Raw genomic sequence first — 47,088 nt, 5'->3', positions numbered from 1 at the left:
AACGGGGCTTGAGGGCCGCCACTTTGAATTTCCACGATTTCCGGGACAACGCCGGCGCATGTCATACGGCGTCGTTTATGGTCGACCTGCATCAGGGGAGCGCGTGCAGTACCGTGAATCACTCGGTAGGAGACTTGAACGGCTCCGTCATTGGGCCCGACCGCCACCCGGAAGAATGGCTGGAGACGATGGGAAACGAGGTCCGCTACTTCGGTTGCAAGCCCGTACAAGTCAAAGCAGACGCCAAACCGCTCAAAGCTGGTGATGTAGCGTTCCATCTCCAGGTTCACGTCCGCAGGCAGTCGCGCACTGCGGCCCACGTGCGCCGGTTGGATTCCCAGTACAGCCCCGCCTCCACCGCGGAGATGGGCACCCACTTCCAGTCGTCGTGCTCCTCCGGGGCGATCCGAATGGCGGCTTCAGGAGTCTCCACCCAGTACAGATCCTTGCGAATGACCTGGTGCGGAAGCTCAAACTCCCAGTGGCCGGGAATCTGGTGGACATCCTCAGCCCGTACCCTCAGTGACGTCTCTTCATAGATCTCCCGGACGCAAGCCTCCCGCGAGGTCTCGCCTTCCTTGATTCCGCCCGTAATGGGCTGCCAGAAACCGGTTGGAATGTCAGGGCTCGCCGCCACGTGCAAGAGGAGCACGGCATCCTCCGCATCCACCATGCGGCGGATGATCCAGCATTCTACGCTGTTCTTGACGGGTTTACCCACCAACTGACGCACACCTCCGACGATAGATAGTTCTCTCCGCAGAGGTCTTTTCCCCCATGGTGGAGGAGACGCCGAACTCCCGCTCCTCCTCCAGCAACCTGGTGATCTCCTCCAGCGAGTACCGCAGAAACTCCCTCGGACGTATAGCTCGATCATCCACATAAAACCCATTACGCTCACACCAGGGTTTCCGATGTGAAGGTCGTAAGGTACGCCGTGGCAGTTGAGGTCTCCCCTCCGTAGTCACAAGCGGCCAGAAGCAAGGATGCGAAAACCAGAAACGTAGCTGCCGCCCGAAACTGTTCCCACCTCCTTTCGTTGTTGTGTACTACGGACCGGGTCACCGTCGTTAAGTCTTGGCCGCACCCCCGCAGCAGTAGTGTGCGTAGCCCACAGTATACGTGGAGGAAACATGTACCGCAACGTATTAACAAAAGATTCAGTATGCAAGTTTGTACATCGAGTACAGCGTCCACTTGGGACAGCTCATCAAGAACAGCAAGTGCCATCAGTCGTTGAAGTGCTCAGCGCTGCTATCGTCTCCCTGCACCGCAGTCCGCCCTTGCGGTTCGGTGGGGCAGTGGGCCGATTTCGAGGGGAGATGGATCAGCACATCATTGCAGCTTAGCTAGCTTCCTTGATGCGGAGCACGGGGGGCTGTTGCTCAGCTACAGTTTCGCGTCGGGACGTGAGCCGGTCGGCGTGGTGCGCACGAGCGACGGCGGGATACCGGTGCTTCGGATCCAACCTTTGTGGCCCACTAGCATGGGTGGATGGTGAAGTCGAACTGTCTCTACTACGCGGAAGACGGCGGCTACCACTGGCAGGCGCTTCCCGTCGTGGCCGACTCAGTGAAGCAGACACAGTTTGTGACTCGCACTCAAGGGTGGCTTCTTGCCGAGGATGGTGCCCTGCTCACGACGGCTGACGGCGGTCATACATGGACGGCAGTTAACGTATACCTTGTAGATTAAGCGTAGTCTCAAGGCTGCCCCGTGCGGCAGCCTTTTTGCACTGCGGTACCGGGAGCACATGCCACAGGAGAGTGCACCGACTGCGACCGGCGCCTCCGGGGGTAGCCTGCTACCCACGGCCACCTCCGTCCCGGTGGCTGCGGGTGCGGCCTGCTCGCCGACCAGCACACGGCCCACGTTTTCTGTCCGCCCCGGCGACTGCGGGCACCGCCCTCGGACTGCAGCGGCACGTTCTTGGGCTTCTGCCTGGTGCTGGGGACCGAACGTCACGCACTTTTCCGCACCACAATCCGGCACGCCTGGCAGGAACCTTGCGCCGCAAAACCGAAGATAGACACTTAGCACAATACCAAAAATATATCCCGCAACATTCCTCACATGGGAGGGTGACTGCGTGCTCGATCGAGGTCTAGCTCTCACCCAGACCCGGGTGGAGCGCGAGCTTAGTGCATCGCAGTTGATGGGGCGGGTTGGTGAGTGGCTGGGCAACAACGACTTCCTCCACAGGCTGGCCGAGCTGGGAGGGGCTCCGGAGGGGCTCAATAACCGCGTACAGCTGGAGGCCTACGCCTACAAGGGCGTGAAGGAGATTCTGTCCGACGAGCTGGCGCTGGACCGGAACTCCGACGCCCTTCGGGAGCGCTGGGGCGAGGATGCGCTCTCGGCCCTGGAGGTGCGCGGCCTCCACGGTGCCGCCGGCAGAACCTTCGTCCGGCTTGAGGCCATCCTGTCGGGGCGCGACGCGACCGGGCTGGCCCTGGAGAAGGCTGCCGACCCGAATCAGCTGGTGCTGACCCGCAAGGAGGAACAGTACCTGCGGCTCGCACAGGAAGGCCGTTTTGACGTGCTTGACCCCCAGTTCGGGGATGACCCTTACTTCCTTCCCTACCGGGACCTGTGGTATGAACTCAGCAGCGAAACTCGGCAGGCCATCATCAACGGGCAGAAACTCTGGACCAAGGTGGCCACCTACTGGGGTCAAGTCCTAAACGGGCAGAGGCCGGACGGGCCGCAGCCGGTGGACTGGTGGGGCGTGCGCGGCGCTGCGCTGGAGCACGTGGAGCAGCGGGCCCACCAGGAGCTGGCGGCGCTCGAACAGGGGCTTCAGAGCGGGCAGGCGTCGCCCGACCCGATCGGGGAGCTTCTGCAGCGCCTCGACGTGTACCGGAAGGCCCTGGGGGCCGATCGGTTCGACCGGCTGCTCGAAAGGGTCGTATCCCAGGAGACCCGCGACTTGCTGCAGTTCCGGGACGAGTTTGTGAAGGGGAAGAAGACCTACTGGCATATGGTGATCGCGGACGGCAAGGAGGCCGCCGACCGCTGGGATGCCGAGCATTACCAGCCGCTCCGCGAGTACCGTGACACCATGCTGAAGCACCCCACCTTCGCCCCGCTCGCCCAGGCCATCCAGAACGAGGCGGTTGCGATCCACAACGCTTATGCGGACCTGTGGCGGGCCAAGGAGGGCTGGTGGCAGGCGTACCTGAACGGGGAGTCCACCGACAAGTGGGCGGCCCAGGGGCAGGACGCGCGCGAGCGGCTGGCCCGCCTGGATCCAGAGGCCGCCGCACTGTGGGGGCCCGAACGGACCTGGCACCTCGATGGGGAGTATCGGGCCGAGGCGGAGCGGCGTGCCCGGGAACGGCAGCAGGGGTGGCAGCCAGCCTTGCTTCCCCCGCCGCCGCGAGTCACCGACCGCTCCTGGGTGAAGACCGACGCAGCCTACCCCATCCAGAGCCTCATTCAGGCAGAGGCGGGGCGGTGGAACCGGGAGTGGTACGAGGCCATTCTCGACCAGTTTGATGTGGTCAACCAGGAACGGTACAGGCCCGGTCGGAACCAGACCACCTACTGCAACATCTACGTGTGGGATGTTACCCGTGCCATGGGTGTGGAGATCGCACACTGGATCAACACCGAGACGGGCCAGATCGCCCGGGCCGACGAGATCCGCGAGGCGTACAAGCGGGGCTATCCGGGCAGCACCGGGAAGTATCGCGAACTGGACGCCAACGGCATGACCCGCTGGCTCCGCGAGCAGGGCCAGGAGTACGGCTGGGTGCGGGTCACCGCCGAGCAGGCGCAGGCGGCCGCCAACCTGGGCATCCCTGCCATCGCGGCCCTCGAGAAACCGGGCGGCATCGGCCACATGGCCATGGTGCGGCCGGGCGAGTATCATCCGACGCTGGGGCCCACCATCGCACAGGCGGGCAGCCGGAACTTCACGACCGGGACCGCTGCCGAGGGCTTCGGACAGAACAACCTGCACAGGGTGGAGTATTACATCTACCAGGGCCCGGAGATGCAGCCGCGGGGGTACTCGGACCAGGAGATCCACCAGCGGTATCTGGCCGCCACAAGCGACAGGGAGCGGTTTGAGATCCTGAAGCCGCTGTTCCTGGAGGCCGAGCGGGAGAGCGGCATCCCGTGGGAGATTCACGCCGCCCAGTGGGCCCTCGAGTCCAACTGGGGGAAGGCGACCCCGAAGGACGTGGAGACCGGGAAGGAAAGCTACAACATGTTCGGCATCAAGGGCACGAGCAAGCCCGGAACCAACGGTGTCGTCATGTCGTGGACCTGGGAGGAGATTGACGGCAGGTCCGTACGGGTGCTGGCGCCTTTCCGTGCCTATAACACCGTCGTCGATTCGATCAGAGACCATACTGCGGTGCTGAATCTGCCCCGGTACGATGCAGCACGGCAGTGCAACGGCGACCTGGCCTGCGTGGCGCACGCGCTCCGCGCGGGCGGCTACGCCACGGACAGCAGGTACCCGCAGAAACTGCTGGACGTCATCGAGACCTTTAAGAGGTGGTAGGTTTCATGGCAAGGTTGAGGCTCCGCTGGCTGACGCTTCTCTTACTGCTGGCGATCACCGCCTCCGCCTGTGGAGGTCCTGTCCGTCCGGGCCCGACGTCGGAAGCCTCTGCGAATCGGCCGGCCAGCGAAGCGTCCCCCGGGGCCGACGATTCGTCTCTTTCGGAGCGGGCCCCGGGGGCCGGCGCGGAGGAGAGGGAGGTCGCCGCCTCGGTGGAGCTGCAGTTCGCCGGCAAGAGCACCACGGCCACCCTGTACCGCACCCCCGGGCGGCTCTACGTCTCCATCTCGTGCGGGCCCGAAATCGAACTCGAGAACCCCGCCCCTGACGCCGACTACAACCTGACCACCGTGGCGCAGGGGGAGAATGACCATTTGCTCGTGACGGTGGAGGATGGCCACCACGCCTGGGGCTGGGTGCTGGTGCCGACCGCGGATTCCCTCACGGTCGCGCTGGAGGTGCAGACCGACTGGGGCGTGACCGCCGAAGGCAACCGGGTAAAGGTTTCCGGTCGACGGTACAAGGACGAGGGCGGTTTCACCATCTCATCGCAGTACTACCAGTTCAACCCGCAGACGAACACCTACGAACCGGTGGCCGTCGCGGAGCCCGACCTTTCCGCCCCCTACGATCCGTCGGTCCTGAGGGCGGTCGCCCAGACTGTAGGCAACCACCTGCCCCCGCAGAGCTACGTGCTGGGCTTCAATCACTGGGGCCAGCCGAGCCTCCTGGGCAGAGTCGAGCGGGATTTCGCAGACCCCACGCTGCGTAACGTGCCGTGGGGCCTCGAGAACCTCGCCTCGTCGCTGATGGCCCAGTCCCAGGAGCTGGAAACGGTCTGGCTGGAAAGCGATCCTTATATGGGTGAGTTCGCCTTCCTCCGGCGGCCGGTGCGCCCGGACACCCTGGAGCCGTTCGTGGGCCCTCACCACCTCCCGCGGTGGACAAACTTCGACGTCTACAAGCCGGCCGTGCGCTGGCACCTGGAGGAGCTCTTCGGGGACCGGCTCATGGAGCTGACGGTGGATGACTGGAGCGTCGACTGGGTGAGGGTCTCGGCCGTCGTCCGGCGGTCCGAAACGGTGCCGCCCGCGCAGGAGGCTCCTGCGGCCTTTGCGGCCATCATGGGCCGGTTTGGCAGCGACCTGGTGCGCGTGGGAACGATGGAGCTGCGCTTCCGGGGGCCGGACGGCCGGGAAGAGCGGTTCAGCGAGGAGTGGGTCCAGTTCGAGCTGTGGCGCAACGCCGGCATGAAGCCGGAGGAATGGCAGCAGTACGCCAACATGCGCGTCGACGGCTGGGACGGAGCGCTGTGGCCGGAATGGAAGGCCGTGGGCGACCAGCCCGCGGAGCCCCGATGGGAGCAGTGGGCCGAGGAGATCAAGGCGCAGGTGCCCGACGCAACGCTGCTCTTCCTGGGCTGGAATGACGGTGGGCTGATGGTGGCCCTCTGGTTGCCCGCGGGGGAAGAGCAGACGGACGCCTGGCAGGCGCAGTTCGGGGCGGCAGGCCGGCTCTTCGCCAACCCGCTGGTGAAGGATGTGCGGCTGGCCTCGCCCGGGCAGACGTCGCCCCGGGTCGCCCGCATCACCCGGCGGCGGTACGAGATGCTGACCCGCGACTACGCTACCGGGACCTCGCTGCCCTGGAGCCGACTGCCGGTCAGCCAGTGGCCGATCATCGCCGAATGGTACTGGGATGAGGATCAGTAGGACGGCCAGGGGCCTGCGGCGCTGCATCGCCCTGGACAACCGGACGGAGATCCGGCTCATCGCCGTCTCCCACCGGCCGGCGAGAGGCCCGGGCAGGCCCTTCTGTTGGAGGGACAGGCGGTGTTCAAGGCGCTACACCTGCCGACAGGTCAATGCGTTGTCTCGGTCGATGCCGGTTGGACCCCCGAGCAGTTGCAGGAGTGGTGCCGCCGAGACGAGATCGTGTGCCCGGGTTACGACGGGCCCGTCAACTACCGGCCGCGCGTCACCGTCAGGTCCCATTTCGCCCACCGCAGCCTCACCGATTGACGCTACGCAGACGCCGAGGCGTTCGTCCTCGAGGGCCGTCTCCTGCTCTACTCCTTTTTCCGTCGCAAGACCGAAGGCAAATCGGGATGGAATGTCGACCTGGAAAGACAACTACCCGGCGGAGAACTGGCGGATGTCTGGGTGAAGCCCCCGCAGGGCCCACCCGTCGCTTACAAGCTGTTCCCCCGTGGCAGGAGAAGCGGAATCGAGGAGTTGACGCGGCAGGCCGAGCGGGCCGGAGCGCGCCTGTTTCCCATCCTGTCGATGGAAAGGCGCACCTGGGCGTGTGACAAGCTTCCCGGCGGTCGCCCCGACCTTCTGGTGATCCCCCCGGTTGACCGACGCCTGACGGTGTGGCGCCAGTGGGACCAGTACCATGTGTACTCCCTTCGGGAGCCGTCGCGGTACGAGTCCGTGTGCTACCTCGACGTGCAGCAAAGCCGTCTCGTCCTACACCGTAAGCTCTGCCCAGGCGGGTGCCACCCCAACACGTATGCTTTCGCCGAGGTCCTGGACGCCTCGCTGGAGGAGCTCCTGGTGTGGCACGGCGAGCTCGTGTTTCCGGCCGAGTTCCGGGCGAAAGAGAAGTGGACGCGCTGGGAGAGGAAGGCCAGGGCCCTGCAGGAACTCGAGGTCCGGAGGCAGGCAGAGACCAGAGCTACGATGCGCATTCAGACGAGTCCGCACCCTCAGCCTGTTTCCGGCGTGGCGGCCGGTGTGGCGCGTTCGGTTGGGCGAAAATCCAGAACCGCGCGGATCCCGCCGATACGGGCGGACCTTGCTGACCCGCCGGCAACCTGTGAGGTCTGCGGCCGTGTGACCACCGACTACTGGGATCGCACCGGCGACCGGTGCAAGTGCCGCGCGTGCCTGATCCGCAGCAGGGGAGTGGAGCCGGTGATATGCCGGCGGTGCGAGCGAGCACAAGAGCCGGACCGCATTCGAGACGGGTTGTGCATCAGCTGCCTGCAGGACATGCGGGAACGGTGACCGGCGGGGCCAGCGCAGCGTACCGACGGCACAGGGAGTGAGACAGTCGTCGTGGCCGCCCTGCCCATGATGGACCAGGATGAGAGGGGGGCAGGGAGGAAAGCGGTTTCATGCGCACGAAAGTCCTCTACCTGATACGCCACTGGCAGGCGGGCGGGCAGGATCCCGCCGCTCCGCTCACCGCCGAAGGCCGGGCCCAGGCCGAGGTTCTGGCGGACTTCCTCGGGGGCTTCCCCATCGACCGGATCGTGTCCAGCCCCTATTCCAGGGCGGTCGAGACGGCCGCTCCCCTGGCCGGACGGCTGGGCCTGGACATCCTCACGGACGACCGCCTGCGCGAGCGGGTGCTGAGCGGTGCGAACTCGCCGAACTGGGAGGAACGGCTCCGGCAGACCTTCCTGGATCTGGACCTCTCTTTCCCTGGCGGCGAGTCCAGCCGGGCCGCCATGCGACGCGCCGTGGCGGTGGTGGAGGAGGCGCTGCCGCTCACCGCGCAGGGGGTTGTCCTGGTGTCGCACGGGTGCCTGCTCACCTTGCTGCTCAACCACTTCGACGACCGCTTCGGCTTTGCCGAGTGGGCGGCCATGACGAACCCGGATGTGTTCCGGGTGATCCTCGCACCGGAGGGTGCCCGCGTGGAGAGGATTTGGAATATGCCTCCACCCTGAGTTGGTGCTCGCCCGGCGTGCGCTGGCGCTTCGGGACGGAGTTTGTGCGGATCTCCGACACGCCGGGGCTGACACGTGAACGGCGAGCTTATCCCTAGCGTCGTGCCTCTGGTTGAGGCGCTGCAGCGCCCGGATGTGTATGACGAGATCCTGCGGGAGCACCAGGCCCGGGCTCATGCGCCCCGGCTCTCCTTGGCTGACCTGGCCAGGGCCTCCCTGTGGCGTATTGCAGGGCTCCTTTCGTTCGTCTCAATAAGAATTTATGTACTACGCATCCGTGCTACTGATCATCCCCACCAAGCCGAGGAGGACGACAGGTGCTCTCGCTCTTCCGCAACCGCAACTATTCCCTGCTCTACTTCGGCCAGTTCTGTTCCGCAGTGGGCGACCAACTCTACGGGATGGCCCTGTTCTGGCTCACGTACCGGGTGACGGGGTCGTCGACCGCGATGGCGCTGGTGGGTACCGCCGAGTACGTGCCCTACCTCATCTTCGGCCTGCTGGGCGGCGTCCTGGCCGACCGGTTCGACCGGCGGCGGCTGATGATCGGCACGGGGCTCGTGCGGATGGGCGCGGTGGGGCTGGTGCCGCTGCTCTACGTGACCGGCACCCTCGAGGCGTGGCACCTGGCGGCGGTGGCGCTGGTGCAGGCGTCTGCCTCGGCTTTGTCATGCCGGCACGCTCCGCCATGCTGGTGAGCGTGCTGCCGGAGAGCGATTACCAGCGCGGGGCCGCAGTCTACTCAGCCACTATGCGGACGGCCCGCATCGTGGGTCCGCTCCTGGCTTCATTCCTGTTCGCGCGCATCCCCACCGCCCGGTCTGGCGGCGACTGCCGTTGCGGCGGTCGGCGGGCCCATCATGGACCTGGCCATGTCGCTCAAGATCCGGAGCGAGGTCGCACCGGGCGACCTGGGCAAGGCGCACGCCCTGTGGTACACCGGCTCCTACGGCGGCTCGGCCCTCGGCTCCCTCCTGTTCGGGCCGCTGTTCGATCACATGTCCGTGCCCGCCGGCTTTGCCATCGGCGCTGCCTGCCTGGCCGTGCTGGGACTCGCCGGGGTGCTGGCGGTGGCCCCCGCAGAGAGGGCGGCTGCCCGCTCCGCATGAGGGGAGCCGGGGCCCTTTCGCCCCGGCTCCATCTCTTTATGGGGTGGTGCAGCACAGGCGGAGGAGATCGGAAGGGTGCTGGACCCTGTAATCGCAGGGGACGGCGGGGTTCAGGGTGCCCCACAGGGCGAGGGCGAACTTGACCCCGGCCGCACGGGCGCACCGGCTGTCGTAGACCGTGTCCCCGACGTAGACCACGTCGGTCGGGTGGAGCCCCGTGTCGGCCAGCAGCTTCAGGATGGGGTCGGGGTCCGGCTTGTGCCGGGGGGTGTCGTCGGCGCAGACGATGGCGTTGAAGTAGTCGGTCAGGCCGAGACGTCGAAAATCGTGGTCGAACTCCACACGCGTCTTCGAGGTCACGAGGCCGAGGGTGACGCCGGCTTCCCTGAGGGCCGTGAGGGTTTCTTCAATGCCCGGGAAGACCGTGATGAGATGGTCGTACTGCCTCACGTAGGCGTCCCACTTCGCCAGGGCGGCCGGAACGTCGGGAACGCCCAGCCGCGCCAGCCCCCTCGCACCCGGAATGCCCAGTACGGGTACCAGCTCCTCCTCCGGGAACTCGCGCCCCAGTTCTTCCCGGAGCACCTCCCGTAGTGAGGCGAGGATGGCTTCCTTGCTGTCGATGAGCGTTCCGTCCACATCAAAAGCCACGCACTTGAACACCGTCTCCTCCTCCAGACCACTCAGCTTGATGCGTCAGAGTTACACATTCGAGATCAACACAGTTCTCTCCCCCACGGATGTGTACCACACCTGGGCCACCCAGGCAACCTTGCGGGCACACTCGGTCCCGAGTATCCAGCCGCATCACGCAGAGAACCATGTGTGCCCGCATGGTTCCCGGTGGCGGGAGTCAGCCTGCCGAGGGTCAGCCTACAATGAAGGTTCGGGGGCTGTTTGGCGGAGTCTGGCACCTGATGCATGACGAGTGCATCCGATGTCGGTCAGGCCGGCGCGATCTGCATCGCAGTTGACACGGCGAAAGGGCGGGGGTGATCTTATTGTCGCACAACCCGTTGTGGCTTCAGTGGGCGCAGCAGATTCAGTCCATCGCCCAGGCCGGAATCACGTACAGCAAGGACCCCTACGACCAGGAGCGGTACCGGCGGCTGCGTGAGATCGCTGGCGAGATCATGGCCAGCTACACGTCTGTGCCGAAGGACGTGCTGTCTCAGGCGCTTGCGGCCGAGGAGGGCTACCTGACCCCCAAGGTCGACGTCCGCGCCGTCGTCTTTGACGTCCGGGGCCGGCTGCTCCTGGTGCGGGAGCGGGGGGAGGGGCTCTGGTCCCTGCCGGGCGGATGGGCCGACGTGGGGGAGAGCCCCGGCGAGGCGGCCGCCCGGGAAGTGCTGGAGGAGTCGGGCTACCGGGTGCGGCCGGTGAAGGTGCTCGCCGTCTACGACCGGGCCAGGCACGCGCACCCTCCGCTGCTGTGGTACGTGTACAAGCTGTTCATCCGCTGCGAGCTGGTGGACGGCACGGCTCGGACCAGCCTGGAGACGGATCGGGTCGGCTTTTTTGACCGCGACAGCATCCCGGCCCTGTCCACCAGCCGCGTCACCGCCGCCCAAATCCGGCGGATGTTTGAGCACTACGACAATCCCGATCTGCCCACCGACTTCGACTGATATGCCCGGCCCCTGCCAGGGGCCCGCAGCCGTGTGCACCCTGCTTCTGGGACACGCCCGGAGCTCTGCTTCATGCAGGGCTCTGGGTTTTCGTGTTTCCGGCATGGCGGGAGCGCCGGCGGAGTATCTTGTCGTCGGCCCGATGCCCCCGCCGGTGCGCCCGGCAGGGGGCGGACCCGGGCGCCTTCCGTCCATCGGTTCACCGGGCCGCGTTAGACGAGGAAGGGTTGAAAGGAAGCGATACCAAATTATTAACCACAGGTTGCGTTTCGGGGGGCCCTGACAGTGCTGTGGAAACGAGTGATGGCCCTTGCAGTTGCGGCCGTGCTGCTCGCCGGATGCGGCGGCATTTCCCCTCCGGCTTCCCAGGCGGCCACATGGTCCGGGGCGCCGGTAGACGCGGTCGGCCCCGAGGCTGCCGCGGCGGAGTCCGGCGAGGCCGCAGTGGTCCCGTCCGTGGGGAGCCAGCCCTCCGGCCCTGACGTCGATCCGTCAGCAGCGGAACCGCCGTCCGGGCCCGATGGCGACGGGGCTGCGGCGGACCGGCAGTCCGCGGCGGAGGCGGCCGGTCCCGCCCTGGAAGGGTGCCTGGCGGAGGCGCCTTCGCCTCCCGCAGATGCCCAGAGGATCCTGGTGACCCGGGCGGTGGACGGGGACACGCTGGCGTTCGCTGACGGGACGAGGGTCCGGCTGATCGGGATCAACACGCCGGAGTCGGTGGACCCCCGTCGCCCGGTTCAGGCGTACGGGAAGGAAGCCTCAGCCTATACCCAACAGCTCACCGCCAACCAGGAGGTGCTGTACGTTCCGGGGCAGACGCCCCGTGACCGGTACGGGCGGCTCCTGGCCTGGGTCTGGCTCGCGGACGGCACGTTCCTGAACGCCCTCCTCGTGCGGGACGGCTACGCCCAGGTGTACACCTTCGCCGACAACCCGGATCATGCCGACCTCCTCCTGGCGTGCCAGCGGGAGGCCCGGGAGGCCAACCGCGGGCTGTGGGCCCTGCCGGAGTACCAGGACGGGCAGATGGCCGCGGAGATGGACCGGGAGCCCGGCTCTGGGGAGCCGTCCGGCGCGGGCGAGGCCGCTGAGGCGCTGGCGGCAGGAGAGGCTGCTGCGCTGGCAGGGGAGGCGGCGGAGGCTGCGGCGGCAGGAGAGGCCGCCGCACTGGCGATCACGCAAGAGCCGGGTGTGGTGTCCCGGGGAGCGAAGGCCACCGTGTCGGTCAGGACCAGGGCCGGAGTGACGTGCAGCATCTCCGAGATCTACAAGAGCGGCCCGAGCACGGCAAAGGGACTGGAGCCGAAGCAGGCCGACGCGGCCGGCGTGGTCTCGTGGTCCTGGACCGTCGGTACGCGTACCACGCCCGGAACGTGGCCGGTGATCATCACCTGTGGCGGCGAGACCGTCCGCACGGCAGTCACCGTCCCCTGAAGCCCCGGTGCGAAGAGAACGAGAACCCATCGACCCGCACAGCTCCGCAGCTGTGCGGGTCGGCTGTCCTTACGGGATATCCCGCAATCCCGGCCCCGTGAGCCCCCAGATGGCCAGGGCCACGACGACGAATCCCGCGCCGGCGGCGACCGCGTACGGTGAGAACCAGTCCGAAAGAACCCCCGCCGCCGCCATGCCGACCGGTGAGAGCGCCTGATTCAGCGAGCCCTGCAGGCCGAAGAAGCGCCCCTGCTGCTCCGGGGACACGAGCGGCCGCCGCAGGTCGGCCAGCAGCACGTTCTGCAGCCCGAACAGAAGCCCGCCGGCGAAGTCCCGCCAGAAAGGACGGCGCTCCCGTGGAGGGGCCGGTGCCCAGCGCAGCTGTCGGCGGCCAACCTGGCCTGCCGGAAGGCGGCTGAGGCCAACGTGACGCTGGCGGGGCTCGTGCACGGCAACGCCCTGGACCTGACGGCTCGCACTCGGCGCTCACTGTCCGATCTTGGATGCCTGCAGTACCCGACTGCAGGACATTCAACCACTCGAAGCGAATAGTGATAAAATAGACATACGAGTCGCTTGAGTGCGAATGGAGGGAGTAGGCGATGTGCGGCAAACTGACCGCCAGCGATTGCGATCGGATCCTGGCGGCGGCGGAGGCCAGGGCCAGGGAGATCAACGTGCCGATGGTGATTGCCATCGTCGATGAAAGCGGGGTCCTGAAGGCGTTCAAGCGGATGGACGGCTCGCTGCTGATCAGCGTGAAGGTTGCCCAGGGCAAGGCCTACACGGCGGCGGCGCTGCGGATGAGCACCCGCGAGGTCGGCGAGCGGACCCAGCCGGGCGCCGACATCTACGGCATGCAGTTTGCCGACGTGGGGAACATCATCAGCTTCGGTGGCGGCTTCCCGCTGATTCGGAACGGCGAGCTCATCGGCGGCATTGGGGTGAGCGGCGGCAGCTGTGAGGAGGACGAGGACGTCGCCCGCGCCGGCATGGCGGCCCTCGAGCCGTAGCGGGCGCGGAAGGCGGCCGACAGCCCCGGGGTCACGGGCTGCCGGCCGCCTTCGTTGTGGGGCGGGTGTGCGGAGGCCGCATGCGGCCACGCCCCGGCAGGATTTGACGCCCCGACGGGGAAGAGTATTGGGCCGGGCCGGAAGCCAGGGACCTGCCTGCACGACTGCGTCTGGCCTCACACCGATTCGGCGATGCTGAGGAGGGTGCCCGATGCCCAGGGGTCCCAACGACCGCAAAGCACGAGTGATCTCCCTGCAGGGGGTGCGTGAGGGCCGCGACCACGCGGCCCTCCTGGGCCGCCTGCTGGAACTGGCTGCCCAATTGCCGCCTGAGGAGGGCGTGGCCGGCGGCCTGGCGCGGTACTACGCGGGCGACCCGCCCGAGGAGGCGCTCCAGGACCTCACCGACCCGCTGGACTGGATCTTCTTTGCCTATCGACCGCCAGGTTCTGACCTGACGCTGGCCGAGCGCATCGCCCGGGAGGACCGGCGCCTGTCGGAGCGGGAGCGGGAGCAGCTGCGCGCCTGGTCCGGCGGGGCGGTGGCCGGCCTCTTCCACGTGCTCCACCCGGGCCCTGGCGAGGTGCGCCTCCGGCGGCTGGGCGACCAGTCCCCGATCGTCGCCTCCGATTCCCGGGAAGGGCTGCAGGCCGGCGACCTGGTGGCCGGGTGGCTCCTGCCGACCGGCTCTCACTTCCGGTTTGGGTACAGTTCCTACCTCGTGCCCGCCGCAGCCGTCCGTCCGCTGGAGCACCTGATCCGGCAGGACATGGCGCTCCTGCGCCGCCAGATGCCCGGCGCCACCTGGAACCACTACTACCGCGCCCTCTGGCCCCGCGTGGACACGGTGATGGACCTCGCCCTTTTCTTCGGCGAGGAATGCCTCGCGGTGCAGGTGGCGTCGGAGCCCGCTGTCGTGGGTCGGCCGCAGGAGGATCCCGCCTGGCAGGCGGTGGCGGAACGGCTGGCCGGGTTCCTGTTGGAGGAGGGCGCACACCCGGAGGAGATCGAAGGGGCACACCGGCTCTGGTGGGATGCCGTGCACGTGCTGAGGCCGCGCGTAAACCGTCCGGAGCCCTGGGTTGGCGGGTTGCTATACCTGTTGGCGAACCGGATCTACGGGCTCGGCGCCACACAGCAGGAGATTGCCGAGATGGTGGGCACGTCCGCCGCATCGGTGGGCAGCCGCTCCCGCCAGATCGACGAGGCGCTGGCGATCGAGGACGGCGACCCGCGTTACGCGGACCTGATGGACGCCGCCATCCGCCAGTTCCACCGCGGCGAACTGCTGTTGCTTCTCAGCGGGGCCACGGCCGCGGCGACGGTTGAAGGGCCGTGGCTGTACCTTCCACACGGCGATACCCCGTAGGGCCTGGCCGTTGCTCTGATCGACGAGGCCTGGCTGAGGATAGCCCCCTGGCTCGCTGCACACAGCGTGGGCCAGGGGGCTGCTGTCCGTCGTGGGGGGTAGGCCGCCTGTGGCGGACGACCTGGCTCCGCTCAGTCGCAGGCACCCGCGTCGCCCGTGAGCAAACGGGCGAAACCGCATTCGCCGATGCCGGGGAAGACGATCTGCCGGTTCAGCCGGTACGGATCGTGGCCAGGGACGATGTACCCCCGCTCCACCGTGAAGCCCAGCTGCACCCCGGCGCTTTGCAGGGCCGCCAGCGTCTCCTGGCCGTGGGCGCCGAAGGGGTAGGCGTAGGCGATGGGCTGGGGCAGTCCCTCTGCCAGCATGAGGTCACGCAGCTGCTGCCAGTCGGCGGTGATCTCCTCGGCCGACCAGGCGACCAGGGCCGGCTGGCCGCCCACGTAGCGGTGGCCGTCGTGGGAGTGGGCCTGAATCTCGACGAGGCCGGATGCCACCATCTCCCGCATCTCGTCCCAGGAGAGGTACTCCAGACTGCCGACCTTCTGTCCGGCCAGGCTGGTCACCACGAAGATCACCGCGTTCATGCGGTGGCGCGCCAGCGTGGGGTAGGCGTGGATGTAGTTGGAGCGGTAACCGTCGTCGAAGGTGATGAGGACGGGTTTCTCGGGTAGCGGCGTGCCGTGGTGCAGCCAGTTCAGGAGGTCTGTCGTCGTGACGCTGGTGTAGCCGTTGGCGGCGAGCCAGGCGATCTGCGCCTCAAACTCCTCGGTGCTCACGATCGCCCCGTTGCCGCCGTCGGCGCCGGGCTCGAGGTGGTGGTAGAGGAGCACCGGCACCCGCAGCGGCGTCTGACGGGCTTCGGGCAGTTCCGGTGGCTGGTCTGGCGGCTGTACGCCACGGTCGGTGTCCGGCTGCTCTTCCGGCGCCTGCGCGCCGGGCCCGGGGGCCGGCTCGCCTTCCCCGGGCACGCTGCCGCCACCTTCGGCACGGCCCTGCCGGGACGCAGGCCTGTCCTCGCCTTCCGCCGGCGATCTCTCCCCGGTTTCGGGAGTGGGTGTGCCGTTCCCGGCGCGGTCCTGCCAGTCGACCAGCACCTGACCGCCGCCGGGCTCGGCGTACGCGGACGAGCCGGCCCCTGCCGGGGTGGGCGGATCCATCGTCGCGGCCGGCCGCGCCAGCCGGGGGACGATGAGCAGCACCGCGGTCAACAGGGAGCCGAGCAGGACCGCACCGGTTATCGCGCGCGGTTTGGACATAGGGGGCGTCCTCCACTTGCGTAAATGAGACCACAACTTGGACGTTGCACAACTATGCAAGGTTCCAAGGTGGCGTCGCCACGCGCGTCCACCAGGCTGGGTTGAAACGGTACCGTCACGAGTCCGGAGTGCGTCCGCTTGCAAGCACGAGCGCAGCCGAAGACCCTGGAGTTCAGGCGTCTTCGGCTGCGGCGCGCACGGGTGCCAGTCCCAGTTCTCGCATCAGCCGGTGGAAGTCTTCGAGCGAAAGGGCCTGGTTGGCGTCACTCAGTGCCCGGGCCGGATCGGGGTGGACCTCCAGCATCACGCCGTCCAGCCCGGCCGCCAGCGCGGCCCGGGTCAGCGCGGGCACCAGCTCCCGCCGGCCGCTGGCGTGGCTCGGGTCGGCGATGACCGGCAGGTGCGTCAGGTGCTTGGCGGCCACCGCCGTGGCGAGGTCCAGGGTGTAGCGGGTGTACGTCTCGAAGGTGCGGATGCCCCGCTCGCACAGGATGATGCGGCCGTTGCCGCCCTTGGCGACGTACTCCGCCGCGTTGAGCCACTCCTCCAGGGTGGCCCCGGGGCCGCGCTTCAGCAGCACGGGCTTGTCGATCTGCCCGAGGGCGCTCAGCAGACGGAAGTTCTGCATGTTGCGGGCCCCGACCTGGAGGATGTCGGCGTAGTGCGCCACCAGGTCGATCTCGCCCGGGTCCATCACCTCGGTCACGACGGGCAGGCCGGTCAGCTCCCGGGCCTCGGCCAGCATGCGCAATCCGGCCTCGCCCAGCCCCTGAAAGGAGTAGGGGGAGGTGCGCGGCTTGAAGGCGCCGCCCCGCAGGATGACCGCCCCCGCCCGGCGCACGGCCCGCGCGGTCGCCTGGATCTGTTCGGGCGATTCCACGGAACAGGGGCCGGCGATCACCACCGGCCGCCCCGCCCCCACCGCCAGCCCCGGCCGGATCTCCACGGGTCGGGTCTTCCCCGCCCCTTCCGTCACCAGGAGTGGTCTGGCCACAGGTAAGTCCTCCTCCGCGCTGTGACTCCTGTATCATATGAAGGGCACCGTCCAGGGGTTCTGGGCGCGGGTGCGGCGGTGAAGGCAGTCCCGGCTGTTCCGCGGAGCAGTCGGGGCTGCTACTTTGTGTGCACCCCGAAGGGATAATCGGCGGGGAGTCGTGCGATCCTTTCGCGTACTTGTACGGATCGCAGTGCTGGTATACCCTAAAGGTAGACGAATGACCAAATGAACACATTTGGTCATATCCACGGCTGGGAGGCAGTGACTGCATGGCTGCAGACAGGCGGGGTCGGCGCAAGGCGCGGGCCCACCACATCCTCGACACGGCGGCGGAACTCTTGCAGCGGTACGGCTACAACAAGACCACGATGGATGATCTGGCGCGCCAGGCGGGCGTGGCCAAGGGGACGCTTTACCTGCACTGGAAGACGCGGGACGACATCTTCGAAGCCCTGCTGCGCCGGGAACAGGTCGCCCTGGCCCGCACCTTCCTGGAGAACGTCCGGGCCTCCTCCAAGCGGCCCACCCTCCGCAGTCTGTTCCGCCATGCCGCACTCGGCCTCCTTCGCCACCCGTTGGGGCGGGCCGTCTTCACCCGTGACGTGGAAGTGGTCGGCAAGCTGCTCCGGGAGGCCGACGAACATCCCGAGCGGAAGGAACTCTTCGAGGTGCTGATCGACTTTCTCAGCCGGCGGAACCTGGTCCGTCCCGATCTTGCGCCCCGTGCCCAGGCCTTCCTGGTTCGCGCCGTCTTCCTCGGGTTCTTCATGCTCTGTTCCTGGACGCCGGACCAGCTGGGGCTCCCGGACGACCAGGTGGCGGATCTGGTGGCCGACACCGTGGTGGCGGCGCTGGACCTTGGCGGTCAGGCGACCCCTGAGGAGGTGACCGCAGCGGCAGAGGACTTCCTCGCGTATCTGGAGGAGCTCGTCGCCAAGGAGGAAGCCGAGTTTGAGGCGGAGCTGCTGTAGCGATCCCTCTCCATGCGCGTCGTTTCACCGTTGTCGGAAGGAGGAATGACCATGAACCTGGCCGAGACGTATCTGGGACAGCAGGTGCTGCAGCGTGTCGCCGGGATGGTGCTGCGGAATCCGGAGGAGAACCTGCCCCGGCTGGTCGACCTGGCGATCAGGATCGCCCCTCTGGAGAGCCACCGCGAGATCGCCCGCAAGGTGAAGCCCTTCCTGGACGACAAGGACGGGAACTGGTACAAGCTGGGGATGCGGATGCTGACCGAAACGCACCCGAAGGTGCGGGAGCGCACGGCCGTGAACTTCTTCATCAACGCCAGCTTCCTGGGGATCCCCAAGCAGCGGGAGGCCGAGAAGCGGCTGGGTGTGAAGGTGCCGTGGGCCATCCTGATGGACCCCACTGAGAAGTGCAATCTGCGCTGCATCGGCTGCTGGGCCGGCGACTACCAGCTGCGCCACGAGCTCAGCCTCGAGACCATGGACCGCGTCTGCCGCGAAGGCGGCGAGCTGGGCATCCATTTCTACGTCATCTCCGGTGGCGAGCCCATGGTCCGGAAGAACGACCTGCTCGAACTGGCCCGCCGCCATCCGGAGCAGATGTTCCACATCTACACCAACGGCACCCTGATCACCGAGGAGTTCGCCCGTGAGGCCGCCGAGCGGGGCAACATGGTCTTCGCCCTCAGCATCGAGGGGCTGGAGGAGACCACCGACGCGCGGCGCGGCAAGGGCGTCTTCCAGAAGGTCATGCGGGCGATGGACATCCTGCACGACGCGGGCCTCATCTACGGCTTCTCTGCCACCTACACCCGGAAGAACACGGAAGAGGTGGCCAGCGATGAGTTCATCGACCTGATGGTCGACAAGGGCTGTGCCTTCGGCTGGTACTTCACCTACATCCCCATCGGGCGGGACGTGGACCTGGAGCTCATGGCCACCCCCGAGCAGCGGGCCTACATGTTCGACCGCATCCGGGAGTTCCGGCGCACCAAGCCCATCTTCCTGGTGGACTTCTGGAACGACGGCGAGGCGGCGGTGGGCTGTATCGCCGGCGGGCGGAAATACTTCCACATCAACGCGGCGGGCGAGGTGGAGCCCTGTGCCTTCGCCCACTACGCCACCTGCAACATCAACGACGTCTCGGTGGAGGAGGCCCTGCAGAACCCGCTGTTCAAGGCCTACCAGAAGCGGCAGCCGTTCGACCCGAACCTGCGCCGGCCCTGCCCGATCATCGACCATCCCGAGATGCTGCGTAACATGGTCCACGAGTCGGGCGCCTATCCCACCCAGCTCACCGCCAACGAGACGGTAGACGAGTTCGCAGCGAAGCTGGCGAGCTACGCCACCGCCTGGGGCGAGCTGGCCGACAAGATCTGGAAGGACGAGCACGGCGAGGGGCCCGTCGCCGTCGGCCTCGACGGCCTGGGCAGCACTTCCCGGTAGCCGGTTCCCGTAAGAGGTCCGGGCGGACGTGCCCGGTGGAATATGCGGATGCCCCCGTTCTCGCACGAGGACGGGGGTCTTTCCCGTTGCCGAACACCCCGGGAAGCGCTGCACGGCGGGCAGCGGCCGCCGCGGCGAGTATCCTGGGGTGCAGGAGTGTTACGACACGTTGTAGTAATTAAGCGGGGAAGCACGCAGTGGCCGCCGGCGGGAGGAGGGGTCCTATGACGTGGGTGCGCACCGTGGGGACGTGCTGCCTCGTCGCCGTGCTGGCCGCCGCTCTGCACCTGGCCGCGCCGGCCGCGGCGCAGGACCAGGCCGAGGACCCGAGTCAGGACCGGGAGGCGGTCCTGCAGGAGCTGTTCCTGCTCAATCGCCGGCTGGAGGAAAGCCGGGCGACGCTGGCCGGGCTGGAGGAGCAGCTCGGGGAGGTCGGCGCCCGGGAGCAGGAGGCGCTGGCCCGCCTGGCGGCGCTGCAGGCTGACCTGCAGCGCCGTCGGGAGCAATACGGCCGCCGGCTCCGGTATTACCGGGAGCACGGGATGCGGGCACCGTGGATTCTCCTCTTCAGCTCCAAGTCGCTGCCTGACCTGCTCTGGCGGTTAGACGCCCTGCAGGAGATCATGGAGTACGATGCACGCCTCGCCCGTGAACTGGTCGCGGCGCAGGAGGCGACCGCCGCCGAGGTGCGGCGGCTGGCCGACGTCCGGGCCGAGGCCGAGGAGTTGCGCGCGGCCCAGGAGGCCGAGGTGGCCGCCCTGGAGGCCGCCATTGCCGAGAAGGAGGCGATCCTCGCCGGGCTGGGCGACCGGCGGGCCGAGGTGGAGGAGGCGCTGGCCGCCGTCGAGACCGACTGGCAGACGAGCGCCATGCCGGTGCTGGAAGCCCTGGGCGAGGCGCTGCAGGGGATCGGCACCCAGGGCATAAGGCCTGACGACGTGCGCGTCTCCCTGTTCCCGCCTGGGGCGGTGGTGACCATCACGGCCGACCGGCTGAACGAGGTCCTCCTGTCGTACGAGGAACTGTCCGGGCTCAGGGTGGAACTGGACGACGACGAAGACGATCTGCTCCTCTCGGGCTACTTCGACGAGGTGCCGCTGGAGATCGCCGGCGGATTCTCCGTGCTGCCCGGGGGGAAGCTCCGCTTCGAGCCTTCGCTGCTGCGGGTGCGGGACTTTGCGGTGCCCCGCACCGCGGTGGACGCGATCGTCGCGGACGGCTATCTGGACATCGACGTCAGCCCGATGGTCCAGCCGCCGCTGGCGCTGACCGCGGTGGACGTGGTCGGTGGCGCACTGATCATCCGGGCCGGTCTGCGGTAGGCCCTGTCGGCGGGCCTGCGGGCCGGCCCTTTTGCGGCACGGGTTTATCTACGCGTTAGAATAAGTCTCGCCCACACGACCGTGAAGACGAGATGGGAGTGGACAGGCATGGACGGACTCACGATTGCCGTGATCGGGGCTGGCAGCCCCTACACCCCGGAGTTGATCGAGGGCCTCGCCGCCCGGCAGGAGTGCCTGCCGGTGCGGGAGGTCCGCCTCGGGCGCCGGTGTGGAAGTAGTACTGCAGGCAGGGGCTGGGCAGGAGGCGCAGCTGGCGGATGAGGTCGGCGTCCACCGTGCGCACCCGCTCGGCCACCCGGTCGAACTCCTCGTCGCTGAGCGGACGACCGTCTACCGTGAGGTTGTAGGCGAAGTTCATGTGGTTGAGCCCGAAGTAGTCGTACCGCACCCGGGACGGGTCGACCCCCAGGGCCCGGGCGGTCCAGTGGGCCGGAAAGATCCCGCCGGAGCAGAGGCCCGCTGGTGCGGGACTACGACCTGGCCCGCCCGCTGCTGGATGACCTCCTGGAGGCCAACCGGCCGTTCCTGCCGCAGTTCTTTGGCCAGGGGGTGGCGCCGTGGGGCTGATTCTGGCCCTGGACCAGGGCTCCACCAAGACGGCGGCTCTCGTGGCTACGGAGCGGGGCGAGATCCTGGGCGCCGGCTCTGCCCGGGGCGCCTGCCACGCCAGCGACGGGATGGAGGCGGCCATGAGGGCGGTGCAGGAAGCTGCACTGGCAGCGCTGAAGTCAGCCGGCATCACCGCTGGGCATCTGCATGGACCCCTGCGCCCGCCCGCTGCTGGGCACCCGTCCGCACCGTGGTCCCCGTCTGTCCCCGGACATCCGCCTGTACCCTCGCCCACCCCCGCTCCGGGGTCGACGTCCGCTTCTCAGCCGTTGCCCTTGCCAGCGGTGATCGACCAGGTCTGCGCCGGCATGACCGGGGCCGACTGGCCCCACGAGTACCCGCTGCTGCAGGAGAACCTCCGCCGGGCCACCGGCGTGGCGTGGGTGACCGTGGTCAATGACTGCATCGCCGCCCGGCGGGCGGGCAGCGACCGCCCCTGGGGCAGCGTGGTCTGCGCCGGGACGGGGCTCAACGTGGCCGTCACCAGCCCCGGGGGCGAGACCTACATTTACGGCTACTACATCCAGGGCGACGACCAGGGGGGAACCGCGCTGGGCACCCTGGCCCTGCGGGCGGTCTTTGCCGCCGAGGCCGGCATCGGCCCGCCCACCCGGCTCACCGGGGCCCTGCTCCGCCATTACGGTGCGGCGGCGGTGGACGAGCTGCTCCAGCGGCGTGTGGCCGGCCGGCTGGGACCCAGCAGCGAACTGGTGCCCCTGCTGGCGGCGGCCGCACGGGCCGGCGACGAGGTGGCCCTGGCGATCGTGCACGGGTTTGCCGGGCGTGCGGCCCGGTACGTGACCGCCCGGCTGGAGCGCTTCGGCATGACGGACCTGGAGCAGGACGTGGTGCTGACGGGCGGGGTCTTCAAGGCGGGGCTGCCGGGCCTGCGGGAAGGAGTCGCCGCCGCGATCGCCCGCGTGGTGCCCCGCGCCCGCCTGGTGGACGCGCCCTACGAGCCCGTGGTGGGCGCACTGGTGCTGGCCCTGGAGGAGCGGCACGGCGTCCCGTTTGCCTTGTCCGACCCTGTGCTGGCCGGGAGCGCCCGCCGGCACGGACTCATCCGGAGGTGGAGCGAATGACGACGCGCATGTGGCAGGAGATTCACGAGCAGCCGGCGGTCGCCCGCAGGATCATCGAGACCTGGCGAACTGAGCGGGCCGCGCTGCTGGCTGACTGCCGGGCGGAGTTGCGCGGGGCGGAGCGGGTGATCCTGGCCGGCACCGGCGCCTCGCTGGCTGCCTGCCGGGCGGGGCAGTACATCTTCGTCCGCTGCGGCCGCCTGCTGCCCCACGTGGTCCCGGCCGACGACCTCACCGGACCGGCCGCGCGCCTTCTGGGGCCCGAGAGCCTGGTGATCCTGGTCTCCCAGTCGGGCGAGAGCCTCGAGACCCGCGAGGCGGTGCGGGCGCTGCGCGCCGGGGGCGTGCGGCTGTGGGGCATCACGAACGATCCGTCCTCGCTCCTTGCCCGGGAGGCCGACCAGGTGCTGCCCCTGGACGCCGGTGCGGAGGTGAGCTCGGCGACCAAGACCTACCTGGCCACGCTGCTGCTCCTGCTGCTCCTGGCCGGTGCCGGCGGGTGCCTGCAGCATCTGCCCGACGACCTGGAGGAGACGCTCCGCCGGTCCGCTGAGCCCGTCGCCCGGTGGGCCGCCGCACTGGCGCCGGCGCAGGCGGGCTACATCCTCGGCCTGCAGCAGTTCGGCCCCATCGCCGCCCAGGGGGCGCTGCTGCTGAAGGAGAAGGCGTCCCTGCACTTCGAGGGCCTCACGGTCTCCGAGTTTCGCCACGGCTGCATCGAGGCGGTGCAGCCGGGGCTGCCGATTCTGCTGCTGGCGTCCACCCCGGCGGGGGCGGCCGAGGGCCTGCGGCATGCCGCCTACCTGGCGTCACTGGGGGCGGACGTGCGGCTGATCACGGATGCGGTGCCGGCGGAAGACATGCGGTTGGGCTGCGACGGCACGCGGGCCGAGCTCGGACGGGCCGCCGGTGCTGCGGGGCCGCAGCCGGCCGCCGGCCCGACGCGGTCGACGCCGGCCGCCACCGCCCGCACCCCCCAGACGCCGCCGGGCGCCCGGACACCGGGGGCAGAAGGCGAGCGGCAGCCCCCCGGTGCGTCGCCGACGGCCATCCTGCCATCGGACCGTGTGCTGGTGGTTCAGAACCGGGGCGACCGGGTGCTGGGGATGCTGCAGGCGGTGGTGCCGCTGCAGCTGCTCGCCGAGCGGATTGCCCGGGAGCTGGGCCACGACGTGGACGGCTTCCGCTATATCAGCAAGGTGGTGGACTCGTACCAGTACTGAGGGTTTGACCCGGTTGAGTGTGCGGGGGCCGCTGCCCCGGCCCCAGGACAGAGTCAGGGCACGGCGTGAACCGGTTCCGCACGAACTGTTGTCCCAAGTGACTACGGCCACGCTGGGTCTTTGGTGTCAGAACCAAGTTGTACCAATTGATCATGTGAAACTTAGAACAATCCCAAGCGGAATCTGCTATACTCGAAATCAGCATCCGTTGGCGTTTCGGCCAGGAAAGGAGTCTTGCGCATGAACTTGAAAGGCACCAAGACGCTGGAGAACCTGATGAAGGCCTTCGCCGGTGAGTGCCAGGCCCGGGCGCGGTACATGATGTACGCCAAGGTCGCCGACAAGGAAGGGCTGAAGCAGATCGCCGCGATCTTCCAGGAGACCGCCGACAACGAGATGGCGCACGCCAACCGGTTCTTCAAGCTGGCCGCCGCAGGGCTCGAGGGCGAGATGCCCGCGATGGTGGAAATCAACGCCTCCTACCCGGTGGCCATCGGCAACACCCTCGAGAACCTGAAGGCCGCCGCGGCGGGCGAGAATGAGGAATGGGCCCACATGTACCCCGAGTTCGCCCGCATCGCGGAGGAGGAGGGCTTCAAGGAGATCGCCACCGCCTTCCGCATGATCGCCAAAGCCGAGACTGCCCACGAGACCCGCTATCGCAAGCTGGTCGAGAACCTGGAGAAGGGCGTCGTCTTCAAGCGCGACGGCAAGTACTTCTGGAAGTGCCGCAACTGCGGGTACATCCACGAGGGCACCGCTGCCCCGCAGGTCTGTCCGGCCTGCCAGCACCCGCAGGCGTACTTCGAGCTGTTCGTGGAGAACTACTAGGTGGTTCGCAGCGGGGACCGGAGCCAGGGGCATCTGGCGACAGTGCCCGACAGGATGGCAGCAGGGGCTGCTCCAGGGGGCATCTCACCCGGGGGCAGCCCTTTCGAGTGCCTGTTGCGAATGGCGGGGAGGTGCCTGTTCGGCGGTGCGCACACCCCTGGGGGTGGTCTGCAGCGGCAAAGCAGGTTCGCGGGTACCGTGCGGTTGCGTACGGGTGTCCCACCGGCGAAAGGTAACGAAATGAGCCACGCGGTCCGATCCGCGTGGCTCATTTTGTTGCCGTTCAGGTTTCAAACACTGCGAGAAGCGAGGCGTGAGCGTGCACGAGGGCCTCTCGTGAGACGTCGGGGGTACCCCTCCGGACGGTCCAAATACCCCGGGGGGTAGGTCTTGCCTCCCGATCGGGAGAAACCGTCCAGGGAACGGTAACGAAATGAGCACGTGGCCTGAGCCGCCTGGCTCATTTTGTTACCGTTCGGTCTCGCCCGCTGGTTCGTACCGGGCACCGCAGAGCCGCCGACGACCGGCCAGGCTTTGGCGCCGAGACCGACAGGAGGGTGAGCGACATACCCGGTCCCATGCACCAAAGTGCCATAACCCGCCGTGACGTGGCCTACTTTCCCGACACCAGCCGTGCTACTGTTATAGCCTGAATTACGGACCCCCGAATACGCCTCCGGCAGGGATATGGCCTCGTGTGAAGAAGATGCATGTAGAAAATACTTCGATAACAGAAACACAGCCGATGCTTCGCAGGGGGGGGAGTGGGCGATGGTCGCCAGCGGGCGTCTGCTGCGAATCAGCCCGCCGGCGCTGGGAGCGCTGCGCCGGGATCTCATCCGTACCCTGGGCCGCGACCGGGCCAGGGGTCTGCTCCTGCGCTTCGGCTGGGCGTGGGGGCAGGCCGACGCCTCGGCCCGGGGCGGCGCCGCGGCCGACGACCGGTCCCACCTGGAGTGGCTCCGGGACGGCCCGCGGCTGCACCGGCTCACCCGCATGGCGGGCGTGGAGACCCGGGTGCTGGAGATGGACCGGGAGCGGGGCCTGTTCCACATGGAGGGCTGCTGGACCCACTCCGTGGAGGCCCTGGAGCACCTGCGCCACTTCGGCCCCGCGGACGAGCCAAGCTGCTGGATCCTGACCGGCTACGCCACGGGGTACGCCTCCACCGTAATGGGGCGGCCGATTCACTTCCGGGAGCTGACGTGCGTGGCCCAGGGCGACGAGGCGTGCCACTTCGTGGGGCGCCCGGCGGAGGCGTGGGGGCGGCACGCGGCGGCGGACGCACGCTTCCTGGACCTCACGCCCATCTCGGACGAGGTGGACCAGACGCTGGAGCGCATCCGCCGGGAGAACGACCAGCTCCAGCACGTGATCGCGGTGCACGAACAGCTCACCCACGTCGTGGCCCGCGGCGCCGGTCCCACCGCCATCGCCGAGGCCCTGGAGCGCCTGATGGGCTGCGCCGTTTCGATCGAGGACGCCCACCTCCGGTCCCTGGCCCGTGCGGGCGACATCCCCACGCTGGGCGCCCTCACCCGGCGCCGGCCCGACCTGTGTCGGCAGCTGGCCCGCCTGCAGCGAGAGCGCCGGCCGCTGCTCCTTCCCGCCGCGGCCGGAGAGGGCAGCCCGGACCTGGTGGTGGCGCCGATCTTGCTGGAGGAGGACCTGCTCGGGTTCCTGACCCTGGAAGTGGTGAAGGGGCTGCGGCCGGCCCTGGTCACCCTCGTGGCCGAGCGGGCGGCCCTCACCTGTGCCCTGGAGCTCATGCGCCTGCGGTGCACCGTCGAGGCCGCGGCGCAGGCCAGGGGCGACTTTGTGGACCACCTTTTCGCTGCCGGCGCAGACGCCGCTTTCCTGAACCGATGGGCGCACCACCTGGGGCTCGATCTGGCCGGGACGCCGCACCGCATCATCCTCGCGGAGCCGGCAGGCCCGCCGACCCGCTCGCTTTCCGGTTCCCTCGCCGTGCTCCACTGGCGCTTCCGGGACCTGCTGGAGTCGGCACAGGCGCGGGGCCTGGTAGTGAGCCGATCGGACCACGTGGTGGGGATCGTGGAGTGCACGTCTCCAGCCGTCTGCCACCTGCCGGAGGAACTGCGGCGCTGGGCGGCCGCCGAGCGGCGGCCGGTGCGGGTCGGCGTCAGCCGCACGTTCCGGGGCGCGGCGGAGGCCGCGGAGGCGCACGCCGAGTGCCGGGCGGTGCTGGACGCCCTGCGGGACGAGCGCCCCGAGGGCCAAGTGGTCCGGGTGGACGATCTGGGCGCCCTTCAGCTGCTGTTCCGGGCGGGGCGGCCGGAGGAGCTGCGGCGTCACGTCGAGGCCCGGCTGGGACCGCTGCTGGCGTATGACAGGGCGCACAAGACGGAACTCTTGGAGACGCTCCGCCTCTACCTGGAGAGCGCCTGCAGCCTGCAGGCGACGGCGGAGCGGCTGAACATCTCGGTGAGCGGGCTGAAGTACCGCCTGCAGCGGATCAGCGAGGTGAGCGGCCTGGACCTGGACAACCCTGACGTGCGGTTCGACGTGCAGATGAGCCTGAGGCTGCTCGGACTCCTGGGGGGAAAACGGGAGCCCGCGAAATCAGACAGTCCCTGAGGCCCGTATCAGACCGAATCGACAGTCTACAAAAGTGCCAGTGTTATTTAACATTTTGACTAGGGCATACAAGTGGGGGTGTGAGCCGTGAACCGCCGTCCGCCGTCGCACGTGCTGGCCAGCGGGTACGCGCAGGCACCTCGGGGGACGTGCCTCGCAGAGCGATGGGGCAGCGTCGGGGTGGTCCTGGAGATCGATCCGGCCACGCACACCATCGTTGATGCCGAGTTCATGCTGAACACCGAGCTGGCCCGGCGCTTCTGCCGGGAACGGGTTGTGGGGTACTGTCTGGCGGAGGGCGTCGAGCCGCTTCTGCGGGAGATGGCGCGGTCGCTGGCCATCCCGTCCCAGCAGGCGTTCATCATGGCCGTACGGTCGGCCGTGCAGCGGTACTGGGAGCGGGTGAGCCCGCGGAACCGGGTTCCCAGCATTACCGCGGGGTAGAGCGATCCTCGCCCCGACCGCCGGGTGACCCGGCGGACGGGATGGTCCGCCACTCGCCCGGAGCATCTGCAACCACATACCGTCGGAGGAGCAGTCCACCTGGACCCCGGGGCCCCATGCAGGCCCGGGGAGAAAAGGGTGGAATCCAGCCCACCAGGACGCCATGCGAGGCGTAGCCATCGTGGCCGCCCCGCCCGCGTCCGGGGTGGGCTTTGTTGTTTTTCCGAGCCACCCCACGGCGGGCAGGCCGCCGTGCCCGTGGCGAGTGAGAGGAGGATTGGCACATGGCACTGGCGGCCGAACGCATCGCGGCCTACGCCGCCGAACTGGACCAGGCGGAGCGCACCCGGAAACCCATCGGACCGCTCACGGCCCGGGAGCCGGAGCTGACCCCAGACGACGCCTACCGGATCCAGCTGGCCTGGATGGACCTGCGCATCCAGCGCGGGGCCCGGGTGGTGGGCAAGAAGATCGGCCTCACCTCCCACGCCATGCAGTCGATGCTGGGCGTCTTCGAACCCGACTACGGCCACGTGCTCGACACCATGGTGATCGCCCCCGGCGACCCCGTAGCCCTGGACGAGCTGGTCCAGCCCAAGGTCGAGGGCGAGATCGCCTTCATCCTGGGCTGCGACGTGCCCACCCCGGCCACGGCCCTGGACGTGCTCCTGGCCACCCGGCTGGTGGTGCCGGCCCTCGAGATCGTGGACAGCCGCATTGAGGGCTGGCAGATCAGGCTGCCCGACACGGTGGCCGACAACGCCTCGTCCGGGCGGGTGGTGCTGGCGGAGCGGGGCCTGCGGCCCGATGAGCTCGACCTCACCCTGGTGGGCATGGTCTTCGAGAAGAACGGCGAGATGCTCTCCAGCGGCGCCGGGGCGGCGGTGCTGGGCAACCCCGCCGCAGCCGTGGCCTGGCTCGCCAACAAGCTGGCCCAGTTCGACATCCCGCTCCGGGCCGGCGAGATCATCCTCTCCGGCGCGATCACCGCCGCCGTGGAGGCGAGGCCCGGCGACCTGTTCACCGCCCGGTTCGGCTGCGGCCTGGGGAGCGTCAGCGCCCGGTTCGTGTAGGAAGGAGGATGTCTGTGCCCGAGAAGGTCCGCGTCGGCATCATCGGGTCGGGGAACATCGGCACCGACCTGATGTACAAGATCCAGCGGAGCGAGGTGCTCGAGCTGGCCATGATGGTGGGCATCGACCCGGAGTCGGAGGGGCTGAAGCGCGCCGCCCGCCTGGGCTGCGAGACCAGCGCCGACAGCTACCAGTACATTCTGAACCACCCCAACCCGCCGGCGATCGTCTTCGACGCCACCTCCGCCAAGGCCCACCTGGCCCACTACAAGGCGCTGCAGGAGAAGGGAATCCGCGCCATCGACCTCACCCCGGCAGCCGTCGGCCCCTACGTCTGCCCGGCCGTCAACCTGGGCGAGCACTGGGACGCCATGAACATTAACATGATCACCTGCGGCGGGCAGGCCACCATCCCCATGGTGAAGGCCGTCAGCCGGGTGGTGCCGGTGGAGTACGGCGAGATCGTGGCCACCATCGCCAGCCTCTCGGCCGGCCCCGGCACCCGGGCGAACATCGACGAGTTCACCCAGACCACCGCCCGGGGCATCGAGCTGGTCGGCGGTGCGAAGCGGGGCAAGGCGATCATCATCCTCAACCCGGCCTCGCCGCCCATCATGATGCGGAACACCGTCTTCTGCCACACCGCCGGGGACTACGACCCGGCGGAGCTGAGGCGGTCGATCGACGACATGGTGAAGACCGTGCAGGAGTACGTGCCGGGCTACCGCCTGCGGGCCGAGCCCATCTTCGACCAGCGGAGGGTCTCGATCTTCATCGAGGTGGAAGGACGGGGCGACTTCCTGCCCAAGTACGCCGGCAACCTCGACATCATGACCTCCGCCGCGGTCCAGGCGGCCGAGGTGACGGCCCGCCGGCTGCTCGAGGCGGGGACGAGGGGGTAAGGAGCCATGCAGAAGCGGTACGTGCGCATCACCGACACGACCCTGCGGGACGGCAGCCACGCGGTCGCCCACCAGTTCACGGAGGAGCAGGTGCGCGCCGTCGTGCGCGGGCTGGACCGGGCCGGTGTCCCCGTGATCGAGGTCTCCCACGGCGACGGCCTCGGGGGCAGCTCCCAGAACTACGGCTTCAGCCGCGTGCCTGAGGAGCGGCTGCTGAGGGCCGCAAAGGAGGAGATGACCCAGGCGAAGCTGGCGGTGCTGATCCTGCCCGGCATCGGCACGGTGGAGGACCTGAAGATGGCCCGCGACTGCGGGGCCGAGATCGTGCGGGTGGCCACCCACTGTACGGAGGCCGACATCTCGGAAGAGCACATCACCTGGGCCAAGAAGAACGGCATGGAAGTCGTGACCTTCCTGATGATGTCGCACATGATCGACCCCAAGTACCTGCTGGAAGAGGCCCGGAAGATGGAGTCGTACGGCGCCGACTGCATCTACGTGGTCGACTCGGCCGGCGCCCAGCTGCCCGACGACGTGCGGGCCCGGGTCTCGACCCTGGTGGAGGGCCTCTCGTGCCAGGTGGGCTTCCACGCCCACAACAACCTGGGCCTGGCCATCGGCAACACCCTGGCCGCCATCGAGGAAGGGGCCAGCCAGGTGGACGGTTCCACGTGCGGGCTCGGGGCCGGCGCCGGCAACGCCCAGACCGAGGTGCTGGCGGCGGTGCTGGCCAAGGCGGGGTACGAGACCGGCATCGACCTGTGGAAGCTGCAGGACGCGGCCGAGGAGGCCGTGCGGCCCATCCTGCCGCGGCCGATCATCATCGACAAGGACTCGCTCACCGTGGGCTACGCCGGCGTCTACTCCAGCTTCCTGCTTCACGCCCGGCGGGCGGCGGAGAAGTTCGGCGTGGACGCCCGCGACATCCTCATGGAGATGGGGCGGCGCAAGTCGGTGGGCGGGCAGGAGGACCTGATCCTCATCGTTGCCCAGGAGCTAGCTGCAGAAAGGAGCGCGAAGTAGGCCATGGGAGAGACACCGATTTCGGCAGCCGTACGCGAGCGGATGGACGCCTGGCTGGCCAAGGGGCTCAAGCACTTCATCGACGGCAAGTTTGTGGACAGCGCGAGCGGCGAGACCTTCTCCGTGCCCAACCCGGCCACGGGGCAGGAGCTCACCCGGTGTGCGCTGGGCGGCAAGGAGGAGATCGACCTAGCCGTCAAGGCCGCCCGGCGGGCGTTCAAGACGTGGGGCCGCATGGCGCCGGCCGAGCGCGGCAAGCTGCTCCGCCGGTGGGCCCAGCTCATGATCGAGCACAAGGATGAGCTGAACTACCTCGAGTGCATGGACGTCGGCCGCCCGATCCGGGAGGGCATTCACGGCTACATCGAGCGGGTGGCCCACAACATCCAGTTCTTCGCCGACCTGTCCGAAAAGTACTACGACGAGGCCTTCGTGCTACCTGGCTACACCTTCTACACCAACCGGCAGCCCGTGGGCGTGGCCGGGCTCATCACCCCGTGGAACATGCCGCAGATGCTCTCCACCTGGAAGATCGGCCCGGCCCTGGCCGCCGGGAACACGGTGGTCCTGAAGCCGGCCGAGCTCACCCCGGTGGGCTGCACCCGCCTGGCGGAGCTGGCGGCCGAGGCGGGGATCCCCGACGGCGTCTTCAACGTGGTCCACGGCTTCGGCCCCGACAGCGCGGGCGCCTTCCTCACCCAGCACCCCGACGTGCAGCTGATCTCCTTCACCGGTGAGACCACCACCGGCAAGGTGATCATGGCGGCGGGCGCGCCCACCCTGAAGCGGGTTTCCTTCGAGCTGGGCGGCAAGGGCAACAACATCGTGTTTGCCGACGCCGACCTGGAGAAGGCCATGGACGTGACCATGCGGGCCGCCTTCTACAACCAGGGCGAGGTCTGCCTGGCCGGCTCCCGGGTGTTCGTGGAGAAGCCCATTTACGACCAGTTCGTGGACATGCTGGTGGCCCGGGTGAAGGCGCTGCGGATGGGCGACCCGCTGGACATGGAGACCACGCTGGGCCCGGTGATCTCCGCCGAGCACCGCGAGCGCGTGATGGGCTTCGTCGAGCGGGCCAAGGCCCAGGGCGTGGAGTGCCTCACGGGCGGCCACCTGGCCCAGGGGCTGCCGGCCCCGTACGACGGTGGATACTTCATCGCCCCCACCGTCTTTGCCGCCCCCGACCCGAGCGTGGAGCTCGTGCAGGAGGAGGTCTTCGGCCCCGTGGTGAGCGTGACCCCGTTCACCGACGACGAATGGGTGCTCGAGGTCATCAACTCCGGCCGCTACGGCCTGAGCTCGGTGGTGCAGGGGAAGGACATCTCCCGCCTGCACCGGATGGCGCAGCGGCTGCAGAGCGGCAACGTGTGGATCAACTCCTGGTTCGTGCGCGACCTCAGGGTGCCGTTCGGCGGCATGAAGGATTCAGGCATCGGCCGCGAGGGCGGCATGCACAGCCTGGACTTCTACACCGAGCTGCAGACCATCGGGCTGCCCACGGCGTAAGGAGGGGTTGCGTTCATGGCCCTGTGCCCTGACGAACTGGATGCCATCGCGGAACACCTGCTCTCGGCGGAGGCGGAGCGGCGGGAGGTGCCGTCCCTGGCCCAGACCCACGGTGAGCTCTCGCTGGACGAGGGCTACCAGGTACAGGATGAGATCATCGCCCGCAAGCTGAAGGCCGGCGACCGGCTGATCGGCTGGAAGCTGGGCCTCACCAGCAAGGAGAAGCAGAAGGCGATGGGCGTGTTCGAGCCGGTCTACGGCGCGCTCTTCGCCTCCACCCTGCTGCCGGAGTGCGAGGTGAACGTGAGCGAGCTGATCCACCCCCGCGTCGAGCCTGAGATCGCGGTGGTGATGGGGGAGGACCTGGAGGGACCGGACGTGACGCCGGCGCAGGCGCTGGCCGCCGTGCGCTGGGTGCTCCCCGCCCTCGAGGTCATCGACAGCCGCTACAAGGACTTCAAGTTTACCCTGCCCGACGTGGTGGCGGATAACGCCTCCACCGCTCGGGCGGTGCCGGGCACGCGCCCGGTCCCCGCCGAGGGGCTGGACTTGGCGACCATCGGGGTGGTGTTCCTCAAGAACGGGGAGCTCATCACCACGGCGGCGGGTGCGGCGGTGCTGGGCGATCCCGCCATCGCCCTGGCCCGCCTGGCGAACCACCTGGCCCGCCGTGGCCAGAAGCTGAAGGCCGGGCAGCTGGTCTTCACCGGGGCGCTCACCGCCGCCACCTTCGTGGCGCCAGGGGATGTGGTGGAAGCTCGCTTTGCCGCCCTGGGTTCGGTGAGTCTCAGGGTGGTTGCCCGATAGTCGCCGGGCGGAGCCTGCGCAGGAAAGGGGGGAGACCTGTGCCGCTGATCCGGGTGGAGATGCTGGAGGGCCGCACGCCCGAGCAGAAGCGGGCCCTGATCCGGGAACTCACGGAGACGACGGCCCGCGTGCTGGACACCCCGAAGGAGCGGATTCGCGTGGTGCTCTACGAGGTGCCCAAGACTCACTGGGGCATCGCCGGAACACCGGTGAGCGAGATTCCGGGGCGGTAAGCGCCGGCCGATGCCGGCTTCACACCGAAAACTCACATGAGGGAGGATCGAACAATGGGGATCATGCGACTGGGTGGCGTCCGGGTTCGCTGTCTGGACCTGCAGAAGTCGATTGACTACTACACCAAGGTCATCGGCCTCGAGGTCACCGGCCAGGACAAGGACGGCAACGTCTACCTGAAGGGCTGGGACGAGTTCGACCACCACAGCGTCACGCTCACGGCCAGCGACCGTGCGGGCCTGGAGCACCTGTCCCTGAAGGTGGAGTCGCCGGATGACCTTGTGTTCTTCCGGGACAAGCTGGAGGGCGCCGGCGTGAAGGTGACGACCCTGCCCGCCGGTTCTGAGATGGGCATGGGCGAGGCGCTCTGGTTCCAGGATCCCGGCGGCCACTGGGTGAAGCTGTACGCCGAGATGGAGCGCGTCGGCACCAAGGTCGGCGCCCTGAACCCGAACCCCTGGCCGCCCGGCCTGCAGGGGATCGGAGCCCCGCGGCTGGACCACATCCTGCTGGCGGCCGAGGACGCGCAGAAGTCCACCGATTTCTACATGCACCTGCTGGGCTTCTGGATGTCCGAGCGGCTGGTCAAGAAGAACGGCGACCTGATCGCCGCCTGGCTCTTCCGCAGCAACACGGTGCACGACATCGCCATCATCGCCGGCCCGCAGGGCAAGATGCACCACTTCTCGTTCCTGCTGGAGGACTGGAACGAGATTCGCAAGGCGGCCGACGTCCTGGCGATGCACGAGGTGAAGATCGACATCGGGCCCACCCGCCACGGCATCAGCCGGGGCCTCACCATTTACTTCTTCGACCCGTCCGGAAACCGGAATGAGACCTTTGCCGGCGGCTACCTGCCGTTCCCCGACTCGCCGGTGATCACCTGGACGGAGGATGAGATCGGCCGCGGCATCTTCTTCTTCCAGCGCGAGCTGAACGAGGCCTTCACCACCGTGTTCACCTAATCGGTAGTGCCCATGAGCAACTGGAAGGTAAGCGTGCAGTGTGACGGCAGAGAGGTGGAGGTCCGGCCGGGTGAGACGCTGTTTGCGGCCCTGCGCCGGCTGGACCCCGGCCTGATCCTGCGGGGTTGCCGAAACGGCGGCTGCGGCGTGTGCAAGCTCCGGGTCGTCTCGGGGCAGTACGAGCTGGGGCTCTGCTCTGCCTCCGAGCTCACGCCCTCCGAGCGCGCGGCGGGGTGGGTCCTGTCCTGCAAGGCCACGCCCCTGAGCGATCTGGTGGTGCACGTGCCGCCGCGTCCCGTGAAGCCCTGGGCCCGCGCAGGTGAGGCATAGCGAAGGCCGGCGTCCCCGAAGAGGGGCGCCGGCCTTCCGTTGCTCGTCGGGTGTCGGCTGTAGGTGACCCCGCCGGCCACGGGAATGGCGGAATCGGTTAGGCGCCCGAGTCGCACGGGAGTGCGGCCCGGGCGCCCTACTGTCTGGGCCCGAGCAAGTTCCGAGATTAACTTGTATTCAAAAGCGAATGACTAGAGGAAGTGTTGGCAATTGCGTATAAAATCTCTCCAAGGTTGCGTTATCGCAACCCGGCTACGTGCAAAATCTGGCAAAGGGGGAATGGAATGTGAGTCCCAAGGATGCAGAGCGGTACGAACAGCACTTCCGGGCGAACCTCGGACTGTCGCTGAAGCTGCTGCTCATCTGGGCGCTGGTGTCGGTGGGGGCCGGCGCCGCCTATCTGTGGCTGGATCAGTTCCAGATTCTCACAGGCTTCCCTCTGGGGTATTACATGGGGGCCCAGGGGGCGCAGATCACCTTCGTGATCCTGATCTTCATCTATGCCTTCCGCATGCGGACCATCGACCAGAAATACGGCGTGGACGAATAGGGGGTGAGCGCGCATGTTGGGTCAGATTGACCGCCTGGGCCGGATCTGGGGCATGTACACCATGGCCTTCGGCGTCTTCGTCGTCCTTCTCTGGCTGGCGGAGTACGTCGGGCTGATCGGCCAGCGGGGCATCGCCTGGACCTTCATGATCCTTACGATCGGCATCTACGCCACCATCGGCATCATGTCGCGCACGGGCAACCTGGACGAGTACTACGTCGCGGGACGGGCCGTGCCGGGCATCTTCAACGGTATGGCCACGGCGTCCGACTGGATGAGCGCCGCCTCCTACATCTCGCTGGCGGGCACGCTGTACGTGCTCGGGATGGAGGGGCTCTCCTATACCGTCGGCTGGACCGGCGGCTACGTGCTCCTGGCCATGTTCCTGGCGCCGTACATCCGCAAGCTCGGTGCGTACACCATCCCTGACTTCGTTGGCGTGCGCTACCCGGGCACTTTCCCGCGTGTGGTCGCAGTGATTGCCGCCATCATCGTATCCGGTACGTACCTGGTCGCCCAGGTGTCAGGCGTCGGCATCATCATGTCCCGGTTCCTGGGGCTTGACTTCCGCATCGCCTGCTTCGTCGGCCTTCTCGGCATCCTCGTCTGTTCGATGCTGGGCGGCATGAAGGCCGTTACCTGGACCCAGGTGGCCCAGTACATCATCCTGATCGTCGCCTTCATCCTGCCGACGGTCTTCGTCTCTGCGAAGATCACCGGGGTACCGATTCCGCAGCTGATGTACGGCCAGGCCCTCACCGACGTGGCCGCGACCGAGGCGGCGCTGGGGATCGACAAGGGCTACTTCACGCCCTTCAACGACTGGACCCAGTCGCAGTTCCTGGCCCTGATCATCTGTCTGATGTGCGGCACCGCGGGCCTGCCCCACGTGATCGTGCGCTTCTACACCACCCCCAACGTACGTGAAACCCGCTTCTCGGTGGGCTGGGCGCTCTTCTTCATCGGGCTGATGTACATCACCATCCCGGCCTACGCCGCCTTCGCCCGCTGGGAGGTCCTGCACAACGTCGTCGGCCAGGCCATTGACTCGCTGCCCAGCTGGGTCGACGCCTGGACCAAGACCGGCCTGCTCACCCTCAACGACGCGAACGGCAATGGCCTCGTGGAGTACGCCGAGTTCGGTCTCAACTCCGACCTGGTGGTGCTGGCCATGCCCGAGATCGCCGGCCTGCCGTACGTGGTGGCGGGCCTGGTGGCTGCCGGCGGCCTCGCGGCGGCGCTCTCCACGGCCGACGGCCTGCTGATGGTGGTGGCCACCGCCATCTCCCACGACATCTACTTCAAGCTGATCAACAAGAGCGCGAGCGACCGGGTCCGGCTCACCATCTCCCGCGTGATGCTGGTGACGGTGGCCGCGATCGCCGCCTGGGTCGCCAGCCTGCGCCTCAGCATCATCTCCGACATCGTCGCGTGGGCCTTTTCGCTGGCGGCGGCGTCGTTCTTCCCGATCCTGGTGCTGGGCATCTTCTGGAAGCGCATCAACACCGCCGGCGCCATCACCGGCATGGCCTTCGGCTTGCTGACTACCCTCGGGTACATCATCTGGTCGTCCGTCACCGGCCAGACCATCGGCGGCATCCTGCCCAACGCCGCGGGCATCTTCGGCATGCCGCTCAACTTCCTGCTCACCATCGTCATCTCGCTGGCCACCGCACCGCCCAAGCAGGAGATTCAGGCGCTGGTCGAGCGGCTGCGCTTCCCGAAGCACCTGCACGACGCGGCCGCCCCGGCCACCGGCGACTAGGGGAGGAGGGAGCCGATGGAGACGCAATTTGCCCAGCTGCTCTCGGGGAGCGGGCGCATCGCCCCTCCCCGGGAGCTGGTCGAGTCGGCCCACGTGAAAGACTACGACACGTATTACGAATCGGTGATGGCCGACCTGGAGGGCTACTGGGGCCGGGTGGCCCGGGAGGAGGTGGACTGGTTCCGCCCCTTCGAGAAAGTCGTGGAGGGCGACGGACCCAACGCCCGCTGGTTCCTGGGCGGCAAGTGCAACATCTGCCACAACGCCCTCGACCGGCACGCCGACGGCCAGCGCCGGAACAAGGTGGCCCTCATCTGGCTGGGTGAAGACGGCGAGGAGCGCATCTTTACTTACGCGATGCTCCGCCGGCAGGTGGCCCGGCTGGCGGGTGGCCTGAAGCAGCTCGGGGTTCAGAAGGGCGACCGGGTGGTCATCTACATGCCCCTCACCCCCGAGGGGATCATGGCGATGCTCGCCTGCGCCCGCATCGGCGCCGTCCACAGCGTCGTCTACGCCGGCCTTGGGGCCGGGGCCCTGCGCCAGCGCATCGAGGACGCCGGCGCCAAGGTGGTGCTCTGTGCGGACGTGGGCTACCGGCGGGGCAGGCGGGTCGACTTGAAGGCCATCGTGGACGAGGCGGTGGAGGGGAACCCGCAGGTGGAGCACGTGGTGGTCCACCGCCGCACCACCCCGGCCGTGGAGCTGCAGGAGGGCGAGATCGACTTCGCCGAGCTGATGTCCCGGGGCTCGCCCGACACGCCCTGCGAGGTGATGGACAGCGAGGACTGGCTCTTCATCCTCTACACCTCGGGCTCCACGGGCAAGCCCAAGGGCACGGCCTACGTCCACGGCGGCTACATGGTGGGCACCACCCACCTCTGGCGCATCGCCTGCGACATCCAGGAGAACGACATCTACTGGTGCACGTCGGACATCGGCTGGATCGTGGGCCACTCGATCATGGTCTACGGGCCGCTCGTGAACGGCTCCACCATCCTGGTGCGGGAGGGTGCACCGGACTATCCGCACCCGGGCATCGTGTGGGAGATCGTGGAGCGGTACCAGGTGAACAAGTTCTACACCGCACCCACCGCCGTGCGCATGTTCATGCGGATGGGCGAGGAGCACCCCCGCCGGTACGACCTCTCGAGCCTGAAGCTCATGGTCTGCGCCGGCGAGCCGCTCAACCCCGAGGCGCAGCTCTGGGCCTACGAGCACATCATGCAGCGGCGGGGTCCGGTGCTGGACAACTGGTGGCAGACGGAGACGGCGGCGCCCACCGTCGGCACGCTCCCGTGCATGGACGTGAAGCCCGGCCGCGCGGGGCGGCCCTTCCCCGGCATCCGGGCGGAGGTGCTGGATCAGCAGGGGCGTCCCGTTCCCCCGGGCAAGGGCGGCCTGCTCTGCCTGCGCGGCGCCTGGCCGCACATGTTCCGCACCATCTGGGGCGACCGCTCCCGGTACGAGGCCTACTGGCAGACGATCCCGGGGGTCTACACGGCGGGCGACGTGGCCACGGTGGATGAGGAAGGCTACATCGCCGTGCTGGGCCGGGCGGACGACGTGCTCAACGTGGCCGGCCACCGCATCGGCACGGCCGACGTGGAGTCGGCCCTGGTGAGCCACCCGGCGGTCGGCGAGGCGGCGGTGATCGGCAAGCCCGATCCGGTAAAGGGCGAGGCGATCAAGGCCTTCGTGATCCTGCGCAAGGGGCACGAGCCCAGCGACCAGCTCGCCCACGCCCTCATCACCCACGTGCGCCACCAGCTGGGGCCCATCGCCACGCCGTCGGAGATCGCCTTCGTGCCGTCGCTGCCCAAGACCCGCTCGGGCAAGATCATGCGCCGGGTGCTGAAGGCGCAGGAGTTGGGGCTGGACCCGGGGGACCTGACCACGATCGAGGAGTAGGTCCCCGGGGGGAACGGCGTCGGCGGCGCGGGTCACGTATCCGGCGGCGGTGCGGCCCAACCGGGAAACGGGCACATGCACTGCAAGCCGGCGCCCACACGGGCGCCGGCCCGTCATCTGTGTGCCAGACCCCGCCCCTCAGATCAGGTACGTCCGCATCTCCACCGCGGCCTCCGCCGCCGGGAAGACGGCCCGCGCCTCAGCCTCGGCGTCCGCAATCGGGGTGGAGGGGCTGAAATGGAAGAGCAGCAGCCGCTTCACGCCCGCCCGCCGGGCCAGGTCCGCGGCCTCGCCAGCCAGCAGATGGCCCCGCCGGTTCTGCCCGTTCGCGACGATGAAGGTCGACTCGGCGATGAGCAGGTCAGCCCCGGCGGCGAAGGGGGCGAGGTCCACGCCGGTCCCGGTGTCGGCGGTGTAGACGAGGGTCTTGCTGCCGTCGCTGATGCGCATCGCCCAGCAGGGCTCCGGGTGGTCGGTGCGGGCGAAGGTGACCCGCACGTGGCCGAAGGTGATGCCCTCGTCCACCGGCAGGGGAAGCACGCGGATCCAGCGGGAGCCGAACGAACTGGGCTCCAGCCAGTGCCGGTCGGGGTTCTCCACGTCCGGCGCGTAGACGGGCAGCGGGGCCCGGTCCGGCGCCTGGTGCGCCATCAGGTACTGGAGGCTGTGCAGGTCGGCCGTGTGATCGGGGTGCAGATGCGACACCAGCACGGCGGTGAGGTCGGCCGCCGCCACCTGCTGCTGCAGGCGCGGCACGGTGCCGTTGCCGCCGTCCAGCAGGAGGTTCACGCCGCCGGACTGCACGAGGATGCCCGGGCACGCGCCGCCCACCGGCGCGTAAGGGGAGTAGCGCCCCAGGATGGTCACGAGCACGGTCACTCACGCTCCCGACGTGACTTGGAAGTGACGTGGGGGCCTACTGCTGTTCCTCTCCCAGCTCGCTGGGAAGATTATACCCCCGGGTTCCGAACGGCTGCAGCTTCCGCAGCCACTTCTGCTTCAGCTTCTGCAGGGCGCCGTCCCGGTCGAAGTAGCCGGTCTCGGGCTCCTCCAGCGTCTCGAGCGGCTCGAAGACGAAGGCGTCGGGGCCGAACTCGTTCCAGGCCTGCTGCAGCGCCCGGCTCTTGTGCGAACCCATCTCCAGCTGGAACCGCTGCCCGTTCAGGCTGCGGAAGTTGGGCGTGACGCCGATCCAGACCATTCCGTTCTGGGTGTTGCGGATCTGGAACACCCCGCCTTCAGTTTTCGCCTCGCGGGCGAGGCGTTTCAGCTCCTTCCTGCGATCCACCGGGTTCATCCTTTCCTCATCTATATCGCTGCGCCAGTACTGGCTGCCGTCGGGCAGACGCCGGAGGTACCCGAAGTCGACCAGGCACCGCCGCAGCAGCACGTAGTCCTCGGCGATGGGCTCCAGGATCGCATTGACCTCCTTCTCGCTGTACCGGCGCCCGGGGACGAAGCGCTGCGCCACCGCCGCCGCGATGATGCGCTTGTGCTTTGCGGGCGTGGAGCCCCCGAAGTGCTGGAGCGGCCCCTCGGGGCCGTGGGGGAAGTACTTGGCCAGAATCTGTTCTTCCCCGACGCCGCCGCGGGAGCGTGTCCGCCGCTCTTTCCCTGCGCCCACCGGGCCCTTTCCGGTGCGGGCCCGGCCGGGGGCACCGGCATCCCCGGTCTGCCGCTCGTGCAGCAGTTCCATGATGGCCAGGAAGACCCGAGCCTGCCGCTCTTTCTCCCTCAGGATGTAGCGGTGGTTCCGGATCGTGGAGAGCGAGCCCGCCCCGAGCACCGACTTGATCTCCTCATCGCTCCGGCCCTCGTAGAAGAGGGTGAGCAGCCGCCGCTGCAGGTCAGACAGGCCGTGCGCCCACTTGTCGAGCCCGACCAGGTAGGCGAAGACCGACCCGTGCGCCGCGGCGATGTGGTGGCGGATGTAGCGGCGGGCCTCGTAGAGACGGTCCCCCACGGGGTAGATCACGCCCTTCTCGATGCGCTCGCCGCAGCAGAGGCACGTGAAGGCTTCGTCGGATTCCAGGTACCCTCGCTTCAGGTCGGTCAGGGTGGCGCTCTCCCGCAGGAGCACCGTGTCCATTAGTCATCATCTCATTTCGTCTAGAAATACGTAGACAGAATACCGTATTGTCTATGTATCGGTCAAGGTGTCGCTGCGTCTGCCCGGCGGGAGGACGTGGCCCCCCGGGCGCCAACTCATTGGGAAATGCGCCGCCGTAGAGCGCCGAGGGGAGGAAGACCCGTGAAGGTCCAGGTATCCAAGGCCGGTGCACGCCGGTTCCTGCTCTTCACGCAGGGGCTGCTGGAAGTGCCCGGGATGATCCGGCCCTGGGTGAAGGAGCTGAGGGGGCGCAGTGGTCTGCTGCGAGCACTGGAGCGGCTCGAGGCGGTGCAACTCGACCCCATCGCCGTGGTGGAGCGCAACCACCATCTGGTGCTGCGCAACCGGGTCGGCGGCTACCGGCCGGAGATGCTGGACGGACTCTTTGCCGCCGGCCAGGTGTTCGAGTACCTTGCCAATGCCCGTTGCGTGCTTCCGATGCGGGATCTGCCGCGTTTTTGGCCGATCATGCTGGCGGCGCGGCAGCTGCCCGCCAGGACGACCCTCGCCGGGAGCATGTCCGATGTGCTGCAGCGGCTCCATGCGGAAGGTCCGCTGCCGCCCCGCACCTTGGGGAACGAAGGCCCCCGCCTCCTGGGCATCGGCTACAATCCGCCCGACAAGGCCTCCAAGGCGTCCGGCCGGGCCATCGACCTGCTCTGGCTGGGCGGCGAGATCTTCGTCGCCCGCCGCGAGGGGAACGAGAAGTGGTACGACCTGGCCGAGCGGGTGGTCCCGCAGGAGGTGAGGGCGGACTTGCCGGGGGACGTGATGGATCTCCGTTCGCCGTTGCTCTGGGATCTCGTCGTTCGCACAGGCGCGGAAGATCGGGGTGGCAGTCCGGTCGCCGCCGACGGCGGGAGCAGCGGGGCGCCGGACCTCACCGAGGCCGACGTCTCCCGCCCCTGGTCCACGCCGCACGTCACCGAGGGCGAGGCGGCGTGGCAACGTTTCCTGCTGGACAAGTACATGCGGGCCTACCGCCTCGTCGACCTGGGCGACTTCCGGTTCGGCTGGCAGCACTACCCCACCGCGCGGCGCCGGGCCCTGGCGGCGGCGAAGGTGGAGGCGGGCGAGTGGGTGGAGGTGGCCGTGGAGGGGGTGCGGCGCCGCTACTGCGCCCTGGCGGAAGACCGGCCGCTGCTGGAGATGGCGGAGGACTGGGAGCCCAGGCGGACCGTCCGCTTCCTGGCGCCGCTGGACAACCTCCTCTGGCGGCGCGAGCGGCTTCAAGACCTGTTCGACTTCGACTACGCGTGGGAGGTCTACACCCCCGCCGGCAAGCGCCGCTTCGGGTACTACGCCATGCCGATCCTGTACGGCGACCGCCTGGTCGGCTGTATCGACCCGAAACTGGACCGCAGGAACGGCGTGCTGCTGGTCAACCGGCTCCACCTGGACCTGCGGGACGTCGACGGCCGGGGGCTGCGGCGCTCGCTGGAGAAGGCCCTCCGGGAGTCTGCCCGCTGGCACGGCGCGGAGACAATCCAGTTCATGGAAGAGGCGCGTACCGTCTTTGCCGCAAGGTGACGCGGGGTGCACGGCCTTACGGACCCCCGCCAGCCCGTCCGCCTGAACGAGACCGGCATCGCATCTGCCCCGGCGGGTACCTGGGGGAATCACGCGCTGCGGGGCCTGCTTCGTCCGGAGCAGACCCCGCAGCCGCGTGTGCATGTTGGTCGCCTGGAGGACGGTTACTTGCCCCAGGGAGACTTCCCCCAGGGAGACTTGCCCCAGGTCTTGCCCCACGGGAACTTGCCCCACGGCATTTTGTCGAACTTGCCCGAGGGGAACTTGCCGAACTGCGGGAACCGGCGACGCCGACGGCGGCGCGACGGGTTGCCCCAGCCACCCATGGTGGACGGGTTGCCCCAGTCGTCCCAGTCGTCGTCCCAGTCGCCCCAGCCGCCCCAGCCGAAGCCCTGCATGGGTGTCATCATGGTCGATCCCTCCACCACAGCATATGCGAGGGGTCGACCGGGGTTACATAATGCCGCCCCCCACGGCACGCACTCCGCCACGGACCGGCTGGCACGCCGACGGCGGCAGGACTTTCCGTCCGCGCCGCGGAAGGCATTCACCGGTGGAACCCGCATTTCCCGTCGGTGGAGGGATGCCACGTGATCGTCGGTGCCTACGGTGCCATGCAGCGGCGCTTTCAGCTCCTCACCGCCCTCATGGGCGGCGGGCGGCCGCGGGTGGAGGACCTGGCCCGACGCTTCTCGGTCACGCCCCGGTCGATCTACCGTGACCTCGCGTTCCTGGAAGAGAGCGGGGTGCCCGTCATCCGGGAGAACGGCCGGATCTGGGTGGACGAGAGCTATCGGGTGAGGCCGGTCCAGTTCCAGCCGGACGAGGTCCTGGCCCTGATGGCGGCACTGGACTTCGCTGAGCGGAAGCTGCCCCTGGCGGGGAAGGCGGCCCAGTCGGCCCGGGAGAAGCTGCTGGCGGTGCTGCCGAGGCCGCAGCAGGAGGTGGCCAGCGAGGTGAACCGCACCCTGGTGATCGACCCCATCCAGGCGTACTCGCTGCCTCCGTCTCCAGATGTGGAGGCCGCCTGCCGGGCCGCCGTGGAGGGGCCCCACCGGCTGCGTATCCTCTACCAGGCGTTGAGCGCCGAGGAGCCTACCGAGCGGGTGGTCCGCCCCTATGGACTCGCCTTCCGCGGCACCGCCCTCTACCTGATCGGCTACTGCGAACTCCGGCAGGAGATTCGCATCTTCCGGGCCAACCGCATCCTGGAGGCGCAGGTACTGAGCAGCACCTTCGAGCGCCCTGCCGACTTCGATCTGGAGGAGTACCTGCGCGACGTGTGGGGCATCGAGTTCGGCCCGCTCATGCATGTGCGCGTGTGGTTCGACCGGCGCGTGGCCCGGCTGGTGCAGGAGACGGTCTGGCATCCGAGCCAGCAGGTGGAGAAGCAGCCGGACGGGTCGGTGATCGTGCGCATGGAGACGAGGGGCACGGGGGAACTGGCTCGCTGGCTGGCGGGTTTCGGCGGCAGCGCTCAGGTGTTGGAGCCGCCTCAGCTTCGGGAGGCCGTGCTCGACCTGGGGCGCGGCATCGTGGCACGTTACGAGGCGAAGTAGGCCCCATGGCGGGCGCGCCGCCGGGCGCCAGGCGCGCTGAGCGCCCGGGCCGGCGCAGCGGCATGGCCCCTTGGACGATAGACGGCGAAGGCCCCGCAGGCAGCGGGGCCTTTGGCATACGCAGAACTCGTCAAAACACAAGAAGTTTCACTCCAAACGCAGTTATCAGAGAGGAACGCCGGGCGTGCGCGTCTAATTTCACAAGGCGGGAGGTGCCGGTTCGTCCGGCCCTACACGCGAAGGGGAGGCGAGATGGTTTGCGCAGGCGCACCCGGCTTTCCGCATTCCTGGCGCCCTTGCTGGCGCTGGCGCTCCTGCTGGCCCCCAGTGCCGGCGGGGTGGCGGTGGCCCAGACCCCGTCCGGACAGTACGGGACGGCCGGAACAGGCGCCAACGAGTCTGTTGCCGACCTGCTCAAGGACCTGAACGCGTCGCTGAAGTCTGAGAATGAGACGCTGAGCAACCTGAACAAGATGCTTCAGGCCGAGGTCGAGGCCCTGAAGCAGGAGAACGCCCTGTTGCGGAAGCAGCTGGAAATTGCGGTGGCGCGGCTGCTCGAACTGGAGGGCGGATCGGGATCGGATTCCGGTTCCAGTTCGAGTTCGGGCTCGCCCGCGGGGAACGTGGAACAGCTTGCGAACCGGCTGCGGCCGCGGGTCTTCATGATCGAGGTCTTCGGTCCGCAGGGCACGCTGGTGAGCAGCGGCAGCGCAGTGGCGGTGACCAAGACCGACGTGGTGACCAATTACCATGTGATCGACGAGGCCTGGTCCGCCGAACTGGTGACCGAATCGGGCCAGCGCATTCCCGTGGAGGGCATGACGGCGTACGATGAGGCCAATGACCTGGCCCTGCTGCGGGTGAACGGGACGCTGGAGCCGGTGACCCTCCGGAACACGGCCGCACGCGTCGGCGAGGAGGTGGTGGCCATCGGCAGCCCGCTTGGCCTTCTCAACACCGTCTCCACCGGGATCGTCAGTGCGGTGCGGACCCTGGGCGGGCAGGAGATGATCCAGATCACCGCGCCCACGTGGCACGGCAGCAGCGGCGGCGGCCTGTTTGACAAGCAGGGCAACCTCATCGGCATCACCTCTGGCGGGATGCGTGAGGGGCAGAACCTGAACTTCGCCATCCCGGTCAAGTTCGTCCAGCAGCTCATACAGCGGGCCGGTTCACCCCAGCCGCTTCCCGGCTTTGGCAGAGGCGGCGCCGCGGAACTGGCGGCGTTCCTGAACGAGCTCTTCCCCGAGATGATCGTGAACGGGGAGACGGTGCCGGTGCAGTACTTCATCATGCCCAACGAAAACGCGCGACCCTGGGAGGCCCCCGAGTACATCGTCGCCGTCCTGGACACCGAGGCCCACTACAACCTGGCGAAAGGCATGGTCGTCGGGGATCTCAGAGCCAATGAGGAAATCGTCGAGTTCTACATGTGGGTGGTCGCAAGCAGCTTCAACGCGTTCTACCCGCCCGAACAGGACGTGACGCTCCTGCTCGTGCACGTGGGCGAGTACCCGAACTATCCCACGACGTTCAGCCCGAACGAGGTCGAATACGATCCGAAGACAGGGACGTACTGGGTCTTCAAGCCGATCCTGTCGGTGCATGAACACGGAAACGAGAACTGGCACTTCGAATGGCTGATCTACAACTAAGGGCCAAAGGTCCGGCCGGGTGGCCTGGAGAGCCGCCCGGTCGGACCTCTTTGCGCGCCCGTGCCCCCGGCCCCCTGTTTCCGGGTGTGGCCCGCACCGGTCTCGCCGGGCCCGGGTGCTCGCCGGCTGGTTCTGCTCCGTGCGGGCAGCACGCAATTTCGACAGTAGGAAGAGTGAAGGGAATTAGAGTTTTCCAAGAGGAATGACGGCCCCGAACGTCAAACCTCATAGTCTTAACCCCCGGGTGCGTTCGCCCGGTACACACAGAGGGAGGGATTCGGAACATGCGCGTTCGCACGAGGCGGTTCCGGTGGGCGGTCGGGCTGCTGCTCGTCGCCGCGATGGTGCTCTCAGCCTGCAGCGGCGGCTCCAGCTCCCAGGGCCCCGACACCGGGACGCAAACGGAGCAGAACGGCGGGACGCAGGCCCCGCAGCAGACGGAGACGCAGCCGCCGGCCGCGCAGGAGAAGGTGCTGGTCTGGGGGCGCGGCGGCGACTCGGTGTCGCTGGACCCGATTCAGGTGACCGACGGGGAATCGTTCAAGGTGACGCACCAGATCTACGAGGGGCTGCTGGACTACGCGCCGGGCAGCACCGAGGTCGTGCCGGTGCTGGCCACGGAGTGGGAGCCCAGCGCGGACGGCCTGGAGTGGACCTTCAAGCTGCGCCAGGGGGTGAAGTTCCACGACGGCACGCCGTTCAATGCCGAGGCCGTGAAGATCAACTTCGACCGCTGGCGCGACACCTCCAACCCGCTGCACGTGGGCGGTGAGTTCCCGTACTACAGCTACATGTTCGGCGGGTTTGACGAGGACTCGGTGATCCAGGACGTCGTCGTGGTGGACGAGTACACCGTCAAGTTCGTGCTGAAGCAGGTGCAGGCGTCGTTCCTCCAGGACATCGCCATGGTGCCCTTCGCCATCGCCAGCCCCAAGGCGCTGCAGGAGAACCCCGAGGGGCTGAACACCCAGCCCGTGGGCACGGGCCCGTTCAAGTTCGTCTCCTGGACGAAGGGTGACCGCATCGTGCTGGAGGCCAACCCCGACTACTGGGGCGGCCGGCCGGCCATCGACCGGCTGATCTACCGCTCCATCCCTGACAACAACGCCCGCCTCGTGGCCCTCCAGGCCGGCGAGCTGGACGTGATGGACGGCGTCGAGCCCGCCTTCCTGCCCACGATCCAGGCGACGGGCCAGTTCGACATCGTCGAACGGCCGCCGATGAACGTGGGCTACCTGGCCTTCAACACCCAGAAGCCGCCCTTCGACAACGTGCTGGTCCGCCGGGCGATCAACCACGCCATCAACAAGGACGAGCTGAACACCGCCTTCTACCGCGGCCTGGGCATCCCGGCCATCTCGCCGCTGCCGCCGTCGGTCTGGGGTCACAACCCCGACGTGCCCAAGTACGAGTACGACCCGGAGAAGGCGAAGCAGCTGCTGGCCGAGGCGGGCTACGGTCCGGACAACCCGCTGAAGACCGAGCTCTGGGCCATGCCGGTGCCGCGGCCCTACATGCCGCAGCCGGAGCGCATCGGCGTCGCCATCCAGAACTACCTGCGCGAGGTCGGCATCGAGGCGGAGATCGTCACCTACGAGTGGGGCACCTACCTGGAGAAGACCGGCC

At 68.2% G+C, this 47,088-nt stretch carries 43 protein-coding genes; 34 read left to right on the top strand and 9 right to left on the bottom strand.

The genetic code is table 11. From position 1 onward, the window contains the following. Together AB2385_RS11360 and AB2385_RS11355 are read right to left on the bottom strand one after the other, a co-directional pair. On the bottom strand, positions 1-278 hold a 278-nt coding region (locus tag AB2385_RS11360; RefSeq protein WP_367655120.1), incomplete at its 3' end, for a hypothetical protein. An 8-nt stretch (positions 279-286) separates the two neighbouring features. Continuing rightward, on the bottom strand, positions 287-721 hold the full coding sequence (locus tag AB2385_RS11355) for an NUDIX pyrophosphatase (RefSeq protein WP_367655119.1): 435 nt from the start codon (positions 719-721) through the stop codon (positions 287-289). 773 nt (positions 722-1,494) lie between these two features. On the opposite strand from AB2385_RS11355, the gene AB2385_RS11350 reads away from it, so the two are divergent. The 6 genes from AB2385_RS11350 (at position 1,495) to AB2385_RS11325 (ending at position 9,301) form a co-directional block, all read left to right on the top strand. Then, entirely contained in the window at positions 1,495-1,695 is a 201-nt protein-coding gene (locus AB2385_RS11350) for a hypothetical protein (RefSeq protein WP_367655118.1), read from the top strand. 394 nt (positions 1,696-2,089) lie between these two features. Then, a complete protein-coding gene (locus AB2385_RS11345) occupies positions 2,090-4,513 on the top strand; it encodes a glycoside hydrolase family 73 protein (RefSeq protein WP_367655117.1) in 2,424 nt (807 codons plus the stop codon). A 5-nt stretch (positions 4,514-4,518) separates the two neighbouring features. After that, a complete protein-coding gene (locus AB2385_RS11340; RefSeq protein WP_367655116.1) occupies positions 4,519-6,225 on the top strand; it encodes a hypothetical protein in 1,707 nt (568 codons plus the stop codon). Positions 6,226-7,634: 1,409 nt separating this feature from the next. Next, positions 7,635-8,192: a histidine phosphatase family protein gene (locus tag AB2385_RS11335; protein WP_367655115.1), complete on the top strand. Its 558-nt coding sequence runs from the start codon at positions 7,635-7,637 to the stop codon at positions 8,190-8,192. Between the two features lie 317 nt (positions 8,193-8,509). Further along, positions 8,510-8,890: an MFS transporter gene (locus tag AB2385_RS11330; RefSeq protein ID WP_367655114.1), complete on the top strand. Its 381-nt coding sequence runs from the start codon at positions 8,510-8,512 to the stop codon at positions 8,888-8,890. Between the two features lie 162 nt (positions 8,891-9,052). After that, the gene (locus AB2385_RS11325) at positions 9,053-9,301 is read left to right on the top strand and encodes a hypothetical protein (protein ID WP_367655113.1); all 249 of its coding nucleotides are present in this window, start codon (positions 9,053-9,055) and stop codon (positions 9,299-9,301) included. A gap of 36 nt (positions 9,302-9,337) precedes the next feature. On the opposite strand, the gene AB2385_RS11320 is transcribed toward AB2385_RS11325, so the two are convergent. Further along, a complete protein-coding gene (locus tag AB2385_RS11320) occupies positions 9,338-9,964 on the bottom strand; it encodes an HAD family hydrolase (RefSeq protein WP_367655112.1) in 627 nt (208 codons plus the stop codon). Between the two features lie 338 nt (positions 9,965-10,302). Between AB2385_RS11320 and AB2385_RS11315 the strand changes: the two genes are divergently transcribed. Next, positions 10,303-10,929 (top strand): NUDIX hydrolase, encoded by a 627-nt coding sequence (locus AB2385_RS11315; RefSeq protein WP_367655111.1) that lies wholly within the window; start codon positions 10,303-10,305, stop codon positions 10,927-10,929. A gap of 285 nt (positions 10,930-11,214) precedes the next feature. Beyond that, positions 11,215-12,363 (top strand): thermonuclease family protein, encoded by a 1,149-nt coding sequence (locus AB2385_RS11310; protein WP_367655110.1) that lies wholly within the window; start codon positions 11,215-11,217, stop codon positions 12,361-12,363. A 69-nt stretch (positions 12,364-12,432) separates the two neighbouring features. On the opposite strand, the gene AB2385_RS11305 is transcribed toward AB2385_RS11310, so the two are convergent. Beyond that, positions 12,433-12,813: a hypothetical protein gene (locus AB2385_RS11305; RefSeq protein WP_367655109.1), complete on the bottom strand. Its 381-nt coding sequence runs from the start codon at positions 12,811-12,813 to the stop codon at positions 12,433-12,435. A 152-nt stretch (positions 12,814-12,965) separates the two neighbouring features. Between AB2385_RS11305 and AB2385_RS11300 the strand changes: the two genes are divergently transcribed. Together AB2385_RS11300 and AB2385_RS11295 are read left to right on the top strand one after the other, a co-directional pair. Next, complete coding sequence (locus AB2385_RS11300) at positions 12,966-13,376, top strand: heme-binding protein (protein WP_367655108.1); 411 nt, start codon at positions 12,966-12,968, stop codon at positions 13,374-13,376. A 211-nt stretch (positions 13,377-13,587) separates the two neighbouring features. Beyond that, entirely contained in the window at positions 13,588-14,745 is a 1,158-nt protein-coding gene (locus AB2385_RS11295) for a hypothetical protein (RefSeq protein WP_367655107.1), read from the top strand. Positions 14,746-14,876: 131 nt separating this feature from the next. On the opposite strand, the gene AB2385_RS11290 is transcribed toward AB2385_RS11295, so the two are convergent. Further along, positions 14,877-16,004 (bottom strand): polysaccharide deacetylase family protein, encoded by a 1,128-nt coding sequence (locus tag AB2385_RS11290; protein ID WP_367655106.1) that lies wholly within the window; start codon positions 16,002-16,004, stop codon positions 14,877-14,879. Between the two features lie 172 nt (positions 16,005-16,176). After that, a complete protein-coding gene (aroF, locus tag AB2385_RS11285) occupies positions 16,177-16,998 on the bottom strand; it encodes a 3-deoxy-7-phosphoheptulonate synthase (RefSeq protein ID WP_367655105.1) in 822 nt (273 codons plus the stop codon). A 272-nt stretch (positions 16,999-17,270) separates the two neighbouring features. On the opposite strand from aroF, the gene AB2385_RS11280 reads away from it, so the two are divergent. The 20 genes from AB2385_RS11280 (at position 17,271) to acs (ending at position 38,608) form a co-directional block, all read left to right on the top strand. Continuing rightward, entirely contained in the window at positions 17,271-17,972 is a 702-nt protein-coding gene (locus AB2385_RS11280; protein ID WP_367655104.1) for a TetR/AcrR family transcriptional regulator, read from the top strand. Between the two features lie 51 nt (positions 17,973-18,023). After that, positions 18,024-19,415, top strand: coding sequence for a radical SAM protein (locus AB2385_RS11275; protein ID WP_367655103.1), 1,392 nt, complete (start codon positions 18,024-18,026; stop codon positions 19,413-19,415). 224 nt (positions 19,416-19,639) lie between these two features. Then, positions 19,640-20,737: a hypothetical protein gene (locus AB2385_RS11270; protein WP_367655102.1), complete on the top strand. Its 1,098-nt coding sequence runs from the start codon at positions 19,640-19,642 to the stop codon at positions 20,735-20,737. Positions 20,738-20,845: 108 nt separating this feature from the next. Next, on the top strand, positions 20,846-21,019 hold the full coding sequence (locus AB2385_RS11265; protein ID WP_367655101.1) for a hypothetical protein: 174 nt from the start codon (positions 20,846-20,848) through the stop codon (positions 21,017-21,019). A 296-nt stretch (positions 21,020-21,315) separates the two neighbouring features. Then, positions 21,316-22,449 (top strand): N-acetylglucosamine kinase, encoded by a 1,134-nt coding sequence (locus AB2385_RS11260; protein ID WP_367655100.1) that lies wholly within the window; start codon positions 21,316-21,318, stop codon positions 22,447-22,449. Beyond that, positions 22,446-23,672, top strand: coding sequence for an SIS domain-containing protein (locus AB2385_RS11255; RefSeq protein WP_367655099.1), 1,227 nt, complete (start codon positions 22,446-22,448; stop codon positions 23,670-23,672). The genes AB2385_RS11260 and AB2385_RS11255 overlap by 4 nt, the downstream gene beginning before the upstream one ends. A 240-nt stretch (positions 23,673-23,912) precedes the next feature. After that, complete coding sequence (gene rbr / locus AB2385_RS11250; protein WP_367655098.1) at positions 23,913-24,503, top strand: rubrerythrin; 591 nt, start codon at positions 23,913-23,915, stop codon at positions 24,501-24,503. A 771-nt stretch (positions 24,504-25,274) separates the two neighbouring features. Continuing rightward, positions 25,275-27,101, top strand: coding sequence for a helix-turn-helix domain-containing protein (locus AB2385_RS11245; protein WP_367655097.1), 1,827 nt, complete (start codon positions 25,275-25,277; stop codon positions 27,099-27,101). 87 nt (positions 27,102-27,188) lie between these two features. After that, positions 27,189-27,545, top strand: coding sequence for a DUF3870 domain-containing protein (locus AB2385_RS11240; RefSeq protein WP_367655096.1), 357 nt, complete (start codon positions 27,189-27,191; stop codon positions 27,543-27,545). Between the two features lie 284 nt (positions 27,546-27,829). Further along, on the top strand, positions 27,830-28,618 hold the full coding sequence (locus AB2385_RS11235) for a 2-keto-4-pentenoate hydratase (RefSeq protein WP_367655095.1): 789 nt from the start codon (positions 27,830-27,832) through the stop codon (positions 28,616-28,618). Between the two features lie 14 nt (positions 28,619-28,632). After that, a complete protein-coding gene (locus AB2385_RS11230) occupies positions 28,633-29,520 on the top strand; it encodes an acetaldehyde dehydrogenase (acetylating) (protein WP_367655094.1) in 888 nt (295 codons plus the stop codon). Positions 29,521-29,526: 6 nt separating this feature from the next. Beyond that, complete coding sequence (gene dmpG / locus AB2385_RS11225; RefSeq protein WP_367655093.1) at positions 29,527-30,543, top strand: 4-hydroxy-2-oxovalerate aldolase; 1,017 nt, start codon at positions 29,527-29,529, stop codon at positions 30,541-30,543. Between the two features lie 3 nt (positions 30,544-30,546). Further along, positions 30,547-32,049 (top strand): aldehyde dehydrogenase, encoded by a 1,503-nt coding sequence (locus AB2385_RS11220; RefSeq protein WP_367655092.1) that lies wholly within the window; start codon positions 30,547-30,549, stop codon positions 32,047-32,049. Between the two features lie 15 nt (positions 32,050-32,064). After that, positions 32,065-32,856 (top strand): 2-keto-4-pentenoate hydratase, encoded by a 792-nt coding sequence (locus AB2385_RS11215; RefSeq protein WP_367655091.1) that lies wholly within the window; start codon positions 32,065-32,067, stop codon positions 32,854-32,856. Between the two features lie 38 nt (positions 32,857-32,894). After that, on the top strand, positions 32,895-33,089 hold the full coding sequence (locus AB2385_RS11210) for a 4-oxalocrotonate tautomerase (protein ID WP_367655090.1): 195 nt from the start codon (positions 32,895-32,897) through the stop codon (positions 33,087-33,089). Between the two features lie 54 nt (positions 33,090-33,143). Continuing rightward, positions 33,144-34,055, top strand: a complete 912-nt coding sequence (locus tag AB2385_RS11205; RefSeq protein WP_367655089.1) for a catechol 2,3-dioxygenase — start codon at positions 33,144-33,146, stop codon at positions 34,053-34,055. 12 nt (positions 34,056-34,067) lie between these two features. After that, positions 34,068-34,385, top strand: coding sequence for a 2Fe-2S iron-sulfur cluster-binding protein (locus AB2385_RS11200; RefSeq protein ID WP_367655088.1), 318 nt, complete (start codon positions 34,068-34,070; stop codon positions 34,383-34,385). Between the two features lie 286 nt (positions 34,386-34,671). Beyond that, positions 34,672-34,935 (top strand): DUF4212 domain-containing protein, encoded by a 264-nt coding sequence (locus AB2385_RS11195; RefSeq protein WP_367655087.1) that lies wholly within the window; start codon positions 34,672-34,674, stop codon positions 34,933-34,935. 13 nt (positions 34,936-34,948) lie between these two features. Next, positions 34,949-36,700: a sodium:solute symporter family protein gene (locus AB2385_RS11190; RefSeq protein ID WP_367655086.1), complete on the top strand. Its 1,752-nt coding sequence runs from the start codon at positions 34,949-34,951 to the stop codon at positions 36,698-36,700. A gap of 15 nt (positions 36,701-36,715) precedes the next feature. Then, the gene (acs, locus tag AB2385_RS11185) at positions 36,716-38,608 is read left to right on the top strand and encodes an acetate--CoA ligase (RefSeq protein WP_367655085.1); all 1,893 of its coding nucleotides are present in this window, start codon (positions 36,716-36,718) and stop codon (positions 38,606-38,608) included. Positions 38,609-38,746: 138 nt separating this feature from the next. On the opposite strand, the gene AB2385_RS11180 is transcribed toward acs, so the two are convergent. Both AB2385_RS11180 and AB2385_RS11175 read right to left on the bottom strand, forming a co-directional pair. Further along, on the bottom strand, positions 38,747-39,481 hold the full coding sequence (locus AB2385_RS11180) for an MBL fold metallo-hydrolase (RefSeq protein ID WP_367655084.1): 735 nt from the start codon (positions 39,479-39,481) through the stop codon (positions 38,747-38,749). 43 nt (positions 39,482-39,524) lie between these two features. After that, on the bottom strand, positions 39,525-40,697 hold the full coding sequence (locus AB2385_RS11175; protein ID WP_367655083.1) for a DUF2087 domain-containing protein: 1,173 nt from the start codon (positions 40,695-40,697) through the stop codon (positions 39,525-39,527). 162 nt (positions 40,698-40,859) lie between these two features. On the opposite strand from AB2385_RS11175, the gene AB2385_RS11170 reads away from it, so the two are divergent. Further along, entirely contained in the window at positions 40,860-42,248 is a 1,389-nt protein-coding gene (locus AB2385_RS11170; RefSeq protein WP_367655082.1) for a winged helix-turn-helix domain-containing protein, read from the top strand. A gap of 164 nt (positions 42,249-42,412) precedes the next feature. Here the strand turns inward: AB2385_RS11170 and AB2385_RS11165 are convergent, their stop codons facing one another. Continuing rightward, a complete protein-coding gene (locus tag AB2385_RS11165; RefSeq protein ID WP_367655081.1) occupies positions 42,413-42,658 on the bottom strand; it encodes a hypothetical protein in 246 nt (81 codons plus the stop codon). Positions 42,659-42,838: 180 nt separating this feature from the next. Between AB2385_RS11165 and AB2385_RS11160 the strand changes: the two genes are divergently transcribed. From AB2385_RS11160 to AB2385_RS11150, 3 genes are all read left to right on the top strand, one after another. Then, on the top strand, positions 42,839-43,807 hold the full coding sequence (locus AB2385_RS11160; protein ID WP_367655080.1) for a helix-turn-helix transcriptional regulator: 969 nt from the start codon (positions 42,839-42,841) through the stop codon (positions 43,805-43,807). A gap of 257 nt (positions 43,808-44,064) precedes the next feature. Then, positions 44,065-45,462: a trypsin-like peptidase domain-containing protein gene (locus AB2385_RS11155; protein ID WP_367655079.1), complete on the top strand. Its 1,398-nt coding sequence runs from the start codon at positions 44,065-44,067 to the stop codon at positions 45,460-45,462. Positions 45,463-45,746: 284 nt separating this feature from the next. Continuing rightward, the coding region (locus AB2385_RS11150; RefSeq protein WP_367655078.1) for an ABC transporter substrate-binding protein at positions 45,747-47,088 on the top strand (1,342 nt) is incomplete at its 3' end.

Source organism: Symbiobacterium sp., assembly GCF_040797425.1.
Taxonomy (GTDB): Bacteria; Bacillota; Sulfobacillia; order Symbiobacteriales; family Symbiobacteriaceae; genus Symbiobacterium.
Note: the sequence above shows the minus strand (reverse complement) of the source record. Positions and strands in the feature narration are given on the sequence as shown.

Coding starts and splice junctions, on each gene's coding strand:
- AB2385_RS11340 (WP_367655116.1), top strand. CDS start 4,519: ATGGCAAGGTTGAGGCTCCGCTGGCTGACGCTTCTCTTACTGCTGGCG.
- AB2385_RS11200 (WP_367655088.1), top strand. CDS start 34,068: ATGAGCAACTGGAAGGTAAGCGTGCAGTGTGACGGCAGAGAGGTGGAG.
- AB2385_RS11255 (WP_367655099.1), top strand. CDS start 22,446: ATGACGACGCGCATGTGGCAGGAGATTCACGAGCAGCCGGCGGTCGCC.
- rbr (WP_367655098.1), top strand. CDS start 23,913: ATGAACTTGAAAGGCACCAAGACGCTGGAGAACCTGATGAAGGCCTTC.
- AB2385_RS11275 (WP_367655103.1), top strand. CDS start 18,024: ATGAACCTGGCCGAGACGTATCTGGGACAGCAGGTGCTGCAGCGTGTC.
- AB2385_RS11215 (WP_367655091.1), top strand. CDS start 32,065: ATGGCCCTGTGCCCTGACGAACTGGATGCCATCGCGGAACACCTGCTC.
- AB2385_RS11205 (WP_367655089.1), top strand. CDS start 33,144: ATGGGGATCATGCGACTGGGTGGCGTCCGGGTTCGCTGTCTGGACCTG.
- AB2385_RS11300 (WP_367655108.1), top strand. CDS start 12,966: ATGTGCGGCAAACTGACCGCCAGCGATTGCGATCGGATCCTGGCGGCG.
- AB2385_RS11280 (WP_367655104.1), top strand. CDS start 17,271: ATGGCTGCAGACAGGCGGGGTCGGCGCAAGGCGCGGGCCCACCACATC.
- AB2385_RS11350 (WP_367655118.1), top strand. CDS start 1,495: ATGGTGAAGTCGAACTGTCTCTACTACGCGGAAGACGGCGGCTACCAC.
- AB2385_RS11220 (WP_367655092.1), top strand. CDS start 30,547: ATGGGAGAGACACCGATTTCGGCAGCCGTACGCGAGCGGATGGACGCC.
- AB2385_RS11175 (WP_367655083.1), bottom strand. CDS start 40,697: ATGGACACGGTGCTCCTGCGGGAGAGCGCCACCCTGACCGACCTGAAG.
- AB2385_RS11335 (WP_367655115.1), top strand. CDS start 7,635: ATGCGCACGAAAGTCCTCTACCTGATACGCCACTGGCAGGCGGGCGGG.
- AB2385_RS11325 (WP_367655113.1), top strand. CDS start 9,053: ATGGACCTGGCCATGTCGCTCAAGATCCGGAGCGAGGTCGCACCGGGC.
- AB2385_RS11290 (WP_367655106.1), bottom strand. CDS start 16,004: ATGTCCAAACCGCGCGCGATAACCGGTGCGGTCCTGCTCGGCTCCCTG.
- acs (WP_367655085.1), top strand. CDS start 36,716: ATGGAGACGCAATTTGCCCAGCTGCTCTCGGGGAGCGGGCGCATCGCC.
- AB2385_RS11165 (WP_367655081.1), bottom strand. CDS start 42,658: ATGATGACACCCATGCAGGGCTTCGGCTGGGGCGGCTGGGGCGACTGG.
- AB2385_RS11270 (WP_367655102.1), top strand. CDS start 19,640: ATGACGTGGGTGCGCACCGTGGGGACGTGCTGCCTCGTCGCCGTGCTG.
- AB2385_RS11265 (WP_367655101.1), top strand. CDS start 20,846: ATGGACGGACTCACGATTGCCGTGATCGGGGCTGGCAGCCCCTACACC.
- AB2385_RS11295 (WP_367655107.1), top strand. CDS start 13,588: ATGCCCAGGGGTCCCAACGACCGCAAAGCACGAGTGATCTCCCTGCAG.
- AB2385_RS11190 (WP_367655086.1), top strand. CDS start 34,949: ATGTTGGGTCAGATTGACCGCCTGGGCCGGATCTGGGGCATGTACACC.
- AB2385_RS11245 (WP_367655097.1), top strand. CDS start 25,275: ATGGTCGCCAGCGGGCGTCTGCTGCGAATCAGCCCGCCGGCGCTGGGA.
- dmpG (WP_367655093.1), top strand. CDS start 29,527: ATGCAGAAGCGGTACGTGCGCATCACCGACACGACCCTGCGGGACGGC.
- AB2385_RS11235 (WP_367655095.1), top strand. CDS start 27,830: ATGGCACTGGCGGCCGAACGCATCGCGGCCTACGCCGCCGAACTGGAC.